Annotated in this window: 43 protein-coding genes, 1 other RNA gene and 9 pseudogenes (2 of these 53 only partly in view); 27 read left to right on the top strand and 26 right to left on the bottom strand. The window is 42.2% G+C overall.

The window, feature by feature from the left end:
• From KW548_13485 to KW548_13460, 6 genes and pseudogenes are all read left to right on the top strand, one after another.
• Nucleotides 1–16 carry the final stretch of a DUF4268 domain-containing protein gene (locus tag KW548_13485; protein QXX06117.1) on the top strand. It extends 1,148 nt beyond the left edge of the window, so only the last 16 of its 1,164 coding nucleotides appear in the window; its start codon lies off the left edge, out of view; its stop codon occupies nt 14–16.
• A pseudogene (locus tag KW548_13480) lies at nt 13–1,390 on the top strand (DUF262 domain-containing protein). The gene KW548_13485 and the pseudogene KW548_13480 overlap by 4 nt, the downstream one beginning before the upstream one ends.
• Complete coding sequence (locus KW548_13475) at nt 1,387–3,342, top strand: DUF262 domain-containing HNH endonuclease family protein (protein ID QXX06116.1); 1,956 nt, start codon at nt 1,387–1,389, stop codon at nt 3,340–3,342. The pseudogene KW548_13480 and the gene KW548_13475 overlap by 4 nt, the downstream one beginning before the upstream one ends.
• The gene (locus KW548_13470; protein ID QXX06115.1) at nt 3,332–6,367 is read left to right on the top strand and encodes a type I restriction endonuclease subunit R; all 3,036 of its coding nucleotides are present in this window, start codon (nt 3,332–3,334) and stop codon (nt 6,365–6,367) included. The genes KW548_13475 and KW548_13470 overlap by 11 nt, the downstream gene beginning before the upstream one ends.
• A 49-nt stretch (nt 6,368–6,416) precedes the next feature.
• Nucleotides 6,417–6,908, top strand: a complete 492-nt coding sequence (locus KW548_13465) for a hypothetical protein (protein ID QXX06114.1) — start codon at nt 6,417–6,419, stop codon at nt 6,906–6,908.
• Nucleotides 6,880–7,554, top strand: a complete 675-nt coding sequence (locus KW548_13460; protein QXX06113.1) for a hypothetical protein — start codon at nt 6,880–6,882, stop codon at nt 7,552–7,554. The genes KW548_13465 and KW548_13460 overlap by 29 nt, the downstream gene beginning before the upstream one ends.
• Nucleotides 7,555–7,676: 122 nt before the next feature.
• On the opposite strand, the gene KW548_13455 is transcribed toward KW548_13460, so the two are convergent.
• The 9 genes and pseudogenes from KW548_13455 to KW548_13415 form a co-directional block, all read right to left on the bottom strand.
• On the bottom strand, nt 7,677–8,150 hold the full coding sequence (locus KW548_13455; protein QXX06112.1) for a hypothetical protein: 474 nt from the start codon (nt 8,148–8,150) through the stop codon (nt 7,677–7,679).
• Between the two features lie 67 nt (nt 8,151–8,217).
• Nucleotides 8,218–9,507 carry a site-specific integrase gene (locus tag KW548_13450; protein ID QXX06111.1) on the bottom strand — a complete coding sequence of 430 codons (1,290 nt, stop codon included), beginning with the start codon at nt 9,505–9,507 and terminating at the stop codon, nt 8,218–8,220.
• Between the two features lies 1 nt (nt 9,508).
• Nucleotides 9,509–10,609, bottom strand: coding sequence for an AraC family transcriptional regulator (locus tag KW548_13445; protein ID QXX06110.1), 1,101 nt, complete (start codon nt 10,607–10,609; stop codon nt 9,509–9,511).
• Nucleotides 10,606–12,549, bottom strand: coding sequence for a tyrosine-type recombinase/integrase (locus KW548_13440; protein ID QXX06109.1), 1,944 nt, complete (start codon nt 12,547–12,549; stop codon nt 10,606–10,608). Before KW548_13440 ends, KW548_13445 begins: the two co-directional genes overlap by 4 nt.
• Nucleotides 12,549–14,407 (bottom strand): annotated as a pseudogene (locus KW548_13435) (hypothetical protein). The gene KW548_13440 and the pseudogene KW548_13435 overlap by 1 nt, the downstream one beginning before the upstream one ends.
• Nucleotides 14,408–14,424: 17 nt before the next feature.
• Entirely contained in the window at nt 14,425–15,009 is a 585-nt protein-coding gene (locus tag KW548_13430) for a hypothetical protein (GenBank protein QXX06108.1), read from the bottom strand.
• Between the two features lie 317 nt (nt 15,010–15,326).
• Nucleotides 15,327–15,926 carry a 5'-deoxynucleotidase gene (yfbR, locus tag KW548_13425; GenBank protein ID QXX06107.1) on the bottom strand — a complete coding sequence of 200 codons (600 nt, stop codon included), beginning with the start codon at nt 15,924–15,926 and terminating at the stop codon, nt 15,327–15,329.
• An 86-nt stretch (nt 15,927–16,012) separates the two neighbouring features.
• Nucleotides 16,013–16,258, bottom strand: a pseudogene (gene yfbR / locus KW548_13420) (5'-deoxynucleotidase).
• A gap of 71 nt (nt 16,259–16,329) precedes the next feature.
• A complete protein-coding gene (locus KW548_13415; protein ID QXX06106.1) occupies nt 16,330–17,544 on the bottom strand; it encodes a pyridoxal phosphate-dependent aminotransferase in 1,215 nt (404 codons plus the stop codon).
• A 219-nt stretch (nt 17,545–17,763) separates the two neighbouring features.
• Here KW548_13415 and KW548_13410 point away from each other — a divergent pair, with 219 nt between their 5' ends.
• The 7 genes and pseudogenes from KW548_13410 to KW548_13380 all read left to right on the top strand — a co-directional run bounded on the left by KW548_13410 (nt 17,764) and on the right by KW548_13380 (nt 25,385).
• A complete protein-coding gene (locus tag KW548_13410) occupies nt 17,764–19,071 on the top strand; it encodes an isochorismate synthase (protein QXX08070.1) in 1,308 nt (435 codons plus the stop codon).
• Nucleotides 19,072–20,790 carry a 2-succinyl-5-enolpyruvyl-6-hydroxy-3-cyclohexene-1-carboxylic-acid synthase gene (gene menD / locus KW548_13405; protein ID QXX06105.1) on the top strand — a complete coding sequence of 573 codons (1,719 nt, stop codon included), beginning with the start codon at nt 19,072–19,074 and terminating at the stop codon, nt 20,788–20,790. It abuts the gene before it with no gap.
• The gene (gene menH / locus KW548_13400) at nt 20,780–21,565 is read left to right on the top strand and encodes a 2-succinyl-6-hydroxy-2,4-cyclohexadiene-1-carboxylate synthase (protein QXX06104.1); all 786 of its coding nucleotides are present in this window, start codon (nt 20,780–20,782) and stop codon (nt 21,563–21,565) included. Before menD ends, menH begins: the two co-directional genes overlap by 11 nt.
• 29 nt (nt 21,566–21,594) lie before the next feature.
• Nucleotides 21,595–22,462, top strand: a pseudogene (gene menB / locus KW548_13395) (1,4-dihydroxy-2-naphthoyl-CoA synthase).
• A gap of 133 nt (nt 22,463–22,595) precedes the next feature.
• Nucleotides 22,596–23,582, top strand: a complete 987-nt coding sequence (gene menC / locus KW548_13390; GenBank protein ID QXX06103.1) for an o-succinylbenzoate synthase — start codon at nt 22,596–22,598, stop codon at nt 23,580–23,582.
• A complete protein-coding gene (gene menE, locus KW548_13385; GenBank protein ID QXX06102.1) occupies nt 23,582–24,955 on the top strand; it encodes an o-succinylbenzoate--CoA ligase in 1,374 nt (457 codons plus the stop codon). Before menC ends, menE begins: the two co-directional genes overlap by 1 nt.
• A 256-nt stretch (nt 24,956–25,211) precedes the next feature.
• Nucleotides 25,212–25,385: a hypothetical protein gene (locus KW548_13380; protein ID QXX06101.1), complete on the top strand. Its 174-nt coding sequence runs from the start codon at nt 25,212–25,214 to the stop codon at nt 25,383–25,385.
• On the opposite strand, the gene KW548_13375 is transcribed toward KW548_13380, so the two are convergent.
• The 3 genes and pseudogenes from KW548_13375 to KW548_13365 form a co-directional block, all read right to left on the bottom strand.
• Nucleotides 25,382–26,305, bottom strand: a complete 924-nt coding sequence (locus tag KW548_13375) for a putative sulfate exporter family transporter (protein QXX06100.1) — start codon at nt 26,303–26,305, stop codon at nt 25,382–25,384. The genes KW548_13380 and KW548_13375 overlap by 4 nt on opposite strands.
• A gap of 110 nt (nt 26,306–26,415) precedes the next feature.
• A pseudogene (locus KW548_13370) lies at nt 26,416–28,288 on the bottom strand (MFS transporter).
• Between the two features lie 27 nt (nt 28,289–28,315).
• Entirely contained in the window at nt 28,316–28,906 is a 591-nt protein-coding gene (locus KW548_13365; GenBank protein ID QXX06099.1) for a WHG domain-containing protein, read from the bottom strand.
• Between the two features lie 192 nt (nt 28,907–29,098).
• Between KW548_13365 and KW548_13360 the strand changes: the two genes are divergently transcribed.
• Nucleotides 29,099–29,977, top strand: coding sequence for a Tim44 domain-containing protein (locus KW548_13360; GenBank protein ID QXX06098.1), 879 nt, complete (start codon nt 29,099–29,101; stop codon nt 29,975–29,977).
• 105 nt (nt 29,978–30,082) lie between these two features.
• Entirely contained in the window at nt 30,083–30,403 is a 321-nt protein-coding gene (locus KW548_13355) for a DUF1244 domain-containing protein (protein QXX06097.1), read from the top strand.
• 74 nt (nt 30,404–30,477) lie between these two features.
• Here KW548_13355 and KW548_13350 read toward each other — a convergent pair.
• Nucleotides 30,478–31,541 (bottom strand): annotated as a pseudogene (locus KW548_13350) (PLP-dependent cysteine synthase family protein).
• 115 nt (nt 31,542–31,656) lie between these two features.
• Between KW548_13350 and KW548_13345 the strand changes: the two are divergent.
• Nucleotides 31,657–32,131: pseudogene (locus tag KW548_13345) on the top strand (Lrp/AsnC family transcriptional regulator).
• Between the two features lie 174 nt (nt 32,132–32,305).
• Here KW548_13345 and bla read toward each other — a convergent pair.
• Both bla and tesB read right to left on the bottom strand, forming a co-directional pair.
• Complete coding sequence (gene bla / locus KW548_13340; GenBank protein ID QXX06096.1) at nt 32,306–33,157, bottom strand: class A beta-lactamase; 852 nt, start codon at nt 33,155–33,157, stop codon at nt 32,306–32,308.
• 118 nt (nt 33,158–33,275) lie between these two features.
• Nucleotides 33,276–34,136, bottom strand: coding sequence for an acyl-CoA thioesterase II (gene tesB, locus KW548_13335; protein QXX06095.1), 861 nt, complete (start codon nt 34,134–34,136; stop codon nt 33,276–33,278).
• Between the two features lie 191 nt (nt 34,137–34,327).
• Between tesB and KW548_13330 the strand changes: the two genes are divergently transcribed.
• Complete coding sequence (locus tag KW548_13330) at nt 34,328–34,756, top strand: YbaY family lipoprotein (protein ID QXX06094.1); 429 nt, start codon at nt 34,328–34,330, stop codon at nt 34,754–34,756.
• 21 nt (nt 34,757–34,777) lie between these two features.
• Here KW548_13330 and KW548_13325 read toward each other — a convergent pair whose 3' ends face one another.
• Nucleotides 34,778–35,080 (bottom strand): MGMT family protein, encoded by a 303-nt coding sequence (locus tag KW548_13325; GenBank protein QXX06093.1) that lies wholly within the window; start codon nt 35,078–35,080, stop codon nt 34,778–34,780.
• Nucleotides 35,081–35,130: 50 nt separating this feature from the next.
• On the opposite strand from KW548_13325, the gene KW548_13320 reads away from it, so the two are divergent.
• The 4 genes from KW548_13320 to KW548_13305 all read left to right on the top strand — a co-directional run bounded on the left by KW548_13320 (nt 35,131) and on the right by KW548_13305 (nt 38,877).
• Nucleotides 35,131–35,871, top strand: coding sequence for a hypothetical protein (locus tag KW548_13320; protein QXX06092.1), 741 nt, complete (start codon nt 35,131–35,133; stop codon nt 35,869–35,871).
• A 141-nt stretch (nt 35,872–36,012) separates the two neighbouring features.
• Entirely contained in the window at nt 36,013–38,040 is a 2,028-nt protein-coding gene (locus KW548_13315; GenBank protein QXX06091.1) for a transporter substrate-binding domain-containing protein, read from the top strand.
• Nucleotides 38,041–38,160: 120 nt separating this feature from the next.
• Nucleotides 38,161–38,257, top strand: an RNA gene (gene ffs, locus KW548_13310) — signal recognition particle sRNA small type.
• A gap of 434 nt (nt 38,258–38,691) precedes the next feature.
• The gene (locus KW548_13305; protein ID QXX06090.1) at nt 38,692–38,877 is read left to right on the top strand and encodes a hypothetical protein; all 186 of its coding nucleotides are present in this window, start codon (nt 38,692–38,694) and stop codon (nt 38,875–38,877) included.
• A gap of 295 nt (nt 38,878–39,172) precedes the next feature.
• Here KW548_13305 and KW548_13300 read toward each other — a convergent pair whose 3' ends face one another.
• From KW548_13300 to KW548_13285, 4 genes are read right to left on the bottom strand one after another with little or no spacing between them, the layout of a single operon-like run.
• Nucleotides 39,173–40,525, bottom strand: coding sequence for a KAP family NTPase (locus KW548_13300; GenBank protein ID QXX06089.1), 1,353 nt, complete (start codon nt 40,523–40,525; stop codon nt 39,173–39,175).
• 30 nt (nt 40,526–40,555) lie between these two features.
• Nucleotides 40,556–41,155, bottom strand: a complete 600-nt coding sequence (locus KW548_13295) for a hypothetical protein (GenBank protein QXX06088.1) — start codon at nt 41,153–41,155, stop codon at nt 40,556–40,558.
• Nucleotides 41,148–41,321, bottom strand: coding sequence for a hypothetical protein (locus KW548_13290; protein ID QXX06087.1), 174 nt, complete (start codon nt 41,319–41,321; stop codon nt 41,148–41,150). The genes KW548_13295 and KW548_13290 overlap by 8 nt, the downstream gene beginning before the upstream one ends.
• 9 nt (nt 41,322–41,330) lie before the next feature.
• Nucleotides 41,331–41,927 carry a tyrosine-type recombinase/integrase gene (locus KW548_13285; GenBank protein QXX06086.1) on the bottom strand — a complete coding sequence of 199 codons (597 nt, stop codon included), beginning with the start codon at nt 41,925–41,927 and terminating at the stop codon, nt 41,331–41,333.
• 109 nt (nt 41,928–42,036) lie between these two features.
• Here KW548_13285 and KW548_13280 point away from each other — a divergent pair, with 109 nt between their 5' ends.
• The 6 genes and pseudogenes from KW548_13280 (at nt 42,037) to KW548_13255 (ending at nt 52,316) form a co-directional block, all read left to right on the top strand.
• Nucleotides 42,037–43,740: a type I restriction-modification system subunit M gene (locus KW548_13280; GenBank protein QXX06085.1), complete on the top strand. Its 1,704-nt coding sequence runs from the start codon at nt 42,037–42,039 to the stop codon at nt 43,738–43,740.
• Nucleotides 43,730–45,034 carry a restriction endonuclease subunit S gene (locus KW548_13275; protein ID QXX06084.1) on the top strand — a complete coding sequence of 435 codons (1,305 nt, stop codon included), beginning with the start codon at nt 43,730–43,732 and terminating at the stop codon, nt 45,032–45,034. Before KW548_13280 ends, KW548_13275 begins: the two co-directional genes overlap by 11 nt.
• 17 nt (nt 45,035–45,051) lie before the next feature.
• Nucleotides 45,052–46,199, top strand: a pseudogene (locus KW548_13270) (DUF4268 domain-containing protein).
• Entirely contained in the window at nt 46,196–49,456 is a 3,261-nt protein-coding gene (locus KW548_13265; protein QXX06083.1) for a type I restriction endonuclease subunit R, read from the top strand. Before KW548_13270 ends, KW548_13265 begins: the two are co-directional and overlap by 4 nt.
• Before the next feature lie 664 nt (nt 49,457–50,120).
• Nucleotides 50,121–50,333 carry a cytochrome P450 gene (locus KW548_13260; GenBank protein ID QXX06082.1) on the top strand — a complete coding sequence of 71 codons (213 nt, stop codon included), beginning with the start codon at nt 50,121–50,123 and terminating at the stop codon, nt 50,331–50,333.
• Between the two features lie 162 nt (nt 50,334–50,495).
• The gene (locus KW548_13255) at nt 50,496–52,316 is read left to right on the top strand and encodes an FG-GAP repeat protein (GenBank protein QXX06081.1); all 1,821 of its coding nucleotides are present in this window, start codon (nt 50,496–50,498) and stop codon (nt 52,314–52,316) included.
• Nucleotides 52,317–52,934: 618 nt separating this feature from the next.
• Here KW548_13255 and KW548_13250 read toward each other — a convergent pair.
• From KW548_13250 to KW548_13225, 6 genes and pseudogenes are all read right to left on the bottom strand, one after another.
• Nucleotides 52,935–53,090, bottom strand: a complete 156-nt coding sequence (locus tag KW548_13250) for a hypothetical protein (GenBank protein ID QXX06080.1) — start codon at nt 53,088–53,090, stop codon at nt 52,935–52,937.
• A gap of 202 nt (nt 53,091–53,292) precedes the next feature.
• Nucleotides 53,293–53,502, bottom strand: coding sequence for a cold-shock protein (locus KW548_13245; GenBank protein ID QXX06079.1), 210 nt, complete (start codon nt 53,500–53,502; stop codon nt 53,293–53,295).
• Between the two features lie 240 nt (nt 53,503–53,742).
• Nucleotides 53,743–53,943: pseudogene (locus KW548_13240) on the bottom strand (IS3 family transposase).
• 101 nt (nt 53,944–54,044) lie between these two features.
• Complete coding sequence (locus KW548_13235) at nt 54,045–55,295, bottom strand: MFS transporter (GenBank protein ID QXX06078.1); 1,251 nt, start codon at nt 55,293–55,295, stop codon at nt 54,045–54,047.
• 52 nt (nt 55,296–55,347) lie between these two features.
• Nucleotides 55,348–57,537: a thioester reductase domain-containing protein gene (locus KW548_13230; GenBank protein ID QXX06077.1), complete on the bottom strand. Its 2,190-nt coding sequence runs from the start codon at nt 57,535–57,537 to the stop codon at nt 55,348–55,350.
• On the bottom strand, nt 57,444–57,671 hold the 3' end of the coding sequence (locus tag KW548_13225; protein QXX06076.1) for an AMP-binding protein. 2,166 nt of this gene lie beyond the right edge of the window; the window shows 228 of its 2,394 coding nt (coding positions 2,167–2,394); its start codon lies off the right edge, out of view — the gene reads right to left on this strand; the stop codon is at nt 57,444–57,446. The genes KW548_13230 and KW548_13225 overlap by 94 nt, the downstream gene beginning before the upstream one ends.

The raw sequence follows: 57,671 nt of genomic DNA, 5'->3' as shown, positions 1-57,671 counted from the left end.
TAAGGATGTGAAATGACGGTAAGTGTCGCAACTTGTTCAGCACAACAACTTTTTGAAGGCCAAAAAATACAGGCGAGTAATGGCAAGCCACTTACTGGAACGTTAGTCATCCCTGAATACCAGCGCCCTTATTGCTGGGAAAGTCAGCAAATTGATAGCCTGTTAGAAGATTTAAGAGAACATTTTCATAAGAATAGTGAGCTACCGTATTATTTGGGTAGTCTTATTCTTCACCACGATGAACAACAGCTGAAAATTATCGATGGTCAACAGCGTATTACTACGTTAGCGCTATTCAGTTTTCTATCTCAACAGCACCAACTGCTTGATCTACGTTTTGAATCTCCCCTTAGCCAACAACAAATTAAGACAAATCTTGATTGGTTAGCAGATCGTAAATCCAAGTGGGCGAAGCTTATCAATTTTGAGCGTATTCAGTTTTCATTGGTGGTCACTGAATCAGAGGATGATGCGTACCGCTTTTTTGAAACGCAGAACACTGGCGGCGTGAGACTTGGTGGCCCTGATATTATCAAAGCTCATCACTTAAGAGCCGTTCCGAAGGTTCATCAATCAAGATTTGCGCTCCAATGGGAAGGGTTGGGTAAATTAGACAACTCAGTCAAATCCCTTTTAAAAGGGCGTTATTGGCAACAGCTGAATATGAGAGAACTCGCACCACATCAGCAGACAAAAGTGGTGAGGGATCAAATTGTCTCCGAACTTGGTGAACAAACAACCGAAGGTGGTGACATTGCTTATGGTCAAGTACTGCGGTTAACTGGGATTGGTGGCGACGTTGTCCAACAAGCCGCACAACAGGGGTATGAAGTCAGGCAGCCGCTTAATGCGGGTATCAACACTATTCGTTACCTGGCGTATTTCCAAAACCTATATCAGCAATACTGGGTTAACCCGACGTTGCCCCATCAAGAAGGTTACAACCACTTTATTTGCTGGCTTAAAGGGTTAGAAGGCTGTGGCTATTTACAAGGTCTCTATGAAGCGTGCCTGATGATGTACATCAGCCAGTTTGGAGAATACCAGTTAGAGTTGGCAGCGAAAAAAATTATTCAGAGTCGTTTACTCCCGCAGAGTGAGTAATCAGAAAGCGGTAAGAGAAAATTCAATTTCAAGTTTTGTGAAGGACTATCCCGTTTTGGACTGGATTGCTTTGAGCTATACGCCTAAGCAGTGCTTTGCCTTTTTTGATGCGTTTGATTTGGTCGTCGATCCTAGCAATTTAGAATTCGATACCAATAGTGTTAAGAAACGCTTTATTGCAGAAGTGACTAAGCATTTCCAGCTGGGGCTGTCAGCAGAACAGTACGCGTCTTCATTTGCTAACTTATTAACCCGTAATATCACTGAAATGACGGAGGCGGCATGAGTTCAAAGGTTGAAACAGAGCTGCTTTCATTACAAACCATAGCGACAAAGGATTTGGGCTTCGTTATTCCTTGCTACCAGCGCCCTTACGTTTGGCGTGAAGAAGAAGTGATTAAGTTATTTGACGACATTCGCGATGCTTATTTAGCTAAAGAGCCTCATTACTTTATCGGTAGCGTCTTGAGTGCGTTAAATGGTGATAAAAGCGAATATGAACTGATCGATGGGCAGCAAAGAACCACAACATTGATGTTGTTATCACTTGCCTTCAAGGCAGTAGGTATCGAGACTCAGCTGGCTCATGTGAGTATCAAAGGTGAAAATCCAAGGTTAACGTTCGAAATCAGAGAGTCAGTGCGTAACTTGCTTGGCAGCTACGCGGGACTGGACAAAATTACGAAACCCGGTGAAGAAGATATTCGTAAGGATGAGTATTTAGTACATCTGGAAGCTAACCTTACGATTTTGAAGCAGCAAGTCGATAAGTTGGCCGAGCAATCAGACTTCGATATTCATGGTTTTGCTGACTACATTTTTAACCAAGTGCAGTGGGTAAATAATATTGTTCCAGCATCTATGGATCTTAATCGCTTGTTTTCGAGCTTAAATACTGGTGGCATACAGCTAGAACCAGTCGATTTATTGAAGGCCAAGCTGTTCAAGCACATTAAAACTCCAACTGACAAAGCTATATACAGCAGTATTTGGCAAGCCTGCGAACATACCGATAACTATTTTGAGCGCAATCTCAGACAGATATTCAAAAGTGCCGACTGGCAAAAACTGGAGTATGCAGATCTTGCCAATTATCAGGCAGAGAGATTTCCTCTAGCCAGTTCTAGTAATAGTGTTCAACGAGTTGGTAAGTCAATTGCAGAGATAGCATCAGGATCGTTGGACTTTGATATTGAACCTGAACAACCTGAAAATCAAAGCGATGATTTTGATGATGAGACCGTTTATTGCCGTTCAATTATAAGTTTTGAATTGCTGTTGATTCATACGCTCAGAATTTTTTGTACCCAGAAATTGTGGGATGATCTTGTCCCCCGTATTCGTGCTAGCAATCTGATGTTGTGTTTTGAACGGCTACTACAACAAGATGAACGAACCATTAAATCGTTTATAGAGTTGTTATGGCAGGTTCGTTATCAGTTCGATACCTGGGTTGTAAAATGGGTTGAGCATGATGACAGAGAAGATGCCCAGCTACGTTTAACCTCGATCAGTAAGAATAAAGCCTATATCAACCGTAAAGCCAAAGAACTTGGTTTATTGGCACAGTTGCAAGCGGTACGTAACTTTACCGGTGATCGCTCAGCCCAGTATTGGTTGACAGCGTTTCTAAGTCGGTTGGTTGCGGAGCCGAAAGCGAAAGACGAAGACGTGGTTACGCTGCTGGAACGCATCGATAATCAAATGTCGCTTACCCGTGAAACGCAAAAAGAAGCCAGTTTTAAACTTGCATCAGGGATATCGCCACAAACAATTCCTTGGGAAGAACAAGCCATATATCTTAAAAGCTCTTTGGGAACTCGATTCGAACATTATTGGTTTCAGAAGCTGGAATACTTGCTCTGGAAAAACGGTGATAAAGCCAATGATGATAAGTTAAAACGTTATCGGATTACTTCGAAAAACTCGGTTGAGCACGTTCACCCTCAAAATGAAGAGTATCATCATCAGCTTGAAAGGAGTCCATTGAATGCTTTTGGTAATTTAGTGCTTCTAAGCCCGGGAGAAAACTCGTCATACAGCAACCAAACGGTAGCAAAGAAAAAAGCGGATTTCGATTCTAAGCCACGTTATGACGCGTTGAAGCTGAAAGATATTTTTGAAACATACACGCAATCAGATAACCAATGGTCTGCCAACGAAATAGAAAAACATCAACAGAACATGTTGACATTGTTGGAAACACATTATACACGAGGAGTAACCGATGGTCAGTAATACTAACGAGCAGGCGTTAGAGGCTAGTATTGAAAAAGCACTCACTGGCCATTGTCTTGAAGATCAAAAGATAGGTATTTCTGATGATCCTATTACGCCTTATGGTATGCAACATTGCGGTTATCTATCTGGCTTCCCTTCTGATTTCAATATGCAGTATGCATTGGATGCTCGTTTCTTTTGGCAGTTTCTTGAAGACTCTCAGGAACAAGAACTGGCTAAATTGAAGAAGAACAATCCGGGTGATTGGCAACGTAAGATTTTAGAGCGTTACGACCGTCTGATCAAAAAACATGGAGTGTTGCATCTGCTTAAAAAGGGACTGAAAGTTGATGATGCTCATTTAAATCTCATGTATCCGGCACCTTTAGCAAGCAGTAGTGACAAGGTAAAACAAAATTTTGCAGCTAATATTTTCAGTTGTACACGTCAGCTTCGTTACTCATTAGCCAATCCACTGCAAGAAATAGATATGGTGCTGTTTATCAACGGTATCCCAATTGTCACTCTTGAGTTGAAAAATGCGTGGACTGGGCAAACAGCTCGTTACCATGGTCAAAAACAGTACCGTGAAGACAGAGATACTACTCAGCCACTTCTCACGTTTGGTCGTTGTTTGGTCCATATGACAGCCGATACTGATGAAGTGTATATGACCACCAAATTAGCTGGGAAAAATACTTTCTTCCTGCCTTTCAATAAAGGTTATAACCATGGTAAAGGGAACCCGCCAAACCCTAACGGTCATCGAACGGCATATCTATGGGAAGAAGTCTTTACCAAAAGTAGCATCGCTAACATTATTCAACACTTTGTACGTCTTGACGGCGGTAGCAAAACTCCATTGGCGAAACGTACCTTATTCTTCCCGCGTTACCATCAGCTTGATGTTGTACGTAGATTGATTGCTCATGCTTCCACTTATGGTGTTGGTCATACATACTTGATTCAACATTCCGCAGGGTCTGGGAAATCAAACTCTATCACCTGGGCTGCATATCAACTGATAGAAACTTATCCGGAAACTAATGAAGTTTCTGGCGGTAAGGGAATGGAACAACCATTGTTTGACTCTGTTATCGTTGTAACGGACCGTCGTTTACTTGATAAACAGTTGAGAGATAACATCAAAGAGTTCTCCGAGGTCAAAAACATTATTGCGCCAGCTCTTACCTCTTCGGAGCTTAAACGCGCATTAGAGGGTGGTAAAAAAATAATTATCACCACTATTCAAAAATTCCCTTTTATTATCGATGGGATTGAAGATCTCAGTGATAAACGTTTCGCGGTGATCATTGATGAAGCACATAGCTCCCAGTCTGGCTCTGCGCATGACAATATGAACCGGGCAATGGGTAAACAAGACGTTGAAGCGGAAGAAGACGCACAAGATAAAATTCTACAGGCGATGAAATCACGCAAAATGCGTGGTAATGCCTCGTATCTTGCTTTCACTGCAACACCTAAAAATACAACCTTGGAGAAATTTGGTCAGCAGCAACCGGATGGCACGTTTAAGCCATTTCACCTTTATTCGATGAAGCAGGCGATTGAAGAAGGTTTCATTCTAGATGTGCTAGCCAACTATACGACTTACAGAAGCTATTACGAGATTGAAAAGTCGATAGCTGAAAACCCTGAGTTTGATACCAAGAAAGCTCAGAAGAAACTGAGGGCTTTTGTTGAGCGCAGTCAACAGACGATCGATACGAAAGCTGAAATCATGCTGGAGCACTTTATACCTTCAGTCGTTAACGCTAAGAAGTTAAAAGGCAAGGGTAAAGGTATGGTTGTTACTCAGAACATTGAGACTGCTATACGTTATTACCGAGCTATTCGCCGTATTCTTGAAGAGTCAGGTAACCCTTTCAAAGTTCTGATTGCTTTTTCTGGTTCAAAAACTGTTGATGGTATTGAATACACTGAAGCTGATATTAACGGCTTCGCAGAAACGGAAACGAAAGACAAATTTGATACGGATGAACATCGCTTATTAGTCGTGGCAAACAAATACCTTACAGGGTTTGATCAACCAAAGCTTTGCTCTATGTATGTAGACAAAAAACTTGCAGGTGTTCTGTGTGTTCAAACATTATCTCGACTCAACCGCAGTGCGCCTAAATGGGGTAAGAAAACGGAAGATTTGTTTGTCCTGGACTTCTTTAACGCAGTAGAAGATATACAAGCATCATTTGATCCTTTCTATACCGCCACATCTCTCTCTCAAGCGACTGATATTAATGTCCTGCATGAGTTGAAAGATGACCTAGATGATGTTGGTGTATATGAATGGTATGAAGTTGAAGATTTTGTCTCTCGCTATTTTAATAACGAAGATGCACAAACGTTAAGCCCCATCATTGATACCGCAGTAGCTCGATTCGATGATGAGCTTGGTCTAGAGCCAGAAGAACAGGTTGATTTCAAGATTAAAGCCAAACAGTTCGTAAAAATTTACGGTCAGATGGCGTCAATCATGCCATATGAAATTGTCGAATGGGAAAAACTATTTTGGTTCCTTAAGTTTCTGATTCCAAAACTGAAGGTAGATGACTCAGATGCAGATGCTTTCGATAAGCTTTTAGAGTCGGTTGATTTGAGTTCATATGGGTTGCAGAGAGTTAAGCTCAATCATTCTATTCATCTAAATCCTGACGAAACACCAGTTGACCCTCAAAACCCTAACCCTAGAAGTGCTCATGGGGGTGACTCTGAAACTGATGAGCTTGATGAAATCATCCGTACCTTTAACGAGCGCTGGTTCCAAGGGTGGAGCGCCACGCCAGAAGAACAACGTATCAAGTTTATCAAGATTGCCGAGAGTGTTCGTCAACACCCGGATTTTGAATCGAAATACAAAAATAACCCAGACCCGGTCAACCGAGAGCTGGTGTATAAAAAAATACTTAAGGAAGTCATGCTTCGCCGCCGGAAAGAAGACATGGAGTTTTACAAGCTATTTGCTTCTGATACAGCATTCGAGACTGCGTTGACGCATAGTACGCAGCGTATGGTTGGTGGTTGATGAGAGCCTTATTGAAGATTTTTGTTTTAGTGGAAATGAGTTGTTATAGATGGAAAAAATAGAAGATTTTTTAATTGTCTTGAGGCAGCGCTCAGGCACATCTTGGATAGCTGACGAAATTGAAGATACTTTTTCTCAAGGTATATCAATGAAGGCTCAGGAAGCTGATACTGACAGTAGCTTCTTTAAATTAGTACCTTCCGATCAGTTACCTGCGCCGGAAAAGAGGAAACGTCAAAAATATGAAACTAGTAGACCTTTTACTCATGATGAGAAAGTTGGTGTCCTCCTAAAATCTATCGAAGTTGCTTTTTTAGATGTACCTAAAATACGGCATTCTGCACTGGGAAATCTATTGAAGTTTGATTCAACTATTGAATCAATAAAGTTTGTGCCATCAGATAATGATGAAGTATCTCAAGAGGTTCTTCATGAAATAAAGGCGATTAGCATAAATGGGGATTTGACTGAAAGTCAATTAGCGTACGATGGCTTTAAAGGAATGTTAGAGAATGGCGATGACGACACTGAAAGATCTTGAAAACGCGTATAACCAACATTTGAAAAACAGGGTTCCAGTAACATCTTCTGGTGCGGCAAATGATGCTTTTGAAGTGTATGCATTATCATTGGTGTTGGAAGCAGCTCGGCAAGAAGGAGCGTCGATATCATTTCAAACAGTTAATGGTACAAAATCTCCTAAGACATTATTTTTCAGATCATCTCCAGGGCGAATCTATTCGAAGGCTAATGATTATGCACATGCGATGATCGATTTTGGCAACGACCTGATTTTTGAAGGTCATGTAGGTGTGTATGTTGAAGGACTTGCCGGCGTTGTCCATGAATGTGATGTTTTAGTTGTTGATGCTTCTGAAGGCGAATTTTGTCGACGAAATATGGTCCATCCAAAGAAAAACCATACGGTCTTAACTGCTGAATGTAAATTCTATTCCGGTAATTTGGGGATCTCACTAGGTCGAGAATTTTTGGGAACAACATTGGATTTAGGGAAGGAAGATCGGTTTTTCTTAAGTAACCGTGATGGGAAATCTCTTGATAGAGTACTTGCTCATCATAAAAGACAACGTTTTCTTGGTTTGACTCCTTTAAATCCTGATTCAGAAGCACAAACAATATCACAGTTTAGAACGGCTTTTCGAAATCAAAAATCTCGTAGGCGTTAATGTCAATTTGATGTAGTGGTAAGGCGGAACATTCTCCTATAGTTGGTTCCGCTTTTTCGAAAGATATACATCAAAAATTAACGGCTTTTTATTAAATATTTCAAAATCATGAGAATCTGTGGTTAGTAAATTGGAGCTACGTATTTGTCAGAATCAAGGTTACTCCAAGTCACTTCTTCATAATGTTCATGATTAAGAGATCTCAAAAAAGATTCTCGGCTCATGGGAGTACAGATTAAAAAATTTGAAATTTCTAGTCGCTCGTCAATAATCATCTCCTCAGCGGCTGCTTCGATATGCTTTCTATTGATCGAAGGAAGGTTTGCGCAAAAAGTATCAATGATTTTTTCTCTGTATTTCTTATAAACAAAAATGCTAAAAACGGCATTATTGTTACTGATTTTTCTGGAACGCGATAACTTCACGAGGGCTCCATGGTCGTTATAACCCAATGATTGAGCGAGCAAATTATATCGTTCTTTTGATTTGAACTTATCATACCCTGATTTTTCTGTTATCAGTGACGCAAACCGTATTGCTTTCGATCTAAAATTATCAAGATTAAAAGGAGCAATTTTAAAGGTTTCCTTGTGCATCGATTTATTCCTTATTATGCGTTGTGTGCAGCTTGGCTATGGATTAAGCTGAATGACAATGAGAGAACTAGTTATCTATTGTTTTAGCAATATTATTCCAAAAATCATCAGAGTTCCCTAACGAAAAATCTAATTCACCATTACGTGTTGCCAATAGAAGAGAAGCTACACGAATGTAATGCATATATGTTGTTCTGATATCACTGTGCCCGAGTTGTTTGCGTAATGCATCTTCAATAGCAGCATCATAATGTGCTGCATTGATCTGTTCTCGAGTTAAGTGTTTGATAATAAACATTGTGGCATACCAGTCCCTTGTACTGTGAAATGACCAATGAAAGTGCTGGTCATTAAGTTTCTTTTTTGCTCGGTTAGTTGCGTCTGACACCATTTTTGGTGTTACGGGTTTACCAGCTTTATTCAAGAAAAATACAGCATCAACATTTTTATTAGGAAATTTATTTTTAAATAATTTTTTTCTTCGGTAATAAAGTGGTAAATAGATTTTACATATTACTTTCCAAGCAGACATATTTACTTGTAGCGTTCGTTGTTTATTCCCTTTTTCTATAGTAGTGAAAGGAAATGTTTTGGGCGTTTTTTCTTTGGGATCTTTGGGAACTAAATTTTTTATTTCAGGATATGTTCTAATATGATCATTTTCTCCGATTCCAATATAAGGGAAAGAGCATACTCCCTGTTCACGCATTCCAGTGGCTAGTGCTAAAAGAAACATAACTGGATAAACTGGATCACTATATGAGTTCACTAAAGCTTTGATATTTTCAAATTCCATGATTGTGTCAGACTTATTACTACTAGAATTTCTAAATTGTTTGATTCGTGTATTACGAATATCAATATTTGCATAATCTGGAACACTTCCTGATAGGATGCCTTTACTTGATAAAAGTTTGCTTTCATCTCGAAAGTTAAATTTCCAGTCAACACTTGTTGAGTTTATTAAAACTGGGAAATGGTTCCTTTCCGCCCAAGAATAGAAGTCAAAAACGATACATGCATCTAAATATACAGTATCATCCTTTGGCCTTTTCTTATTTTTATTATCTCTATTTTTTATTATATATCCTTGCCATTCACGAATATCGCTATCTGTAACTTCTCGCCAGAAATTTTGGGTTATGTTAGCATTATTGCTTATTATAAAATCAAAGAAACGTTTTAATATATTTGAATATCGTTCACTAGTTTTCAAACTTTTGTATGTTCTTTCTTTTAAAAATACGTTTACAGCAGACATCAATATTATCTTATCATTAATCTTTAAATTTAGAATATAATGAGAGTAATCAATTCGTTCATATAGGTATGTGATTAATTTTCGTTCAATAAGCATGCTATTTTACCGCCGAAATAGAAGGGCTAGGCTTTACAAGCGTTACAGATTTAAAACCATCATTCTGGTCTGGATAAGATATTAGTTTATATAACTTTTCTATAAACTCTTCGCTGAATTTATTGGTGTGATTTTTTCGACAATAGAAATTTGCCAATTGTAATTCTTGACCTTTACATGATATTGAATGGATAGGAATTTCGCTTATATTTAGTAAAAATTTTTTGAATTGCTTGGCAAGAGGAAAGTTACTTTCAATAAGAATAACATCACCTTTTGATAAGGTAATATTAAGACTTTCAAAGTTGCAACTAAGGAAAGGTTGAAAAAATATTACTGAATTAGGTTGTGAAGTGAAGCAGATATCAATGGCATCATTTATGTTTTTTTCTTCCATTTCGAAGAAAATCTCCATTGAAGTTTTTAAATCCATTTTTGATGAAATATTGCTATAATCTGGTTTGATATGAGCAATAATATTACACCCAGGAATGATTGTTTTAGACTTTCTTTTTAATTCTGATAATTGCGATCGTAGATCCGCTAGTTCTGATATTTGTTGTTTATTAATGGCTATTATTTCATCATTTTGATTTTGTAGCTTGATAGCATTTGCTTTGTCCTTTTGGGCTGTAAATGAAGCAAGATCTTGCTTCATCATATCGGAGTAAACCTTTAACTTAATATTCTCTTCATATTCTTCATTTTTCTGTTTAAGAGAAGAAATTTGATCTTCTAGAAATTTAATTTTTTCTTCTGATTCTGTTGTTGAATTAGGAATTATATCAACAGGTTTTTTACCTTTTTTCACAGATAAAAGATGACTGTAATCTCTAGAAATACTTTGCCTACTCACTCCTGATTCTCTTGCTACTTCCGAAATAGTTAAGAGAGAGCGACCTGTCCGTTGTCTAATGCGTAAAATAGCGTTTTCTATTCTTTTTTTGGTGATACCTGCTGGTTTAGGTAGTAGATGTCGGAATTCTTTATATAAATAGGACCGAGAAACCTTAAGATACTCAGCTAGTTTTTTTACACTAAAAGAATCTGATGATATAAGGATATCAATTACATTTTTTACATCCTCTTCCTTTAAATTCATAATTGAGCCTGTTTAAAATTCTGGTTATTTTTCTTATTTTCTAATCTCTTAAGAAGTTCTTCGTGTTCAAGAATTTCTTTTTGATAATAAGTCACTACTCCTTCATTACTTGATTCATCTAGATAGCTTAACTTTTGTTTGTAGTAGTTAATTTGAGAGTGAATATTAGAAATTGATTCATCATTAAAAATTAGGTAATCACACACTTTGTAGTTACAGAAATCAACGCATGGTCTTTTTGAATTGGTTTTCATCATACATGGTGGGATAGAATCTTCATTACCTGCGTTTATGCAGAAACCACCAATGGGGACTCTCGATACGAACAAAGGTATACCAGCTTTTAGTGATTCACGCACATAGGATTCAATATCGGTTACCAATATGCTACCTGGATAATTTTGCTCTTCCATACGTTTTTTTATTTTATCTGAGAGATCTCCCGCTGTATTATTATTATTGATAGCCTCGAATATTTCTTGTAGATCTTCTGTGTAGTTGTGTTCTAACAACTCGATTACACTCTCTACCATTAATTCGTTACGCATTATATATCGAAGCGTCATACCGTAACTTTTATGACCAAAGAGCTGACGAATAAGATCAATGTTTTTTTCACTTCTTGAAATCAGTAACCATGCGATAGTTTTTCGTAGTTGGTGAGGATGAGCATCTGTTACATCAGTTATATCAGCGACTATTTTCCTAATGTCTTTTGTAATCGTATCGATTTTTATTTTTTCAAAATTCTTTTTAGAAGGCATATCTGTTACTAAAAGATATTGACTATTTAATGTCTTTCGACTGATGGCAAATAATTCAATTAATACATCAATAGCATCTGCAACAATTTTTGGTACAGGGATACTATCTTCTTCACCTTCTTGTTCGGAATCTGCGGCTTGTTTAAAACGTATAATATCTAAGTATAAACAATCATTTTTTTGATATGCTTGATTAGCCTTAAGTGATGCAATCTCACGACGTCTTAAGCCAGTAAATAACCCTATAATGAATATACAACTTCGTTTTAGTTTAATAACTGCTGGCCGTATTTCATTGGTTGGTATTGTTGTTCTATCTTGCTTACCACTGGCGTAACCTAAAGAAGTAACCTCTTTGGTTACAGGTTTAAAATTGAAAAGTTTAACCCCATCATATATGTCTGGAATTTTCATGTTCTTGAGTACTTTAAAAATATGTTTTGTACGACCATCTTTTCTTATGGTTCCCCAAGAAGAACCATCGTCTCGTCGTCCTTTTTCTTTTACTAAATTGGAGCATTTAATAATTGTTGGAGATAAAGTTTGTATATACTTTAATGATTCATCGAAAACGGATTTTACAATGTCTGCATCCAATGGTTGCCATGGATCGCATTGTTCATCTTTGAGAGTTCTTAGTTCAGCACGTTTTTCTTTATCTAAAATATCATACTTATCGTATTCAAATCTGAATTCTTTTGGTAACCTTTTTTTATGAGATAATTCACTCCATCTGTCAAAAAAATATATTGCACTATCCAGTTTTGTTATTGAACCTGGTATTCTTTTTTTAAATAGTGAAATACAATCTTCAATATACTCTTTACATTGACTTAAAGTAATATTAGAAAGCATTTTTCTAGATGTAAATCCAGAATCAAGTAGAAAATTTTTAGCGACATTAATAAAATATGAATGGCGATGATTTGTTGTCAACCAACTGGTTATGTTTAAATTGAATAATTTAGGGAATTCATAATAAGTTAGTATTTTTATTAAAATTACCAAATCGTTATAGTTAGATACATTATTATTTTCACTAAACTTTTCAAAGTTTAGTGATATATGTTCTGATTGTGAATATTGAATTCTCCAAACATTATATTTGAAATTTATTTCTTCTGATATTTGAATGTCTTTATCAATGTTGATCTCGCCAAAGTTTATTAGTTTCATTAGTCACTCTCTGAAATAATAGGTGGAAGTAGGTATCCATCAACAGCGTTTCTCAACTCAGCTTCTTGAATATCTTCTTGATAAGGCCATGATTCGATGACTTCTTTTGCTGCTTCATATTCTTCCCTATACATGCAATCAAACTGGTCACTTCGCATTGAGCGTCGTTTCTGATCTAAATAGAGGAATCTATCTACTACAAATGGAATGTTGTCACTGGTAACGGATGATTGTTGACACGTAAGACATTTGTTAAATTGTTTGCATGGTTTATTTGATCTGGGAATTTGTCCACCATCAGACAAGTGCCAGGTGGGGTAGTATGGGTTATTACAGATTGCTAATGGTGACTCGCCATTGTGGTTTGTATAGATATTTATTATCTTTTTTTTTGATACATGTTCTTTGTTTTAATGGAACTAGTTTTCCTTTGAAAGAACCATCACGAATACTGTCGAATATACTATCTAATTCCATTGCTAGTTTGTCATTTCTTAGCTGTTGGAAGTGGGAGTTGTCTTTATAAACCTCGTCAGTAATTGCAGATGTTGAGTGCCCAAATAGCGCGACTTGAAGCAATAGCGGCAGCTTTTTTTTCTTTTTCATTTAGATACAATCGAGTTGGCCTGAGTCGTCTTAGATCCAACTTATACCCAATACTTTTTTCAATGAACTTGCTACTTGAACTTCTATTAACACCTTTACGGCATGGGTAATGCGCTACAAATTTTAGACCAGCATTTACTACTAAACTTATGAATGCAGGGTGAACGTCAAGATCTGTAGTTGCTTTCTCGTATAAATGTCCTTTTCGTAATGTCGAAGTTCTTTTTACTAGTAATTTTATTAAATTATACGCACTGTATTTATCAGTTTTTGAACTAGGATGAATCATCAATCTCTGTTCGCGAAGTCTTGTTTTCTTATTTACAGAAGCTCCCTTTGCTTTTGTTGATTTAATAAATGCCCAGTCATTTTCCATAGGAATTGGGTCATAAATATAATCATCTGGATCTATTCGTTCGGTGATATCGGGTGACCAACCAGTTTCGAAGCAAATCGCTATTTTAATAGCGATCAGTTCACGTAAATCCGGGTAGATATATGATATTAATTTTGTATATGTTAGTTCTGGGGCTTCTAATACAAATGAAGTGTACCCAGGAATGTTTTGCATGACCATTCTCTTTGCGAGGGTTTTAAATGTTGTTGTAAGATTTGTATATGTAAGGTCTTTGGGAATATAAAATTTTCCATTTTCTGCCAAATCTTTATTTGATGCATTATTAGGAAAATTTGGATGAATAGAATATATTGTAGCAATGGCATTTTTTAGGCTTTCATGCCAGTCAGTAAATCTAGGTAACTCAGGATCTGGGTTAGCTCGGTGCCAAAAGTCGATGCCGATTTTGTTGCTAACCACTCCTGATTTTCGGGCACTCTGAAAAATTTCATCTTTCTTATAAGCAACGTCAATTTCTTCTCTTAGAAATTCTTCCAATTTGACTATTTGTTCTGAGCTTAGTGGCTGAAAATGCGTTGGTCTCGGTTTTTCCGGAACAGGCCATTCGTCGGGTGATATAGTGAAAACAACGCCGTTGTGAAATTCTTCAGCAATAAGGCGTCTTACTGCAACAGAAATTTGATATCGGCGTTTTGTAGTTTTAACCTTAGATAGATACTGTATAAATTTTAGAAACTCAATATCATTAAATTCAGTTGTTAATAACCTATTTTTATTTTCTTTTTTTAAATATTTAGTTAGTTCTCCAAGTGCACTTTTATCACTGACACTTATTTTTTCCTTATTCATTATTTTTGTAGATAAATGTCTAATAGATATTTTTTCATTTTCCATTTCAAAAAGCCTGTAGTTTATTTTTTGTTTGTAAAGTTTTCCGACAACATCATTTGAATATAATCTTCACGAAATTCCGAAAAAGAATATAAATATTTTTTGTAGATGGCTCTATGTAATGGTCTTAGGTGTTCTGAAGTTGTTTTTGGTATTTTTAATTTATATGTAACTACTTTATTATGTTTAGGCTTTATGAGTTTATTGATTGAGGATAATCGAATTCCACTGCGTATTAGTGGAAATAGTAACGCTATAGATTCCGGGTTTTCTATTATAGCCATTAATCTAGTCGCATCACTTATATCTTTCTTTGATACATTTGGCAGGTTAGAATAAAAAACAGTAATTATTTTTTCTCGTTGTTTTCTATTATTGAAAATATTTAGGGGGCTACGGTTATCTGTGGTTCTTCTAAGATAATTGGAGTGTAATAGATCACTGTAGTCTTTATAACCTAGAGCATGAGCCAACCAATCATACCGCTTTTTTGACGGTATGTTTCTAAAGCCTGATATCTCGGTTATTAACAATGAAAATTGCTTTGCTCTTAGCTTAAAGATTTCGGATGGAGAATTTGGGGGAAATGAGTGGTTTTCAGACATAGCTTCACCTAGTTCGTAGTGCAGCATTGAAGTTTGCTATGCGACTCTCATGCAAAATGCCACTGAAAAGTGATTACTTTGTCTATCCAAAATTATCGTCTTTGCCTTGAGTCGGGCGAGGTGACGACGACCTTTCCAACGTTAAGCTACCAAACTTGGCATTGTATGTAAATTTTGATGTGTTTATTTTGTGTAAAAAGTTGAGTTTTCACACATTTTCACGCCTTATACGTGTCGATAGTGCGTATGATGCGAAATTGTCCGTGATTAAAGAATCTGCTTTTCGTTAAAATTTTATAGGTATTAAGGGGTATTATTTATCCTGATATTTTGTCAAACGTAGTAGTGCAACTATCACAAAATACATCCATAAAATCTTTTACTTCAGGCATTTCAGTAATAAGTCTTTTAATTTTTGGATCAAGTCCTTTTTTGACATGTAAAAATTCATCATTGTTAAATCGAAGTTCGTTTAGAGTCTTTATATAAGCTGATAGAATATCTGCTGCTTTTACAATCGCTTTATATTCAGCGTCTACATTTTTTTGAACAAGTAAATCTGAGAACTCATTACGTAAATCCTCTGGTAATGTTTCTAAACATTCTTTTTCTGCAATATCTTCAAGTTTTTTAAATGCTGCTGTAAATTCTGGGCTGTGGTACTTGGTTTTTGAATTTATATCCTGAAGTTTTGTTTCTGATATTTCATGATAAATGGCGGTAACTGCAGCTTTTTCTGGATTTAAGTTACCGCCATATCGTTTGTTTTTAATGACAGTTAATAAGTGAGCTATTACCGCAACCTGATGAGAATGTTCTGAAACATTTTCTTCTTGAAAGCAGTGCATTAATGCCCAGCGTTTTATTAATGGCATACGTGTCACCCATGCCATGAATGTACTTTGTGATTTTTTCAACTGAATATCCTTACAATAGTCTAATGGTAACTTCTGTGTATTAACGAACTAAGTCACTGGTTTACTCATATTAGAAAAACGAACTAATCCCCAGTGAGTACTTCACTGGTATCGTGGTACATTCCCAGTAAGGCAATGCGTTCAGGGTTGAGGTTACCGCCATATTTTTTGTTTTTAATTAATGCCAGAGCATGGGCGACAAAAGCGACTTGAAGACTGTGCTCTGAGATATTCTCTGTTGACACAGAACGCATCAAGGGCCAGCGCTGAATCAGTTTCATACGAGCAAGATGAGCGAAGAAATGACTTTCTTTAGACTTACTCTCTGTCATGGATCTTCCTCCTAATAAAAAAGAGCACTCTCTGAGTGCTCTTTAAGCATATGAAAGATCGAATCTAATTACTACTGGCTATACGTCGACAGGAAGCGTTCGAAGCGTCCAATCGCCATTTCGAGATCTTCAACATGTGGCAGGGTCACAATGCGGAAGTGATCGGGTTTTGGCCAGTTGAAGCCTGAGCCTTGAACCAACAGAACTTTCTCCTGAATCAGGAAGTCGAGCACCATCTTCTGATCATCTTTGATGTTGTACATTTTAGTGTCGATTTTCGGGAACAGATACATCGCGCCTTTAGGCTTCACGCAGGAAATCCCTGGAATCTGGTTGATCAGTTCAAAAGCGCGGTCACGCTGTTCCAATAAGCGGCCGCCGGGCAGGATCAGTTCGTTAATACTCTGATAACCACCCAGTGCGGTCTGAATGGCATGTTGCATCGGTACATTGGCACACAAGCGCATAGAAGCCAGCATATCCAAGCCATTGACGTACCCTTGAGCGAGATGCTTCGGACCGGTGAGGAACATCCAACCACCGCGAAACCCACAGACGCGATAGGCTTTTGATAAGCCGTTGAAGGTAACAGTCAAAACATCATCTGAAAGTGTCGCAACAGAGGTGTGTGTGGCACCGTCATAGAGTACTTTATCGTAGATTTCGTCGGCGAAGATGATCAACTTGTGCTGACGTGCAATCTCAATCACTTCTAATAAAAAGTCGCGACTGTACACCGCACCTGTTGGGTTATTAGGGTTGATGAGGACAATGCCACGAGTATTCGGTGTTATCTTGTTACGAATATCATCCAGATCTGGATACCAGTCTGCTTGCTCATCACAAAGGTAATGCACAGCTTTTCCGCCAGATAGGGCTACAGATGCTGTCCAAAGCGGGTAATCTGGTGCGGGAACCAGCATCTCGTCGCCATTGTTGAGCAAAGCCTGCATCGCCATAACGATCAGTTCTGATGCACCATTACCGATATACACGTCTTCGACATCTAAAGAACGGATGCCTTTGCGCTGATAGTGTTGAACGACGGCTTTACGAGCAGAGTAGATGCCTTTCGAGTCACAGTAACCTTGCGAAGTGGGCAGGTTACGGATGACATCAACCAAGATTTCATCTGGGGCGTCAAATCCAAATGGAGCGGGATTACCGATATTCAACTTCAGTATTTTATGCCCCTCTTCCTCCATGCGCTTAGCATGTTTGAGTACAGGCCCCCTAATGTCATAGCAGACATTATCGAGTTTTGATGACATCCCGATATTTTGCATTGTGTAAAACCTAAAAGAGATTGTATTTCTTTATTAAAGTACATCAAAAAGGGCTTTGTTAGAATAAAAAACTGAATTATTACGCTTTTTTGTATGCGCTTTGTTCGTTTGCAATCACAGGATTATGCAAAAGATGGGCTACAACCTTGATCTGGGTAAGGTCTATTAATAGAGTAGCGATCTAAAATGAATAAAAATCCCCAGGCATACGAGGCTGATTTGTCACATTTTCATCAAGCCGTTACTGAACTGATCGAACGCGTAAAGGATGCAGAAGACGGCGTAAACCGTCTGGTTCAAGTTCTTGAGGAAAAACCAGATTTTGCATTCATAGATTGGCTGGAGTCCCAGCCGCTGTTTCCAAAGTTTTATTGGCAGTCTCGTGATACCCGTGAAGAAGTGGTGGCATTGGGGCAGTTACATACTTTTGTCGACCCTGCTCCGGCCTACACGATTCTGGCAGATGAACAACGTATCTGGGGTGGACGTTCTTTTGACGGACAGACCGAAAAGAATCGTCGCTGCATGTCTTCTTTTTTCTTCCTACCACAAATCGAGCTCATTCGTTTTGATAACCGCTGGTCATTAGCCGTCAACCTGACAGCCGATAAACATCGTACTTTGGCAGGGCTCAGTAAACTGAAAATTGAAGTTGGCGCTTTACGGCCAGTCTCCGCGCAGATCAAAAGCATCAGTCACATACCGGAGAAACCGCAATGGTCTGAGCTGGTTGAGAAAGTCCTGACTGGTATTGAGAATAATGACTTTAAGAAAGTGGTACTGGCTCGTCGAACGTCCGTCCAGATGGACAGCACGGTGAGTGCCGCGCAGCTACTCAAATCAAGTTATCTGCAAAACCACCATAGCTTCCACTTTATGCTCTCTCTGGATAAAAAGCATAGCTTTATAGGCTCTACACCGGAACGTTTGTATGCCAGACAAGGGCAGGAGCTCTACACCGAAGCTTTGGCGGGTACGATAGGTCGAGGCGACAACGCCAGCCACGATATGGAGTTGGCAAACTGGTTATCACAAGACAGCAAAAACCTGAATGAGAACCAATATGTCGTCGATGACATTATTGATCGACTAACGCCTCACTCGGAGCATGTTGAGGTTGAGCAAGAAGCCCGTTTGGTTAGGCTGAGAAAAGTTCAGCATCTTAAACGCAGTATCCATGCACACCTCAAACCGGGCATTAATGGCGTTCAATTGCTGGCGGCATTACAACCGACGGCAGCGGTTGCCGGATTACCACGTAAGGCGTCAATGGACTTTATCCAAAACAATGAACCCTTTGCGCGTGGCTGGTATGCCGGCTCGATGGGTTTTATTAGCCATCAGCGTGCGGAGTTTTGTGTGGCGATACGCAGTGCTCTTATTCTCGGTGAAGAGGTACAATTATTCGCAGGCGCGGGTATTGTTCCGGGTTCTGTGGCGGATAATGAGTGGCAGGAGTTGGATAAGAAAATGTCGACCTTGCTATCGCTGATCACCGATATTCCTCCACTGGGAGTCGCGTCGTAAATGGGCAATCAAAACCAAGCTGTTATCAATCGTATTTGGTGTCAGACCTTGCTTGAAGAGTTATCTCGTCTCGGTGTCACTGAGGTGTGTATTGCCCCGGGCTCACGCTCAACGCCATTAACGCTGGAAGCGCAAGACAATACAAACCTGAATCTTCATATGCATTTTGATGAACGTGGTTTAGGTTTTCTCGCTCTTGGTCTGGCAAAAGCGAGCCACAAGCCCGTTGCACTGATTGTGACATCGGGGACAGCGGTAGCAAATCTACTGCCTTCGATTGCCGAAGCTAAACTGACGGGTGAAAAGCTGGTGGTTCTGACCGCAGATAGGCCCGTAGAATTGATTGACTGTGGAGCCAATCAGGCGATCCATCAATCTGGGATTTTCTCAACTCATGTCACCTCTAGCCTTGAGTTACCAAGCCCTTCAGACTCCATATCGCTGAAGTGGCTCCTAACTTCCATTGACCAGAAAATGTTTGAACAAGCTGAGAAAGGCGGGGCTGTCCACATTAATTGCCCGTTTCCTGAGCCTTTGTACGGTTCTGAATCGAAAGGAATATTTCAGACGTATCTCGATGAAGTAAAATCTTGGTCCGACTCTGATAAGCCTTATAGCTGCAAGGCTCGAACTCAATCATTGCCCGCTCTTCACTACGCTGACTTAGCTGATAAGCCGGGAGTGATGGTCGTTGGCAGTGTCACTCTAGAGGAAGCGCAGCGGGCGCAACGGCTGGCGGAAAAACTGGGCTGGCCATGTTTGTGCGATCCGCAATCGGGGGTTTCATCGCCTTTCGCACACTATGATCTTTGGTTGCAGAACCCTTCTGCGAAAGAAGTGATGAATCAGGCTCATGTCATTGTACAGTTTGGCTCGCGAATTGTATCAAAACGGCTCATTCAGTGGATATCTCAGCAAGTTGAATCCAGACAAGCGGGTTATCATTTTGTTTCTTCGTGCGTCGAGCGCAACAACCAAAGCCACTTGCCACAAACTCACCATGTCGTGGAAATAGGGATTTGGATTGAGAGTTGGATGAAAGAGCTTACGGAAGACAAAAATGCCCATTATGGTTGGGCGGTGGAGTTAGAGCGCTATTCTGAGCGTGTAGCAATGTTGTCTTCACAATATGAGCAAAGTCAGCAGTCAGTGAATGAGGTTGCGCTGGCTAAATCTATCAAAGTATTACCTCAGCAAGCTCAGGTCTTTTTGGCAAACAGTCTGTTTGTGCGGCTGGCGGATATGTTTGGTTCGATGCCAAACCTTGACACGTATAGCAACCGAGGTGCATCAGGGATCGATGGTTTGATTGCGACTCTAACGGGTGTTGTGCGGGCCACTCGTAAGCCCAGTGTATTGTTCATTGGCGATACGTCGGCACTGTATGACCTTAACTCTTTGTCTCTATTGACTCAGGAAAAAACACCGGTCGTTATCGTGGTCATTAATAATAATGGAGGGGCTATCTTTGATTTGCTCCCTGTCCCACAAGCGCAGAAACAATCCCTATATCAGATGCCTCATGGTTATACCTTCGAACATGCTGCGATGCAATTTGGTATTCGATACCAAAAACCAGCCACTCTTGCCGCATACACTGAGTTAGTTGGTCAGCATTTACAACAGGGTGAAGGAGCACTTCTTCTAGAGATACAAACACCGCCTGAACAAGCTTCCTCACACCTGAAAGAGATAACTCAGCGCGTTCATGCTTTATAGCCATCTTTATAACAATACGAGCAATGACAGCTCGACGCCCTTAATTGTTTATCTGCATGGTTTACTTGGTTGCAGTGATGACTGGAAGAGCTGTACGCAATGGCTTCCCGAGTACACTTCCTTATGTATTGATCTTCCTGGTCATGGCATGAGCAATCTGATGCATTGTCGCGATTTTAAAACGTGCTGTGATCAAATATCTGATGTTTTACTTACTCAATTTCCTCACCAACCACCTATAGTGTTAGTGGGTTATTCAATGGGGGCTCGAATTGCGATGGTAGGGCTCACTCAACAGCACTTTTCTGCACTTAATATCCAAATGCTTATTTCTGAAGGTGGACATTTTGGACTGTGTAGTGACGCAGAAAAAACAGCTCGCTTACGCCACGACTCGCGTTGGGCTGAGCGACTTCATCATGAACCAATCGAACAAGTGTTAGGCGATTGGTATCAGCAGCCGGTATTTAGTTCACTAAACCATGAGCAAAGACAAACACTCATACACAAACGCAGTGCTAACCTAGGGCCATCCGTTGGCAAAATGTTGATGGCAACCTCATTAGCAAAACAGAATTATTTGCTTGAGTCACTCACAGGCTTGAGTATTCCAGTACATTATATTTGTGGTGAAAAAGACAGTAAGTTCAGCCATTTGGCCGAACTGAGTGGTTTGTCTTATAGCCAGGTAAAGCGAGCTGGGCATAATGTTCACATCGAACAGCCTGAAGCGTTTGCTGACATTGTTAAATCTCAAATTCGCGCCTTTCTCTAACAGCGCAACATCAATCAACAGGAATCACCATGGCAAAAACAGTCGGTATTTCAGAACAAGAACTATACGCACCAGTACACTGGAACGATTGCACAGGTGAATATGAAGATATTCAGTACCATAAATCGGAAGATGGTATCGCAAAAATCACCATCGCCCGCCCTCAGGTACGGAATGCGTTCCGTCCTCAAACCGTAAAAAGAAATGATCAAGGCGCTAGCGGATGCACGTTATGATGAAGGCGTCGGTGTGATCATTTTAACAGGGCTTGGCGAAAAGGCGTTCTGTTCGGGCGGTGACCAAAAGATACGTGGTGATTATGGCGGCTATCAAGACGATTCTGGCACTCATCACCTGAATGTGCTTGATTTCCAGCGTCAGATCCGTACTTGCCCTAAACCCGTTATCGCGGCTGTTGCGGGTTGGGCTGTGGGTGGCGGTCACGTATTACATATGATGTGTGACTTGACGATTGCCGCAGAAAACGCTCAGTTTGGTCAGACGGGGCCAAAAGTTGGTTCGTTTGATGGCGGCTGGGGTGCCTCATATATGGCTCGAATTGTCGGTCAAAAGAAAGCGCGTGAGATCTGGTTCCTATGCCGTTTCTATGATGCTCAAGAAGCTCTGGATATGGGGCTGGTTAATACGGTGGTGCCACTTGACGAATTGGAAAAAGAGACCGTCCGTTGGTGTCGCGAAACCCTGCAACATAGCCCTATGGCATTACGCTGCTTGAAAGCGGCCTTAAATGCTGATTGTGATGGTCAGGCTGGTCTCCAAGAATTAGCCGGTAACGCAACCATGATGTTTTACATGACCGAAGAAGGTCAGGAAGGTCGCAATGCGTTTAATGAAAAACGTCGACCAGACTTTAATAAATTCCCTCGTAATCCTTGATGCGCCGTTCGGTTTATAACGTGAAAGCAAAGCTGCTTAACTGAGTATCTTTGGTTATCCGTCTAAATCAAAAGCTATCAAATAAGCAACAGTATATATCAACGATTACACAACGATGATAAGGGATATTGGTATGAGAACAGCCAAACTGTATCGCTACGAGCTGCCTATGGACAGCGGAGTGATACTGAGAGAGCAGAGGCTCACGGAACGAGAAGGCTTTGTGGTTGTACTAGAAAGTGACGGAGAAATAGGTCGAGGTGAAATTGCGCCTTTACCGGGGTTTAGTATTGAGAGTCTGGATGAGGTTTACCCTCAGCTCATCGAACAACTTACTCTTTGGCAAAGTGGTCAAGTCCTCGACTACAAAGACTTATACCCATCGGTGGCATTTGGTTTATCCATGGCACAACTGGAGTTGGCTAACGGCCTTCCTGATACAGGCTGTTACCAAGCCGCGCCGCTGTGCTCTGGTGACCCAGACGAGTTGCTACCTAAACTTGATCGCATGCAAGGCCAAAAAGTGGCGAAAATCAAAGTGGGGCTGTATGAACCTGTTCGTGATGGGTTGCTTGTCAGTCTGTTCTTGGAATCTATTCCAGACCTCACGTTAAGGCTAGACGCCAATAGAGCTTGGACCGCAGAAAAAGCGCAGCAATTTGCCAAAAAGATTGCACCTTCTCTGCGTCAACGGATCGCGTTTGTCGAAGAACCCTGCCAGGCTCCAGGTGATAGCTTTTCTTTTGCTATTGATACTGGGATTGCCATTGCTTGGGACGAAACTCTTCAACATGCTATCCGTAAAGATGACTTTAAACTGGAAGACTATAATGGAGCCAAAGCCATTATTATAAAGCCAACGTTAATAGGTTCTGTGGAGCGTTGTATAGCGCTGATCGACCGCGCTAAAGCGTTAGGTATAAAGCCTGTGGTCAGTTCAAGTATTGAATCCAGTTTGGGCCTGACGCAATTGGCTCGATTTGCCCAATGGCAGCTACCTGAAGAGATTCCGGGCTTAGACACCATAGGTTTGTTTGCCCAGCAGCTAGAAGTGACTTGGCCTGGCTGTGATCTTCCGGTGACTGCTCTGTCAGGCCAGTCACTCATCTGGCAATCTTAATGCAAAACCAACTCTCTCCTTTGAAACGATGGGCTCAGTTGAGCCCATCTTTGTTAGCCCTGCATCATCAAGAGAGGCAATACACCTGGGCTGAGCTAGTACAACTGGTGGATGAAGTTGCGGCGAGCTTATCTGCACAGGGGCTAGCGCGCGGCGAGGTGTTGACGTGTGTTGGTAAAAACAGCTTGGATCTATTGTTAGCCTATCTTGCGTGCATGGAGATTGGTGCAATTTGTGCTTTGACGATGCCACAGACTCAAGTGGAGCTGGATACCAAGTTGGCATCACTCTACTTGCCGGAAACAGAGCGAAAAGTTTGGGTGGCACCACCTAACTTGATGCTTTCTTCCTTGTCGACTATGACGGTAGAGCGTGCAGATTTGGCGGACTGTCCCGCGGGTTATCAAGCCGATAATTTAGCGTCGATTGTATTTACGTCAGGTTCAACAGGAACACCGAAAGCGGTGGCGCACACCTCTGCCCAACATATGGCTTCTGCATCAGGATTGCTGGAAAAATTCACTTTTAAGCAGGGCGATAGCTGGTTGTTAAGCTTACCTATGTACCATGTTTCGGGATTGGCGATTATCTATCGCTGGTTGCATGCAGGTGCGATGTTAAAAGTGGGGGCCGGATTGCTTCAAGAAGATATTCGTCACGTGACGCATGCGTCGCTGGTGGCAACGCAACTTCAGCGGTTATTGGACAGTAATATGTCACTTGAACTGACCCATGTCTTACTCGGGGGCAGTCACATCGCCGTTTCTCTGAGCCTCAAAGCGCAGCAACAGGGGATTGAAACTTGGCTAGGTTATGGCATGACGGAAGCGGCTTCTACCGTGACGGCTAAGCGGGTAGATAGTGACACTACGGCAGGCAAGGTATTGCCCAAGCGCAGGGTAAAACTTGAAGGGCAGAGGATTTACATCGGGGGAGAAACGCTAGCCTCTGGTTATTACCAGCAGGGTACGCTTGAACCTATGGTGCACGACACGTGGTTCGATAGCAAAGATCTCGGTGAATGGAAAAACGGTGAGCTGCAAATTATCGGCAGAGCAGACAATCTGTTCATCTCAGGTGGCGAAAACATTCATTGTGAAGAGATAGAAGCCGTACTCAACCAGCTCCCAGATGTGATTCAATCCATCATAGTGCCAATTGAAGACCAAGAGTTTGGGCATCGGCCGATCGCCGTTATTCAAAGTCATCAAGGGTTAGATATAAACGGTATCGAGCAGCATCTCGGTGAGTTTTTAACTCGATTTAAATGGCCGATCGCCTACTACGAGTTGCCAGAGTGTCTTTGCCAGTCGGGGATCAAAGTGTCGCGAAAAGCAGTCAAAGATTGGCTTTTGACTCAACTCGATAAATAATGTGCAGCACAGAATCGGTGACTAGTCGAAATCACCACATTTCTCTCTAATTAACTGGCGAGTGCTTTTTCTTTGGCTGAGCTCTCATGCCCAACGCACTCAGTGAAGCAATGGCCTGTTCGTTACTCAATCGGCCAATGTGAAAGTCAACTTAGTTGAAATTGATCTTTCATAGTCCAAATCTGAATTTATCAAACTTATAACTCTATCTCATAATACTGCCTGAAATATGAGTATATGGATATAAGAGGCGATCATGAAAGCCGTCATTGTGTTGGCAATATTGATTCAGATTCTGGTTGCAGTGCAAAGTGAAGGCTTGGTGCGATCACTGGCTGAGTTATCTGCGTTTCTATTTATCGCCGCTTTGGTCTTAATATACCAACGACAAAAGCGCAAAAAGCTTAAAATTGAGCCGGAGGAGCTTTAGCTAAGTGTCAACCATGCCAATGAGCTGGTCGATATAGCAATCCACAGCGTCACACCAAACAGCAGGGGTTTAGGTCCTGCCGATTTGAGCTTTTCCACCGAAATTCCGCAGCCAATCAAAAACAAACACACCACTAAAGCCCGTTTAGCCACATCGAAGATTCCCTGATAAATCATCTCAAACTGTGGCAACAGATCGCTGACTGCAATCGCGACGCAATAAAACAAGATGAAGTAGGGGATAGTGATTTTCTTCGAATCGCTACGGAATAAAAAGGCGCTGAACAACGCAACCGGAATAATCCAAAGAGCTCTTGCCAGTTTTAAGGTTGTCGCGGTGGTGAGTGCTTCCTCACCGTAGGCGGAGGCAGCACCAACGACGGATGAAGTGTCATGTATGGCAATCGCTGCCCAAGTGCCGAAAGTATGTTGATCGAGATTCAGTGCATGGCCAATCACAGGGAAGACAAACAGAGCTATCGAATTTAGGACAAATACGGTGGCTAAAGAAAGGCCGATTTGCTCATCGTTTGCTTTGATAGCAGGAGAAACCGCGGCGATCGCACTGCCACCACAGATGGCGGTTCCAGAAGAAATTAGATAGCCCGTTTCTTTATTGAGGCCAATGGCTTTTGCCACCCACCAGCCTATAAATAAGGTGCCGATAATGGTAGTAATGATAAGACCAATGCCATCTGAGGTAACCGCAAGGGCATTTTTGAATTGAATGCCAAAGCCCAAGCCGACGATTGAATAAGCCAATAGCTTTTTGGTCACTTTTGCCAAATTAAAATCGTGTGGCACCATGCCTAATGAAGCCAGCAGGAAACCAATCACTAATGCGGTTGGTGAAGTCGCCCATGGGGTCAGGCAGATGATCATTGCCAACCAAAATGGCAGTTGCTTTTTAATCGTCGTCATTACAAAAAGTAGCAATCAAAATAGCTGGTGAGTGTAACCAAATCCAGCCGATAAGTAGATTTGAATGAATTGAACATGCGTTCATTTCTACTGAACGCATGTTCGCAACTTTATTTCCAGTCACCGCGCAATTGAGCTACCTTCTCCCGCATTACCTCTGTGCTAGCAGAGGAAGAGGAAACAGGTTGGCCAGCTTCAATCTCCAACTTAGACCAGAATCGGCTAGGAAATCCGCGACAGGCTTTGCCCTTATAGCGACTAAAGAAGCTACCCCATAGCCCTTTAATGGCCATCGGTATGACAGGTACAGGGCTACGTTTTAGAATGATGTCCATGCCGCGCATAAAGTCATTCATTTCACCATCGTCGGTTAAGCGGCCTTCAGGGAAGATACACACCAGATGACCTTCGTTCAACGCTTGTTCAATTTCGTTAAAGGCATTGCGAATGGAGCGTCGGTTGGAAGCGGAGATAGGGATAACTCCCGCGCGCTTAAGAAAACGACGCAAAGGCGGAAGGTTGGCGTACTCTTCTTCCATGACAAAGCGGATCAACCTTGGACAAACGGCGCTCAACAACAAAGCGTCCATATAACTGACGTGGTTACAGACAATGAGTGCCCCCCTTTTCAGGCAGGTGGTGTAAGTTTTTATGGTTCACGCGATACATGGTATGCGTCAATATCCAGACGATGAATCGTACGGCAAAAACAGGTACGCGTAAGAACAAGGTCATGGCAACCACTAGGTTCATAACGGCGAGTAACAAAAACAGCTGCGGAATACTCATTTCTATTATCGCTAGGCAGACGATACCGAGTACAGCACTGCCAACCATAAACAGTGAGTTATAGATGTTGAGTGCTGCAATCACTTGAGCGCGCTCTGTGACTTTGGCACGCTGCTGCATCAATGCATAGAGTGGCACAATAAACACCCCACCAGATGCACCCAGCATCAACAGCGAGATGAACACAGGCCATAATGGCTGGTAAGACACAAAATCTGTAAAGTTTTCAAACTCCGGCAGACTGGCTGGGACAGAGGTTGCCATTAAGAAACCAAATATTGAAATCCCTAAACTACCCAGTGGCACGATACCGACTTCAATTCTGTGGTTGGATAATTTATCACAAGCCAGAGATCCAATGGCGATCCCGACAGAAAAAAAGTGCCAGTAGGAACGAAACCGCACTTTCACTGCCATTGAGATAAAGTTTCGTGAAATTAGGGAACTGAGTCAGGTAGGCTGCCCCCAAGAACCAGAACCAGCTGATCGCCATCAAGGCTTGGAAAATCGTTTTGTCGGATTTAGCGATGGCGATGGTATTACGGGTTTGTTTGATCGGCTGCCAGCGGAATTTTATGTCTGGTGCGCTGGCGGGTGCATCAGGAATTGAACGACTGGCGAGATACCCAAACACGGCAAACAATACGACGCATCCTGCTGCCACGTATTTAGCGCTTTCCGCTGAAGCAATAATGCCTGCACCTAGCGTGCCGAGAAGAATGGCGAGAAACGTGCCTGTTTCTACCAAAGCATTACCCGGCACCAGCTCTTGCGGTTTAAGCTGCTGTGGTAATAGTGCGTATTTTACCGGACCGAAAAATGCCGATTGCGTCCCCATCAAGAACAGTAGAATTAACAGGATGACGTAGCTTTCGGTGATAAAGCCAATTGCCCCCAGAGTCATAATGCCAATTTCAGCCAGTTTGACCTTGCGAATGAACCAAGACTTCTCATACTTATCGGCCAATACGCCAGCAGAGGCAGAAAAAAAAGGAAGAAAGGCAAAATAAACAAGCCAGCCGCAAGGTTGATGAATAAATTGCTGGAGATAGGTAAGGCACCAGCACCAGCGAAAGCGACGAAAAGCAGTAAGACGTTTTTAAAAATATTATCGTTAAAAGCACCAAAAAATTGGGTCACGAAATAGGGCAGAAATCGTCTCTGCCCTAAAAGAGAAGTTTGGCTGTTTGGCATGGTGATCCTTGTTCCTTTAGGATGCGATTACCAGTTCGCGATGTAGTTAGAGAGTAGGTTATTTATCAGTTCTTTGCCGTCGATAGGTTCTGCTGCGAAGAACTTATCATCAACACTCAACAAGGTAATACCGTGGACACCAGACCAAAGTACTCGACTGGCTTGTAACACTTCCTTTTCTGAACGGTGAGGAGCGATAACTTGGAGTAGCTGTTCAAGCATGCCCGTCATGCTATCAATACGTTCAGCTTGCCATTCGGGTAGCGTCTCACCATGCATATTGTGTTCGAAAATTAACTGCCAACGGTAAGGGTGGCGCTGGGCAAAGTCGTGATAACAGTAAGCGAGCTCATACAAGGCCGTTTTTGGCGCCTGACTCTGTTCAACAACCACTTTTGCTTCACTTGCTAGCTCATCTAGAGTCTGAGCGACAGCATGAAGCAGCAGTAGATTGTAATTACCAAACACGTTGACCAGTGTGCTTGGCACATAGCCGATCATATTCGCAACCTTGCGCAAACTTAACTCGTGATAGGAGTTTTCGCTCAAGAATTCTTTTACTGTGTCTAACGTGAGAGCGATAAGCTCATCGCGTGTATGATCGTTTCTACGGGCCATGACAAAATTTCAAAAATGAACAACGTTCAATATTCTAATGAGGCTGGGTGTGAAGCGCAACTGACTATCTTCGAATTTGCAATACTTTGATACATGTATTCGACTTTGGCATATTTCATTCTCTAGAGACAAAGGCTACTATTGCCCCATAAGTATAATTCTTACCTTATACAGGAAACCCTAAGGAAAAATATGAAACGACTTTTTTCCCTCGTTGCTTTGCTGATGGTCTCTGTTGCTATTACTCCTATCGCAGAAGCGAAGAAGTTCGGTGGCGGCAAGTCATTTGGTAAGAGCTTTAAAACAGCTCCTGCACCAAAGCAACAACAGCAAAACACAAACACGATTGGTAAAGACCAAGGCGCAAAAACGCAAGGGTCAACTAAAAAAGGCCTGATGGGCGGATTGCTTGGCGGTCTGTTAGCGGGTGGTCTTTTAGCGGCATTCTTCGGTGGCGCGTTTGAAGGAATCCAGTTCATGGATATCCTTATCATGGGCTTGGTGGCGTTTGTCATCTTCAAATTGATGCGAGGTCTGCTTGGGTCGAAGCAAGGCAGTATGAATCAGCATAAACAGCAGCCTGCTTTCGGCGGCTCTGCAGCTAAATTTGAGCAGCCTAATGTTCATAATTTCGAACAGCAGCCTCAGTCTGGCAGCCAAGGCGGTTTTGGTTTTGGTGCTCAGTCCGATATTCCGCACAACTATCCACCGGGTTTTGACAAAGTGGCTTTTGTGAATGGTTCTCGTGAGCATTACAGAACACTTCAAGGTGCATGGAACCACAACCAGCTTGAAACGATTGAGGAATATGTTTCTCCAAGTCTGTTTGAAGATTTAAAATCAGAGCGTGCGAAACTGGAAGGTGAGCAGCATACAGATGTGATGTACGTTGACGCAGAAATCGTTCGTGCCGACTACGATGCAAGCAAAGCACAGCTTAGTTTACAGTTTAGCGGTCGCTACCGTGATACTGTAGAGAATGTTGAAGAAAACATTGAAGACATCTGGCACCTTGAGCGTGACCTAACGGTACCTAATGCTCCATGGTTGATTGTCGGTATTCAAGGTTAACCGCATAACCTGATAATAAACGCCCGAGCCAAGTGCTTGGGCGTTTTTGTATTGGACAAAGACTTGATAAGATAATTCGATACAGAACAACAATAGGCAAGTAAAGTGGCTGAATTTAAGTATAAAAACCTTTCTCAGGAAGAGCAGGATAAATTGGATGCAGCGGTATTTCGCCGCCTACTTTCTCATCTTGATGAGAATAAAGACGTGCAGAACATCGATCTAATGATCCTTGCGGGGTTCTGCCGTAACTGTTTCAGTAAATGGTATAAAGCTGAAGCGGAAACTCAGGGTTTAGAACTGGATATCGATGATGCACGTGAACGTGTTTATGGTATGACTTACGATGAGTGGAAACAGAATCACCAGCCGAAAGCGACACCTGAACAACTCGCGGCTTTCGAAGCGCGTCAGAAAAAGCGTTAACGCTCTCCCCTGATATGAAAAACGCCACTCAGATGAGTGGCGTTTGAGTTTCCAACTGATGTTGTTATTGTTATTTAGATTTGGCCCGTTGCTTTAAATGCTTCTAATTTTGCGAGATAAGGTTGCAAGTCGCCGATGTTTTGTTTGACCCACTCACTATTGTAGTAGGTGTCTAGATAACGTTCACCACTATCACACAAAAGTGTCACGATAGAGCCTGTTTCACCGCGTGCTTTCATTTCACTTGCTATCTGCAGTACACCGTATAGGTTAGTTCCCGTTGACGCACCTACTTTACGGCCAAGGATCTTTTCAAGCCAATGTGCCGTTGCAACAGAAGCGGCATCTGGGATGGTGCGCATCTCATCAATCACGCCTGGAATGAAACTTGGCTCTACGCGAGGTCGACCGATGCCTTCGATTTTACTTCCGCAGTTGCCCTTGAGTTCAGGGTTCCCTGTTTTGAAGAATTCGTGGAAGACAGAATTTTCAGGGTCAACGACGCAAAGTTTAGTCGAGTGTTGTTGATAGCGAATAAAACGACCAATAGTAGCGGAAGTCCCCCCGTGCCTGGGCTCATGACTACCCATTTAGGGATAGGGTTATCTTCAAGCTTCATCTGGCTGAAAATAGAATTGGCGATATTGTTGTTACCACGCCAGTCTGTCGCACGCTCGGCATAGGTGAACTGGTCCATGTAATGGCCATTGAGTTCTTTCGCTAATCGATGTGATTCTGCGTAGATTTGATCTGAGCGATCAACCAAATGTGCTTGACCCCCATAAAACTCAATCTGCTCAATTTTCTTCTTCGCGGTGCATTTAGGCATAACGGCAATAAATGGCAAACCAAGTAGCCGAGCAAAATAGGCTTCTGATACAGCAGTACTGCCAGATGATGATTCAATAATTGGGGTTTCTGGGCCGACCCATCCATTACAGATTGCATAAAGAAACAGTGAGCGTGCCAGACGATGCTTTAAAGATCCTGTCGGATGTGTACTTTCATCTTTGAGATAAATATCGATCCCTGCCACACTGGGCAAATCCAATTTGATCAAGTGCGTATCCGCGGAACGTTGGAAATCAGCCTCAATTTTTCGAATCGCGTTATTAATCCAGTTGTGGTCTGTACACATGGGTACCTCCTTAGCATCGTTATGCTAATAATCTATCTATATATTAGGAGAAATGCTTTGCCTAATTGCCTTTAATTTGCTTTATTTGTAGAAAATTTTTCTATAGGAGTTCTTTATGGGTGTGGAGTTGGATAAGGTAGACCGAAAAATTTTAGCGTTGTTACAACAAGATGGAACCTTGTCCTTAAATGACTTAGCAGAGGCGGTGAATTTAACGACTACACCGTGCTGGAAGCGGCTGAAAAAGCTTGAAGAATCGGGTGTCATTGAAAAAAAGGGTGGCTTTGCTTAACCCGGAAAAGCTCGACTTATCTTTCACCGCTTTTGTTTTGGTGAAAACCTGCGACCATTCCCATGAGTGGTACAGTCAATTTGTTTCTACCGCGGCAGACTTTCCTGAAGTGATGGAATTCTATCGAATGGCTGGTGAGTACGACTACATGATGAAAGTTCAGGTCAAAGATATGCAATGCTTTGATAACTTCTATAAAAAATTAGTTAACTCCATTGCTGGCATCTCCAATGTCACGTCAACCTTTGCCATGGAGCCGCTCAAGTACACGACAGCGCTACCGATTGGAGAAACGTAAAGAAATGTATAGCCACGTAAAGTCTGGTAAATCAGATTCCCTTGGGTTCTCAACTGTTTTAAAGGCACCGTAGATTCGAGTTTTAGCGGCTACAGTGCCGAGCGTTCACATGGGCATTCACATTGATCATGCATTGGAGACGCAAAGAAGCCAGCGATGGCTTCTTTGTCGTTTCTACTCCACTGAAAAATGTTCAAGTACCAGTTTTGCTACTTGGTTGAGCGTTTGATTGCGCTGCGCTATATCAAGCTCTGTGTGGGTCAAATAAAGACTGATAATGATCGGTTTATGCTGCTCGTTCCATACCAGTGCGTTGATCGCTCTTGAACCTTGTTCACCAGCGCCGGTGCGATCAGCAATGGACCAACCTTGGGGTAAAATAGAGCGGATCAGAGAATCTGAGATTTTATTGTTTTTCATCCAAGTCAGCAGAGTCTGTTGGTTTTTTTCGCTCAACCCGTCTTGAAGCAAAATGGTGTTGAGAGACGTGACCATCGCATGAGGAGAGGTGGTATCGCGTTTATCACCTGGAGTGGCTTGATTCAGTTCCGGTTCATAGCGGTCAAGGCGAGTGACTTTATCATCGAGAGTTCGGACAAATTGTGTCACTTGCTGCGGGCCGCCAATTTGATGCAATACGATATTGGCCGCCGTGTTATCGCTCATCAGCATCGTCGCTTCGCAAGCTTGTTGAATTGTCATGTCTTGACCAATCAATTTTTCAGTAACCGGAGACCAAGTCACCAGATCGCTTTCTTTAATCGTGGTCGTGGCGTTTAAGCTAAGCTTGTTTTGGTCGGCAAGATCGAGTGCGCTGGCACACATCAGTGCTTTAAAGGTACTCATCATAGGAAAGCGCTCATCGCCACGATATTGCCACTGATGATTATTTTGGGTATCCAAAACGGCGACACCGAGACGACCACCAGATTGAGTCTCTAACTGAGCGACTTGTTGTGTGAGTGTGTCTGCAACCGTGTGTGATGACAAAAAGAGACAGGTCAGGGTGATAAGTATATTTTTCATTAAGATAAGCCAAATATTATACGTGGCTTTGCATCCTAATCTGAGGTCATGTCCTGAGTAAACCCGATGGGTTTAGAGTATACATAATTCTGACATTCGGTCTCTTTTTTGGGAAAGGTTATTTGGTAAACCGCATCACACCTTCCTGAACGGCAGAAGCCACCAGATGACCCTGACGGTTATAGATCTCACCACGTACTAAGCCACGCGTGTTACTGGCCGTCGGGCTTTCAATCACGTAGAGCAACCACTCATCCATCTTAAAAGGTCGATGGAACCATATTGAATGGTCGATGGTGGCGACTTGGAAATTAGGCGTCATTAGTGATACGCCATGTGGATGCAATGCGGTGACCAGAAAACCCCAGTCTGAGGCATAGCCGAGAAGATATTGATGAATGAGTTGGTTGTCCGGCATGGCTCCGTTGGCCTTAATCCACAGATATTGCTTTGCTTCTTCTTTGTGGGGTTTTAGTGGGTTTACCACTGTTACAGGGCGAGTTTCAATGGGTTTCTCACCACAAAATGCCACTTTGATTTTCTCTGGCAAAAAGTCCGCTATTTGTTCAGCAAGCTCTGATTCAGAAGCGTAATTCTCAGGGCCTGGAATGTCTGGCATGGCGTTTTGATGCTCAAAACCTGGGGCCTCACCATGGTAAGAAGCGGTGAGATAAAAAATTGGTCGACCATTTTGGATGGCTTTGACACGGCGAGTACTAAAACTTCTTCCATCCCGCAAGTTTTCTACGTCATACACAATCGGCTTTTCCGGATCCCCAGGGTAGAGAAAATAGCTATGAAATGAATGAACAGTTCGATCATCAGCCACTGTGTATCGAGCGGCAGAGAGTGCTTGGCCAATCACTTGACCACCGTATACCTGAGGCAAGCCAAGGTTCTCACTTTGGCCTCTGAAAAGCCCTTCTTCTAGCTTTTCCAGTTGTAATAGTTCTAGAAGTTCGTCGAGAGGCTTACTCATTCTCACACCTTTAACAATTTCATCAATATAGCCTTATTCTAAGCACAAATTGATCAGTTAAACAGATACTTGAACATTAAGTTATAAAAATATCTTTAGACTCAGGGTGGAGAATTCTGCTGGTTCACGTCATGACAAACCAGAGAGTGAAATCTATAATAGTTGGAATTTTAATAAGTTAGTGAGGGGTTATGAAGAAAGGATTAACTCTACTAGTGGTCGCTTTACTTGGGCTGACATTGTTGGGTTGCCAGTCCCCAGCAAAACCGACTAAAGACGTCAAAATAGATGCCATTACAGGTACGATTACATACCGAGAACGTATTGCGTTACCCGCAAACGCGCTGGTGATAGTGACTCTACAAGATATCTCACTCGCTGATGCGCCCGCGACAGTGATAGCAAAACACCGATTTGAAACGGGAGGTACTCAGGTTCCTTTTAAATTTGATTTAGCGTTTGATCCCAGAAAAATAAAGCCCCATCACACTTATAGCGTCAGTGCTCGAATCGAGGTGGAAGGCCAATTGCGTTTCATCAGTGATACCGTATATCCGGTAATCACCGATCGTCACCAGACCAGCCAACTTGACTTAGTTTTAGTGAAAGTCAGTCAATAATCTGGGCTGTAAAATGGCAGCCTAGGGCTGCCAGCGAAACTTTCTCAAGCTCACCTTTCCATCGTTGGTGACTTCAATCTCTTCTGCTATCAGCAACTCCCTTTGTCTGACTAAATGCTGCCCTTTTAGCGAAATCCTTCCTTGGCTATTAATGACCCTAAACCAAGGAAGTTTGGAATCTTTTGGCAGGTTACCTAAGGCTTTCCCGACATGGCGAGCATAGCCCGGATAACCAGCAAGTTTGGCGATTTCTCCGTAAGTCGTGACTTTTCCACATGGAATTTGGTGAATCACCGCAAAGATTTGCACTAAAAACTGGTCCATAATGATGTTGTCCTAGTTCGATTTTTCCATGGAAGGGATAAGGAGAGGGCATGATATTTTCTACATTTCAGTTCATAGTGACAACCTTGTTGGCCGTGGTTTGTGCTCGGGCTATCAGTCTGAGTGATGGCGACATTCCTATTTTGGCGTTGATCATTCCTGCGTTATGGGTCATTCCGAACAAGGGCAGTGTCGGACTTATTTTGATGGCGGCACTCACAACCTACGGTTTGACGCTGCCGTATCAGCCGATTGCACTGTCGATGAGCCAGTGGATCCTATTTCCACTGATGATGGTGGTGTTTTCCAGACGAAGCACTTTAGGTGTCGTATTGACCGCCGCACTGATTGTGGTGACCTTGCAGGTGGGCATTATGACGACTCAGTCGGCGGGCAAACTCGGTGGAGAACCTATGATCACCGTGGTGCAGACGTTAGCGGTGATCGTGACATGGTGGGCTGTACGTTATTGGCAACCCAATAACCAGCATAGTTGGTGGGCTTTGGGGCTTATTTTACCTTTGTGGATGGCTGACTTACCCTACGCGGCATTGGTTGCACTCTGTGTCACGGGGATATTCGCATCTATGGAAAGCTTGGCTAAGTTAGAAAGCTTTCACTGGGGCAAACTGTTGTGCTGGACACTCCCTACGGTCGGGTTTGCGGCATTGGTCGTCACGCCAACGGTTGAGGTGCCAAACCCAGTGTTTGTTGTGTGGATTTGCCTACTGGGTACCGCATGGATGACAGACTATATTCTGCGTAGCTCAGAAGAAGAAGCCGATTTGTAATCAAAAATAATAAATTGATTTTAAACTATGCGCTTGGACAATTTCACTATCTATGCCAGAATTGCGCATATTTTAAACATCACTTATTGTGTGGTTGCACGTGACCACCTCCTTGTCACACTGCCTTTTTGAACCTTCTCTATGCTAATAAAACGACGTTTCGGCTGGATAGCTGTCTTGTTTTTTACTATCTGGTTTCCGCCCGTCAAAGCCCAGACTCCCAATTACAAAGTTGCCATGGAAGCAGACGACGTAGTGACGCGCGTCCTGTTCGATGCCGTTGCGTCTAAGTTTTCTCTTAATATTGAATACGTCTATTATCCCAGCTTTGGCGCAATCCTTGACTCAGTGCGAGCTGGAGAGAGTGATTTCGCGGCGAACGTCACTTTTACACCAGAGAGAGCGTTAAATTTCGATTTCTCTAGTCCAACCAATATTGAATATACGTACGTATTTAGTGCTACGAATGCTACATTGGACGGGATTCGCACTGTCGGTGTGCCAAAAGGTACCATCTATGGTGAGCTAATACGCAACGCATTTCCCTCGATAACCTTGGTAGAGTACACGGGGCAGTCGGAAGCGTTAACATTACTCAAGCAAGGGAGTGTGGATGGTGTGGTTGATGCTATCAATCAGCTCAAGCCTATGTTGATTGCGGGTTATGACGCTCAGCTACTTAACAATCAGCTTTCAATTAAACCTGTCTCCATCGTCGCACGTAAAGGTGCCCATCCGGCTTTGTTAAAAAGGATTGAGCACTATGTACACAGTGCTGAAGTGCAGAAACTTTTGCGCGAATCTATCAATCAATATCAGTTTGAGATCCGTCAGCAGGCACTACGACAAGCGGTACTCAGTAGTGGTATCAACTTTAATCGCCCACTCAGAGTTAAAATAGAAAATATCGGTCAATACGCCACTTACCGCAAGGATGGTTCTATCGCCGGCATTACCGCGGATATTGTTGTTCAAGCCTGCGATATTCTGATGTTGAATTGTCAGATAGAAAGCACAGCGGATGAATCTTGGGAAAGTATGTATGGTGATTTGCTCGCCAAGCGAATAGATGTGCTCTCTCCGATTGCTATCTCTGAAGTTCGCAAAGATCTTGTTTACTACAGTGATCCGTATTATCAGCCCGAAGCAATATTGGTTAAGCGCGAAGGTTACAAAGATAATGTATATAGCAATGTCTCAGAGCTGATTGTTGAGCGCATCGGTGTGGTAAAAGATGACTTTTATGAGGAACTACTCAGGGGACTGCTGCCTAAGAAAACATTGCTCACCTACGACAGCAGCGAGTCGCAACTGAAGGCGTTAATGAATCATGAAGTCGACTACATTGCGATAAGTCGAGCCAACTTTAATACGCTTTTGCGCGAGTCAAAAGATCTCCTACCTTTGAAGGAAGATCCGTTGATAGGGGGGTATTACACTTCAGATATCGCGATTGGTTTTGCCAAAAATCAGATAGGGGCATCGCTAGCTCCTCTATTCAGTCGAGCGCTGAAAATGATAGATACCGAGAGAATTGTCCAACGCTATGACTATCGGCCAGACTGGAAAGCCACCCTTCAGGCGGAACAGCGCTTTTCGAGCCATATTAGGGCGTTATTTATGCTGGTGTTAGCCTTCCTAGCAATTGTCGCTATGTATCTTCACAACCAGTCAACCACAGACAATCTGACCCGGCTCAAGAATCGACGTTCAATGCACAGGCGTTTCCGCTCGGGTATAAGTGCTCATTACACCTTGCTCTATCTGGATGTGAATCGCTTTAAGTTCATCAATGACACCTATGGTCACGAAATCGGTGATCAGGTTCTGCGCGCGGTGGCAGAACAAATCGAACGTTTCTGGAAAGGGTACCGATATAGAATTGGCGGCGATGAGTTTATTCTTATTGGTCAGCCAGATTCGCAATCCTTAAACTCACTTTTGGAGAAGCTTTCCACTATACATTTTGTATCTGAAGCGCATCAGGTGTCTTTGGAACTCTCCGTGGCGATAGGCGTGTCTTTTCCGAGAGAAGGGCTGATGACCCTGCAAGAAGTCCTTAATCAAGCTGACCAAGCCATGTACGATCATAAACGAGAAAGTCATCAAGGTATGAGAAGTGGTCAGTCTCATGAGCAAAATGTGGTCCATTTAAGTCAGGATGGTTAACGACTAATCACTTGGCACTAAATCGAAGGAAATATTAGGAATTTCCCTTGAATTACCTGCGGTGATGGCTGATAATCCCCTCACTCCTTAGCCATGCTAAGGAAACAGAATCTATGGAGGCCCTGGTCCTCCCGCAACAATAGCTCGTGAACTCGGTCAGGTCCGGAAGGAAGCAGCCGCAGCGAGTGACTTGTGTGCCGGGATGTGGCTGGGGCTTCCACCCATTTAAAAGCCCGCAAAGTAATTTGCGGGCTTTTTTCATATTTTCACCATAAGTCTTCATCGTCTGTTTTTTTGCTGTAGGTTTACAACAAAAGTGATTTTGCTAGGTTTGACCAAACTAAGAAGTCATATCACGTAAACAACATCTGGGACTATAGTTAATAGTGCCCTGCCGCATAGGCAGTTAAGAATCAAAACCATCAAGTTTAGGCTTGACGGTTTTTCTTTTTAGTTTGCTGGCGAGATATATGGTTTAAAAATCTCCACTCCTACTTGCAAGTTAATCACGCAGGATGAACTCATTTCTGCCCCATTTCGTGTTGGTGACGCTCAATTTCACAAATCACAGTGAGGCCATTTGACCTACTTTTACTCATCTTTGTACTGTAGTGTTTAACATGATCATTCAATCACATGAGGTAGTTGTCTATGTTCAACATAAACAGAAGTCCTGAAATAAAGGAAGCAAGAGAAAAGTATGATCGCGCTTGTCAGCATCACAAGGAAATGGCAAGGCTTCATCGAGCTGGTGCGGTAAGTTCTGAAGATTTAAAAGAGGCGATAGACGATATGCGACAGGCAGAAAATGAGCTGGATGCAGCTAAAAGAGCATAATCACTCCATTTACTCGTCAGTACATCTTAGATATGAAGCCTCCCAAGCAGGCTAGCCTCTGTAGCTAGCTCAAATCTGCCCCCATTGTGATTTTCGCTCATTAAATTACTTGTCGTTCTGGCTCCAAATTTTCCCTAATAAAATTCATGTGAAAAAAATACATGTGGTTGCGTAATTATTCGTTAAAGGTGAGTAATTGGGAATCGGTGCCTGGAGGTATGCTGAAAATGATTTTGAGTCACTTCGGGACATAAGCGACTTAGGAGTTAGCCTAAATCGCCAAGCTTTATATGATTTACATTAGATTAAGGGTTTGAATTGCTTCCGCTACGATTTTTGTACGTGCCCCTTTTCTAGGAGGAAAGCCTCCTCGACGGAAGTAGGCTTCGATTAAGTGTCGCCATTCTGAGTCATGGTGATCATCACTAGGCTCAAACAGGTCTGAGTTGTACAAGCATTCTTGCGCGATCATTGTAAGGACGACTTGATGGTGTTCTGCATCAAGTGACCCTTCTCGGATGGGAACTATTTGATGCTCACCAAAGAACTCAGCAAGCTGTTTTGCATCAGCTCTTGAACGAGTAAGCGAGCTAGCTATCTGTTTGTTAAAGCAAAAGAGCATAACTCCAAAAAGTCGAAGTAGTCGGTATCCGAATACAATGTCATCAGCTAGAGCTTGCCCATTTGAGAGTTGTTGATATACCTCTATGTACCTGACTAGTGTTTCCACTTCACGTAATGAAAGTTGATGCTCACGTATTACATGCTTTACGAAAGCAAACTCGGCATTTTCTGCTAAGTTAAGGGGTTCCAAAAGGGGGCTTTGGTTAACAAGGTTTTGATAGTGGCAAACAGAAGCCAGAGACTTTTCTAGACCACTATGATTTGAAAAGGAGTTAGGTAATACGAAAGTAAACTTGAGGAATTTATCAAGATATTGTTGAGCGTTAACACTGTCACCATATCGATGATTAATAGAGGCTTTTAGTTGGTTTGTGTTGGTCACTAGGACAAACTGAACACCAGAAACAGGGAATGTGTGCTTAATTACTTCGAGTATATTCACCGCAAAGTCAGGTCGACACCGATCTAGTTCATCGATGAATACTACAATAGGCTTTTCTTCCGTAATATCAGCCATCATTTTTTGTAGAGCTTCTAGGCTTTCATTAGCCTTTATATGATCTTTTAACAGCGACTCTACTGATGAATCTATCGCTTTATCTGCTACTTTCTGGATCTCTTTGTCAAATCCATCAAGGACAGTTTCTGTATCTTGTTTTAATACATGGGCAACACCTGCTTTTGCTAAAGTTTTTAGACCATACCTAACGGTTGGTAAGACTTTTTGAACGAAGCTTTCTCGCTGCTCACCTTCAGGTAGAACTTTCAAAATTTCAGCTAGTATTGTTAGCAAAGGTTCATCGGCATGATCAGCCTGAAATGCATCAACGTAAATCAGATGATGCGAATCTCTGCCTTTCATTAAGTTGATTAGTTTATGGCAGAACTCCGTTTTTCCGGTTCCCCACCCACCGTCAACGACCATTGGGGAGATATCTATTGACGACTCAAGTAATAGAGCTACTTTTTCTGCTACGGTTTCTCGTTTGAACTCGTCACGACAAGCAAAGGTTACATTGTTCATTTTTTTAATTAAGCCTTATAAATTATATTCTTAGTGAGTAGCGTACTTGACATCGCCACGCTCGTGGCAAGTAGTCGTCCATGTGTGTTTATCAATCACTTTTGCTCCAAAAGGCCCATATACACCCCACGCGACTGTAATGTCTTCGTCCCAGCAAAGGTCGCACTGTAATGCTTCTGTAGGGATGGTCATGTTTAAAATGTCGTGTGCTATATTGTGGAGTGATGTAGGTTTGGCGCAGTAACAATTTTTACTACCTAATGGGTCTCGCAGTGTTATTGGGCCTACATATCGACGGTAAAGCTTGGGAAATACTTTTCGTAAACGTTGTTGTACTGCTTTCAGTATTGTTTGTTCGCCTTTAGCTTCAGCATTTTTCATAAGCCTAACTAGACTATCTTGGTTATCGTATTGCCCTTGATTTATCTTTGAAAACAGAGCGTTTATACGCTCTGTTCTAGATGTTGTTCTGCTGGTACTTGGCGTTTCTGGAAAAGATGTTGGTTGAATAGGCGCTATTTTTTCGCCATGTATTTTTCTAAGGTGGCGTTTAAGGTTTTTCTGTTTGATATCCTTTTTACATTGAGGGCACTCAACGAATAGCTCTTTATCAGGTAGTGAATTACTCATCAACTACCTCAACAGTCTTATGCTGAGCACCATAGTAAGTACCCTCATCTATGATGTAACGCAGCGTCACACCACAACTTGGGCAATCAAACTCTTCGTTTGGCTCAATGCACTCGTCTTCAATCCAATCCCAACCAAAGTGGTTTTCACATTCAGGGCACTGCATGATGGTTCCTCACGTCTCACAACTCTCTGAAATCCTTAGTGTATCTTCAATCTCGACGCCAAGGTATTCAATCGTGTTTTCGAGCTTAGCATGACCCAGAAGTAACTGAATAGCCCTAAGATTCTTGGTCTTAGCGTAGATCAAAGAAGCTTTGGTGCGTCGTAATGAGTGCGTCCCGTATTGTGTTTTGTCTAAGCCGATATCGGTCACCCACTTGTTTACTAAAGTCGTGTAGTAGTGATACGAGATGGGCTGCCCCTCTCTGCGTGGGCTAGGAAACAAGAAGTCGGTAGGTGACAATGCATTTTTTATGATCCATTGTGACAACGTCTGCTGCGTCTTGGGAGTGATTTCGAAGTGTACCTCTTGCTGGGTTTTCTGTTGTTTAACGATGGCTCTCGACATCACACACCCACTGCGGCTGACATCTTGTACCTTGAGATTCCGCAGATCACAAGACCTCAGTTTGCTATCAATGGCAAGATTAAACAGTGCTAACTCGAACAAGCGTTCTTCAAGCTCTAAGCGGATTCGAATCCGCCAAATGTCCTCTAATTTGAACGCTTTCTTCTGACCAACTCGTTTACCTTTGTTCCAAGCAACCATGATGTGCTCCTTACTTCATAAAATCCACTTCTAAGTAAGGCATAAATCAAGGACTTTTTAGGCTTGGGTGGTATCATGGCAAGAATTTTTCGTTTTAAAGAACACCGAAATGAACCAACAAGAACAACAATTCCTTAAAGAGCTTGAAAGTAAGCTCTGGACAGCGGCAGACAAGCTACGCTCAACGTTAGATGCGGCACAATACAAACACGCTGTGCTTGGCTTAATCTTCGTTAAATACGTATCTGATGCGTTTAAGCTGCGTCAGGAAGAAATCAAAGCAGACCTTGCTAACCCAGATCACGAATACTACCTAGATCCTGCTGACTTCTCTGAAGAAGAATTGGTAGCCGAGATCGCTATTGAACTTGAGCAACGCGACTTCTACACCGAGAAGAATGTATTCTGGCTACCAACCGAATCTCGTTGGCAGTTCCTTCAAGATAACGGCCCTCGCGTGATTGGTGGTGCCGATCTTGAGATTGATGGTAAAGCTAAGAAGATCACCTCGGTTGGTCACCTGATTGATAACGCACTTGAGGGCATCGAGCGTGATAACCCGAAACTAAAAGGTGTACTAAACAAATCTTACTCAGGTTTGAAGATCGATCAGGCTAAGTTGAATGAGCTAATCAACCTGATAGCGACGATCCCGTTTGTTCATGCAGACCTAAACAGTAAAGATATTCTTGGTCACGTGTACGAATACATGCTTGGTCAGTTTGCGCTTGCTGAGGGTAAAAAAGGTGGTCAGTTCTACACGCCAGCATCAATCGTAACGTTGATCGTTGAAATGATTGAACCCTTTGAAGGTCGAGTGTACGACCCTGCCATGGGTTCTGGTGGTTTCTTTGTGCAGTCAGAGAAGTTCATTGAGCGTCATGCAAATGAGAAGAAGGTTGATGCCCTTACTCAGAAGCAGAAGATCTCTATCTACGGTCAAGAATATAACCATACAACGTGGCAGCTAGCTGCGATGAACATGGCGATCCGTGGTCTTGATTACGATTTTGGTAAAGAGCCAGCAAGTACCTATACCAATGTTCAGCACCCTGATCTTCGTGCTGATTTCATCATGGCTAACCCTCCATTTAACATGAAAGAGTGGAATACGGGTCTTGATGATAATGATCCGCGCTTCAAATATGGCCAACCACCGTCAGGTAATGCGAACTTCGCATGGATGCAGCACATGCTTCATCATCTTGCTCCTGATGGCTCTCAGGCGCTTCTATTGGCAAACGGCTCGATGAGTTCGACAACCAACAATGAAGGTGAGATCCGCAAAGCGCTAATCGAAAACGATCTTGTTGAATGTATGGTAGCGCTACCCGGTCAACTGTTTACTAACACTCAGATTCCTGCATGTATCTGGTTCTTAACTAAGAACAAAACCGCTCGTACAGACAAAGCAGGTCGTAAGCTGCGTGATCGTAAGGGTGAAGTGCTGTTTATTGATGCTCGTAATCTTGGTTATATGAAAGACCGTGTTCTACGTGATTTTAGCTTTGATGATATTCAGAAAGTCGCCGACATCTATCACGCATGGAAAACGGGAGAAGAAGTTAATGGCGTTGGTTATGAAGACCAAGCAGGTTTCTGTAAATCCGCAACGCTTGAAGAGATCACTAAGCATGAGTTTGTGCTTACTCCGGGGCGTTATGTAGGAGCAGCCGAGGAAGAGGATGACGGTATTCCATTTGCTGAGAAGATGGCGACATTGACTGCGAAGTTGGGTGAGCAGTTTGCAGAATCAGCAACACTAGAAGCCGAAATCAAAAAGAACCTAGCGGGGTTAGGTTATGAGCTTTGAACTTCACGTTCCTGAAGGGTGGTCTCAGGTAAAACTCAGCGACTTAGGTGAAGTAAATCGAGGGCGTTCACGTCATCGTCCACGAGATGCAGCTCATTTGTACGGTGGGCCTTACCCATTTGTTCAAACTGGTGATGTAAAGGCTTCTAAAGGTCGAATTACTCAACACTCTCAGACATATAGCGAAGATGGTTTAGCTCAGAGTCGGTTATGGCCGAAAGGTACTATGTGTATCACCATAGCCGCAAACATAGCCGAAACAGGGATACTTACTTATCCAGCTTGCTTTCCAGATAGCGTAATTGGATTTATAGCTGATGAATCGAAGTGTAATGTTTACTTCATAGAGTACGTATTTCGACTGTTAAGGAAGCGCATTCAGGCACAAGCTACTGGTAGTGTACAAGACAACATTAACCTGCAAACTCTTGAACGTCTGTTGTTTCCGATTCCTGCCTTAGAAGAGCAGAATCGTATTGCTGCGGTTTTAGGCGAGCTGGATGATAAGATTCACCTCAACTATGAGATAAACCAAACCCTAGAAGAAATTGCGCAAGCTACCTTCAAGTCATGGTTTGTCGATTTTGAACCTGTCAAAGCCAAGATGAATGGAGAGCAACCAGAAGGAATGGATGCGGCGACTGCCTCGCTATTCCCAGAAAAGCTAGTTGAGTCTGAGTTGGGTTTGATTCCTGAGGGATGGGAAGTTGGCGAGCTAACTGAGCTAGCAAAGCTGGATACAACCTCAGTTAAGCCAAACAAAGAGCCGGAGACAATCTGGGAGCACTATAGTATCCCTGCTTTCGATGATGGTTATTACCCTAGTTTTGATACAGGGGAGTCTATCAAAAGCAATAAATATAAAGTTAAAGCAAATGCCGTGCTTGTTTCGAAATTGAACCCTCGCTTTCAAAGAATTTGGCTTCCTTTACCTATAGATGCTGAACAAGCTATCTGTTCAACAGAGTTTATGCAGTTTGTACCTAACGCTCCGGCCTTGAAACCTTATTTGTACAGCCTAGTTAAATCAACGCCATTTCAAAATGAGTTGATGAACACAGTTACTGGTACTACTGGATCAAGACAAAGGGCGCAGCCGAAGCAAGTAGCTAAGGCTCAGGTAGTTGTTCCGCCAAGTCAGTTAATGGAATTGTACTCAGAAAAAGTAGGCGCGATGTTTTCGATGACACAGCAAAATATTCGACAGAATATTGAGCTGGCTAAGCTGCGAGACACTCTACTTCCTAAATTGCTTTCCGGCGAAATCGAGTTAGAAACGGCAACCGAGAACTAAAATAAGGACAATAAGACGTGTTTAAGATTGATACCGAATCTAATCGAATTTCTAGGATCGAAACTAAACGTTTTAGTGACTTGGGGTTCAGAGAGCGTGACCATTTGCAGGAGTGGTTAGCTAATCAACCCGACGCACTTGGTGAAGAGTTGCTTATCATCCAGAAGGAGTTTGATGGCTTTGACGATACGAGAGAGCGCCTCGATTTGTTGGCTTTAGACAAAGACGGAAATCTTGTCATCATCGAAAATAAGCTCGACGACACAGGACGAGATGTCATGTGGCAAGCACTCAAATACGCGTCTTATTGTTCTAACTTAACGAAGTCACAAATCGTGGAAATTTTCCAAAGCTATTTGGAGCGCTTCTGCGGTGGTGGTGACGCACGAGCTCTGCTTTGTGAGTTCTTAGATGCCCCCGATCTAAGTGAAGTCGTTTTAAATTCAGGTATCAACCAACGTTTAATGCTTGTGGCTGCAAACTTCCGCAAAGAGGTGACGAGTACAGCACTGTGGTTACTTAATCATGATATCCAAGTTCAGTGCTTTAAAGTTACGCCGTATGCGATGGCTCAGGAGCTGTTTCTCAATGTCGAGCAAATTATACCGACCCCAGAGGCTAAAGAACTGATGATTGGTATGAATGCCAAAGAAGCAGAAGAAAAAGCACATCTATCGAGATTAAGCACCGCCATAAAATTCGTCACGAGTTTTGGGAGCGGCTACTCGAAAGTATGACCGATAGTTCGTGTCGCATGTTCGATAATATTAGCCCGAGTAAAGACCAGTGGTTAGGTGCTGGTTCTGGTGTGAGAAATTGTCGGTTCAATTTAATATTTGGTACTAAAGAAGCTCGTGTTGAGCTGTACCTCAGTCGACAGGCCCCAGAGGAAAACAATTTTGTCTTTGATGCGTTATTTAAGCAACGATCTGATATAGAGACGAAGTTCGGCTCTCCGATTGATTGGCAAAGGCTTGATGGCAAAAAGGCGTGTCGAATAAAAGTGAGCAAGGAATTTGACGGCTACAACCGCGAATTTTGGCCTGAGATCATCGAATGGCTAATACAAAACATGACAAAGTTTGAATTAGCTTTTAAGTCAGCGTTGCTTGAAGTCAATCGTCAGTTGAAAAGCACCAGCTTTGAGGAGCAAGACGCTATATGAAAATAACGGAAGACCAATTGGAACAACTCTGCCTTGATTGGTTCATCGGTGAAGGCTACCTCTATAAAAATGGCTACGACATCGCACCAGATGGCGACACTCCAGAGCGTGATGACTATCATCAAGTGGTGCTCAAAAAACGTTTGCTTAATCAGTTAGAGATCCTAAACCCTGAACTGCCGGAAGAGACTCTCAATCAGGTCGTGAACACGGTAAGCACCCCTGAAACTCCGGTATTAATAAAAAACAACCGAGCATTCCATAAGCTATTGATTGAGGGGGTGCCCGTTGAATACACCGTCATTGAAGATGGTCAGCCAACCCCAAAGCACACCCATGCCCGTTTGATGGATTTCACTAATTCAGATAACAATGAGTTTTTGGTGGTTAATCAGTTCACCATCACAGGTACTAAAGGCAATCGTCGCCCAGATGTCGTCGTGTTTATTAACGGTCTTCCTATCTCAGTTGTAGAGCTAAAGAACCCAGCGGATGAACATGCTGACATTTGGAATGCCTACAACCAGTTACAGACCTACAAAGATGAAATTGGTGAGTTGTTTGCGTTCAACGAAGCCTTAGTCATTAGTGATGGTTGGACGGCTCGTGTTGGTTCACTAACAGCAAATAAAGAACGCTTCTTGCCTTGGAAGACTGTCTCTGGTGAAGATGATAAGCCATTGCTTGAGTTCCAGTTGGAGACAATGGTACGCGGCTTCTTCAACCCCGATCTTTTGTTGGATTACATTCGCTATTTTGTCTTATTCGAAACTGACAACGACAAAATCATCAAGAAAATCGCTGGCTACCATCAATTTCACGCCGTTCGGGCAGCAGTAGAAGCGACAGTAAAAGCGAAGCAAGCCGATGCTAACTTGCCTTTGGTGGCTGACAACATTGCAAAATATCAGGTTCAGGCGACAAAAGGCTTAGATAAAATTAAACCCGGAAGTGGCAAAGCGGGCGTCGTTTGGCATACTCAAGGAAGCGGCAAGAGTATTTCAATGGTGTGCTACGCAAGTAAATTGCTTCAGCAGCCAACTATGAACAACCCAACGATTGTTGTCGTCACAGACCGAAATGATTTGGACGGTCAGCTCTATAACACGTTCGGCATGGCGCAAGAGACGCTCAAACAGATCCCACAGCAAGCCGATGATCGTGATTCATTACGCGATTTACTTTTTAACCGTCAGTCCGGTGGCATTATCTTCACAACCGTACAAAAGTTTGCGTTGCTCGATGAAGAAATGGCACATCCGATCCTTTCTGAGCGCTCGAATATCGTAGTTGTTTCCGATGAGGCGCACCGCAGTCAGTATGGCAACAAAGCTCGCCTTGTAGATGTTAAAGACGAAGATGGCAATGTGGTTGATCAGCGTTATGTTTATGGTTACTCCAAATACATGCGTGACGCGCTGCCAAATGCCGCTTTTATTGGTTTTACAGGTACACCGATATCAATGGATGATAAAGACACTCGCGGTGTCTTTGGTGATTATGTTTCTATCTACGATATTCAAGACGCGGTCGATGACGGCGCGACAGTGCCGATTTACTACGAATCCCGCTTAGCCAAGCTCGATATTAATCAAGATGAAATCGAAGCGCTCAACGATCAGGTAGAAGAGGAAATTGGCGAAGACGAAGAAACGGAAAGTCGGGAGAAAATAAAATCACAGTGGTCAGCACTTGAGAAACTCGTTGGTGCGGAGCCAAGAATCCAGCAGGTTGCCCAAGATCTGGTTGAGCACTTTACCATTCGCTGTGAAACTTTTCCGGGCAAGGCGATTATTGTTGCCATGAGTCGCGAGATTTGTGTGGATTTATACGATGCCATCGTGGCTATCAAACCCGAATGGCATAACGAAGATCCAAATAAAGGCGCGATCAAAATTGTTATGACAGGCAGCGCCGCTGATAAAGCCAAAATGCAGCCTCATATTCATGATAAGAAGACGAAGAAGCTGTTTGAAAAGCGCTACAAAGATACCGAAGACGAACTTCAACTGGTCATTGTGCGTGATATGTGGTTGACAGGTTTTGATGCGCCTTGCTGTCATACCATGTATATCGACAAGCCAATGAAAGGCCATAACCTTATGCAAGCGATAGCGCGTGTGAATCGTGTGTTTAAGGATAAGCCCGGAGGTTTGGTTGTTGACTATATTGGTATTGCCAATGAGCTCAAAAACGCACTGAAGACCTATACCAACAGTCAAGGGAAAGGTCAGCCTACCGTCGACACCGCCGAAGCTTTCGCTGTCTTCATGGAAAAAATAGACGTGATTCGCGGAATGTTTGCCACGCCCGTCGATGGTGACGTACTCAACTATCGTCCGGATTTTGAAACCAAACCTCTGCAACTGCTTCCGGGAGCCGTGAACCATATCTCAGGTCTCTCACACCGCAACAGCAAAGGCGAAGAAGTTCGTGATGGCAAACGCCGTTTCCTTGATGTCATGGCTGCGTTGATGAAAGCCTTCTCATTGTGTAATACCTTGGATGAGGTTGATGGTTATAAGAGTGAAATCGCCTTTTACGGAGCGATCAAGACCGCATTCTTAAAACACTCAACAGTTGATAAAAAGCGCAGTGATGAATTGCGTAATTCTGCTTTACGCCAGATCTTAAATAATGCAGTGGTGGCAGATGGTGTAGATGATATCTTTAAAACGGTTGGTTTAGATAAACCGAATATTGGCTTGCTCTCTCCTGAGTTTTTGGAAGATGTTGCCAATATGAAAGAGAAGAATTTAGCCGTTGAGTTATTAGAAAAGCTGTTGCGTGATGAAATCAAAGCTCGTATGAAAAATGATGTGGTGCAAGAGAAGAAATACTCCGACCGAATTTTAGAGTCTTTGCGTAAGTATCATAACCGCAGTATTGAAACCGCTCAGGTGATTGAAGAGCTAATCCAGTGGGCTAAAGAGATGCAAGCAGACGCAGAGATGATGGAAAAGCTGGGGCTTTCCACTGATGAAATTGCGTTTTACCGTGCATTGGTTACCAACGAAGCTTCTGTTCGTACCCTAGGTGACGATAACCTACGCCAACTAGCCATTGAACTCACTCACCAACTGCGTAAATCCGCTACGGTAGACTGGCAGAAACGTGAGAGTGTCCGAGCAAGGATGCGTAATCTTGTACGTCGTTTACTGCGTCGCTGGAAGTACCCACCTGATGCGGCAGAGGAGGCGATTAAGCTTGTTCTTGAGCAAGCAGAAGTGCTCGCTGATGGATGGTATGCAGCATAATTTTAATAGAGGCAAGGGGTAAAAACCTTGCCTTTTGCATATTTATTTATCATTGACTTCCACTTTAGTGGGGGTATTGGTTCGGTCAGAATACATTAAGTAATGAATAGAGGGCTATTTAGATCATCGAACCTAAATGATTTTTGTCCAAAAACGCCCTAAATCGTTCGTCACATCTTGGTAAGTTTTACTTTCTTGGTGGGGTATCTCTTCTCAGCCTTAAACAATAGCAGCCGTTTTCTGTGACGGCCTTGTCTAAACCTCATTCTTTACTCGACACATTGTTAACACATCTCTTTACAAGATACTGATTTTTGACCAGTTAATCGGCCTACGCGCTGAAAGCGTTGACTCTTCTGAACCCCAGCGATATCCTGCAAAAGCACTGGCAAAATCCAGTGCCAGGATTGAACCCCTGCAACTTACACATGGCGCATTGATGCCGGCTGAACCTTAGCCTTCATCATGTGCGGCCTCGGCGCATCCGTCGAAACCTGAATTGCTTAGTTATTGCGCAATTCAATTCGGTATTACGGTGGGCTGGGCGAGGCAGCTTCGGCTGGCCGTTTCCATGTGTGCGGTAGGTTCAACCTTGTTCAGTTCACCACCCTTTGTTATGGGGTCTCTGTGTGGTGATGGAAATGTTTTCCTGTTGGAGGTTACCATGCCAAAGCTCACAGATGATCATGTTCTGAAAGTCCTCAATTCTATTTGTTACCGTATTCACACCGAGCCTGAATCGATTCGCTCCCATATGCGTGATTTATCGACGCTGCTCAATGGGCCCGACCCTAAACAAACGTCCAAATACAGCTGGCTCGAAGCGATTATTAGACCTGACCCCATTATATTCTTACAAGTTCGAATTCGGAGGTAACTTAATATCAGCCAAACATAGGAGATCTGCCACCCGAATTCACACTTTTAACGCAAAAGCAATAATAAACCGCCCAAACGCGCTATATATATTTGTCCAGGTTTGTTAGCTTTGATGCTGATTTTCTTTGTTAAAATTATTAATTAATTCCTAAATAGTATTATGTTCATATCAAATAAAAAAATTACAATAGCGTTGTCAGTTGTGTTGATGTTGGCTGGTTGTTTATCTCGTAGTACAACGCCTAATAAAATATCATTAGAATTTGACCTAATCACAATCTCACCATCAATGAACGACAAGACAACAACTTTTACATGGATAGCTTCTGACAATGCCAATGAATATTTACTGTGTAGAAAAGATGTATCAATGCCAAAGTCTTGTGATGTACTCGCAACATCTACGACTACTAGCGTCATCGTAAATGATATTGGTGTCATCAAAAATTTAACATCTGAATATTTTGTTATTGCAAAGAATTCTTCTGGTGAAATTGTATCAAATAAAAGGTCCTTGACACCTCAAGAATTAACGCCCCTCATTCAGTACATAAAGGCCTCCAACACTGATTCTGGTGACGCATTTGGTAGTTCAATCGCCTTATCATCTGATGGCAACACGCTAGCTGTGGCGGCGCCGTATGAAGCTTCTGGTGGAACGGGGGTCAACTCCGGTCACCAAGATGACAATAATGCTGAGATTGGTGGCGCGGTTTACCTCTTTCGGTATAGTGCATCCACATGGATTCAGGAAGCTTACATAAAACCTGAACTTGGTGATAACTTTGGTAGTGCAGTCGCCTTATCATCTGATGGCAATACGCTGGCTGTAGGTGCGTTTTTGGGAGGAATGGCAAAGGTAAGCGGAGTTAAATCTGGCCACCGAGATAACAATAATGCAACCAAGTCTGGCGCGGTTTATCTCTTCCGCTACAGTGCATCTAAATGGGCTCAGGAAGCCTACATCAAGGCCTCTAATGCTGAGTATGAAGATAGGTTTGGCCATTCAATCGCCTTATCATCTGATGGCAATACTTTGGCTGTGGGTGCTTATGGTGAGGACTCAATTGGAACGGGGGTCAACTCTGGTACTCAAGTTGACTATAATAATTACAATTCTGGCGCGGTTTATCTCTTCCGCTATAGTGTATCTAAATGGGCTCAGGAAGCCTACATCAAGGCTTCTAATACTGATGGTAATGATAGATTTGGTCACTCAGTCGCCTTATCATCAGATGGTAATACGCTGGCAGTGGGGGCGCTTGGTGAGGGTTCAAATGGAACAGGAGTCAACTCGGGTACTGAAGCGAATTATAGTGCATCTGATTCTGGCGCGGTTTATCTCTTCCGCTACAGTGCATCGAAATGGGATCAGGAAGCCTACATCAAGGCCTCTAATACCGATCATTATGATAATTTTGGTAACTCAGTCGCCTTATCATCAGATGGTAATACGCTAGCAGTGGGGGCGTATGGTGAGAGTTCAGATGGAATTGGAGTCAACTCTGGTACTGAAATTAACAATACTGCAACCAAGTCTGGAGCGGTTTATCTCTTCCGTTACAGTGCTTCGACATGGACTCAAGAAGCCTACATAAAGGCTTCTAATACTGAAAGGGGTGATAGGTTTGGTTATTCAGTAGCCTTATCGTCAGATGGTAATACACTGGCTGTGGGGGCTATTTATGAGGCTTCAGATGGAAAAGGGGTCAATTCTGATGCTGGAGCTAACAATAATGCTGCCAAGTCTGGCGCGGTTTATCTCTTCCGTTACATTGCTTCGACATGGGCTCAAGAGGCCTACATAAAGGCTTCTAACTCCGAGTATTTTGATTACTTTGGTTATTCAATCGCCTTATCATCAGATGGTAATATGCTGGCTGTGGGGGCGCCCTACGAGGCTTCAGATGGAACAGGGGTCAACTCTGGTAATGAAGAAAACAATGGGGCTTCCACGTCTGGCGCGGTTTATCTTTATTAACTCGATGTTACTGCATGAATGTAACAATTTATTGTATCGGCACTTAGTGCGCATCTAAGCCCACAGTGTTGCTAGTGTTATGTCATCCATCGCACTAGCTATCACAACTTAATTTGCCATGCCTGTAGTTATCCATGAATTATAAGTTTAGGGCAAAGTCTTATGGTGCCTGTCCCTAAATCACTTTATGTTGCTAGGTTTGATCAAACCAAGAAGTCATATCACGTAACCAACATCTGGGACTAGAGTTAATAGTGCCCTGCCGCATAGGCAGTTAAGAATCAAAACCATCAAGTTTAGGCTTGATGGTTTTTCTTTTTAGTTTGCTGGCAAGATATGTGGTTTAAAAATCTCCACTCCTACTTGCAAGTCAATCACCCAGGATGGACTCATTTCTGCCCCAAAGTGTGTTAAAGGCTGAGGTGTATGGCCCCTATACTCATATTCTGATGACAACAACGCAAATCTCTAATTAAGAAATTTGACTATAGTATAGAACGAGAAAGGGTTATCATCTGACCATCTTTTACAAACTGTACATTCAATATGATAAAGTTTTTTTAGTGTATGATTCGCACTTTTTTAACTTAAACCAGATCTTCTTTCTACCTTGATTTTTCAAAGTAATTCCTCCAAAACAACACCAATCTGACCATTAGCAATCCTTTGGAGAAGGCTATTCATCTTTGTTTTTTTATTTATTGATGTTTCTTTATTTTGAATAGATTTGTTTTTATTATTTCTATTCTCATTATTAAATATTTGATTAGACATATTATGCCCCTTTATAAAAAATATAATTAGGGTGCACTGAACATAAGTATTATTTTAGGATAGGGAAATAAGGAGATTACAGAGAGAAACTTGCTAGGGATGACGCTGGAAAACTATCTTTATATTTTATCTTGAAACAACTCTTTGTCAGAGCAACTACCTCGCCTTACGATGACGAGGTAGTTTAAATTCAATTGTAAGACTAAATAGTCGTTACATTTTCTGCTTGAAGGCCTTTAGGACCTTTACCTACAGTAAAGGAAACCTGATCGCCTTCAACAAGCTTCTTAAAGCCATCACCTAAAATGCTTCTGAAATGAACAAATAAATCATCGCCATTTGCTTGAGAAATAAAACCGAAGCCTTTAGTTTCGTTAAACCACTTTACTGTACCAATTACTTGATTAGACATATTATGCCCCTTATAAAATTAAAGTTAAGGTGCACTGAACATAGGTATTATTTTTAGGATAGAGCATTAAGGAGATTACAGAGAGAAACTTGCTAGGTATGACGCTGGAAAACTTTCTTTATATTTTATCTTGAAACAACTCTTTGTCAGAGCAAGGGCCACTATACAGACTAATTTAAATAAAGATACCTTTATTTTAAATTAATTTTCATATCATCTATTCACACGCATGTGTAGTGGTCAACAAATTCCGGACACAGATTTAAGCCGATTTTCGGCATCCACTGGCGACAGCCCACCATTATATTGATGGGGCCAGAGTTGGCTGTAATAACCTGTGATATAACGAATTATATGCTCTCTTGCTTCGCTAAAACTACGATAACCCGGTACTGGTATCCATTCTGTTTTTAGACTTCTGAAGAACCGCTCCATCGGGCTATACTTATCGTAGTAAGTAAAGCAATCAAGGTCTTGCTTTAGATGATATAAAAAGAAAGACCTTAATGTGTTATTTGGCGAATTAGCCCAAAAAACTATTATCAGATAGCTTCGATTTTATTGAGATGAGATGCGCGTTTTTGCTGCAGATACAATAACCAGAACGATAATGCAGCCAATGTTGAGGCTCCAGCAATAAAAAGCCACGCGCTTTGGTAGCCAAAATCGTCAATAAATGAACCCATAAACATATATGTTGGCATAAGTCCTATATTTCTTATGGTAAGCAAAATACCGCTGATTCTTCCCCGGTGACTAGCAGGTGATTGATTGGCAATGTAAATACCTTCTTTGGTTAAGAGCAGAACCTCGGCGGCGGCAAGAAAAAACCACGCAACAAACTGCATTGGGATGTTTGTATAAGAGACGACTAAGCCATACCCGACTACAAAGAGAACTCCTGACATTGCTAAGCTATTAAGTTCGCTGTGTTTAGAAGTAAGCCTCATTAGAATGGGAGTAATAAGCACGACGGCAATACTAGCAAAAGTCATTAGCTGACCAAACAGAATTGCACCCTCTTTGTCAAAGGTGTGGCTGTAATACAGGGGGCTTGTTAAGGTCATTTGGTTAAGAGTAAACCAAAGCAAGGTACATAAAACACCAAAAACAATAAGGCGAGGGCGTTCTTTGAAGACAGACCAAACTCCTCCATCGATATTCTTTTCTAGTTCAGATACCTCTTGTTCATCTTCAATATTAACGGGTTTAGCTTTGACGTAGAAAGCCACAACCAGTATCCCAATGAAAATAGCTAAACCATTTCCCCAATAAACCCACTCTGTGTGATTCCAGAAAAGATATCCAGCTATCACCGGACCAACCCCTGAACCGAGATTATAGGCAAGATAGCTTAACGACATAACTGCATCACGGTTTCCAGGATTCGAGTGATCGGCAACTAATGCATTACTAGCTGGTACTGCGATACCTATGAAAAAGTATCCTAGGAACAATAACCCTGGTGCAACCAAATGGTGCTCTGCAAAAAAACCACAAGCGATAAGGACTAAAGCCCCAAGCAGCTCACCAATTACCATTATATTTTTATGGCCATATGCATCAGAAAGTTTGCCACCAAGGAGGCTACCAACCATGTAGGTACCAGTAACAACCATGACTAACGTACCAGCTACCGAGGTCGAGTAACCCTGTTTTTGAGTTAGCAGGAGAACCATGAAAGGTATAATAAAATTGCCTAATCCTAGAATAAATCTAGCAATGGCAAGATAATAGATATCTTTCGGTAATCCTTTATATAAGGAAAATAAATTACTAATCCGTTGTAGCATGCTTAAGCCTTAGTTTTCTATTGTTGTCATGAGTTTTCATTAGTTATCAACCCTAATAAAAATAATTTTTAAGGAATCTGTCATCGATAGTTGGGACATGTATACCTATGCTTTCTAGACTCTCTTGAGTTAATTTCGAGCATATTTTTGGTGCTCCTCCCTCAAAGGTAATTTGATTTAATTCATCATTCGACATTGTAAAGTAATGCCTTATGAAATAAGGAACAGGGACAGACTTTCCTTGTTCAAGCTGTACTTTTAACTGTTTTATAAAACCTTGGAAGCTGATCAGCTCAATACTATTGTTTGTGTGATTGTTGTACTTACAAATAATGTCTTTTAAGTTCAATTCATATGGACTTGCTAGGTGAAACACTCGCTGTTCCATATCACCTTGCTTCATCAATGACACGGAAGACCTTGCTATATAGTCAACAGGCAGAGTACTAACGTCGATGTACTGATCATCGAAGGCCACCCCCGATAGTCGACATGTTCTGAGCAATTGGGAGAACCACTGTGTAGGTTCATTTTTTCCATGTTTCTGATCACCACCAATTAAACCAAGCCTAAAGATTTTACAGTCTAGGCCTCGAGCGATGGCTTTCAGAATTAATCCCTCTGATATCCATTTTGTCGAGCAGTAACCTTCGTCATTTTGGTGATACTGTATATCTAGTGGTGTGTTTTCATTAGCAACGCTTTGTGTTGTGCGGGTAAATATACCGACAGTAGAAAAAGCCGCCAGTTTTTTGTTTCTGCTCGTACAGCAAAAGCGGAGTATCTCGGCAGTACCAGTGACATTTGTTGCTTTCATGGTGTCAAATGTAGCAAGGTGGTGCATGAATACGGCCGCATGATAGACCGAACCAATTGTAGCCGCCAAGGAATTGTACTGTTTGGGCGGAATACCTAGGAGTGTTTGCGATAAATCACCAAGAACAATATGAATCCGAGGCTTGAAGCTTGCGTCCCAAAGGTTGTACTCCTCAAGCCCAACAATCAGTCTTTTAAGTGCACTTACTTTATCATTACCTCGGAGTAAACAGAAAACGTCTGCGTCTGTATTTTTCAGCAGTTCTATTAATAAGTACTTGCCAACGAACCCAGTAGCACCAGTTAATAGGATATGTTTCTGGGAGGTGAGAGTCTTGTCTTTAGGCAAAAGAGCGACTTTTGGATCAAGCTTCGTCTCCTGCTCCCAAGATAGTTTTTGTGTTTTAAAGGCATTTTCACATAGTGCACGTATGGTTTTCTTTGTATAGAAATCCCTTACTGTGTATGTAAGTCCCAGTCTGCTTTGTATCGTTTTGATGGTTTGAAACACCAATAATGAGTTGCCTCCAACAGCAAAAAAATCATCATCTATTCCGATATTTCCCTGATTTAAGACCTCTTGCCAGATAGTACAAATCGATTGCTCTTGTTCGTTTCTTGGTGCAGCATACGTAGAGCGTTGTTCGAATACAGCTTTAGGCAGCGCTGAAACATCCAATTTTCCATTGATGGTGAGAGGAAGAGTATCTAGCTGAGTGTAGCTATTTGGGTGCATAAACTCAGGTAGTCTATCTGCTAATGTAGTTTTTATCGAAGTAAGATCAATTTCTTTACCAGTCTGACTCACTATATAAGCTGCCAGGTGCTTTGGTTCACTCTTTTGATAAATCACGACGGCATCGCGAATAAGTGGGACATCGAGTAAGACTTGTTTTATTTCGGAAAGCTCTACTCTCTGTCCTCGGATTTTTAACTGAGAATCTGCCCTACCTGCATACTCTAAATTTCCATTGGAGAGGCGCTTGACCAGGTCCCCAGTTTTATATACACGCTCGTGTAGTGAATTGGGATTGGTGATCAGTGAAAGGAATGGATTGGGAGCAAATTTTTCGTGTGTTAAGTCAGGTAGGTTGATGTATCCCAATGCAACACCAGGGCCACTGATCCAAAGTTCTCCTACCGAATTGACCGGCGCCAACATTCCATTTTTCGCAACCACATAAGTAATATGATCAGGAAACGGTTTTCCAATTATATTGCCATCAGTTCCATTACGCGGTTGGTATAGAGTTACTTCACCAGTTTCGGTCGGTCCATAGTAGTTAATCGTATTAATGGCTTGAAGATCGAGCTTAGATAAGTGCTCATTGCTTAAGTTCTCCCCACTAAAGTACAGCTTTTTAGGCCCGTTAGCGTTATGTTTGCCGCATATAGAGCGGAGAACTGTGATGGTACTAGATGACAAGCAGTAATCCCATATGCCTGAATGATGTTGGGCAGATCGAAAATATTAAAATCAGTCGGGGAAACGACTAGTGTTGCCCCGACGAGAAGGTGAGCAAAAATATCAGATACCGAGACATCAAAAATATAATTGGT

Source organism: Vibrio neptunius, assembly GCA_019339365.1.
In the GTDB taxonomy this organism is placed as follows: Bacteria; Pseudomonadota; Gammaproteobacteria; order Enterobacterales; family Vibrionaceae; genus Vibrio; species Vibrio neptunius.
This window is presented reverse-complemented; position numbering and strand designations above follow the sequence as displayed.

Excerpts from the sequence above, each read along its gene's own strand:
- KW548_13290 (QXX06087.1), bottom strand. The coding sequence starts at position 41,321 with ATGCAGTGCCCTGAATGTGAAAACCACTTTGGTTGGGATTGGATTGAA.
- menC (QXX06103.1), top strand. The coding sequence starts at position 22,596 with ATGAGAACAGCCAAACTGTATCGCTACGAGCTGCCTATGGACAGCGGA.
- KW548_13365 (QXX06099.1), bottom strand. The coding sequence starts at position 28,906 with ATGGCCCGTAGAAACGATCATACACGCGATGAGCTTATCGCTCTCACG.
- menE (QXX06102.1), top strand. The coding sequence starts at position 23,582 with ATGCAAAACCAACTCTCTCCTTTGAAACGATGGGCTCAGTTGAGCCCA.
- KW548_13375 (QXX06100.1), bottom strand. The coding sequence starts at position 26,305 with ATGACGACGATTAAAAAGCAACTGCCATTTTGGTTGGCAATGATCATC.
- tesB (QXX06095.1), bottom strand. The coding sequence starts at position 34,136 with ATGAGTAAGCCTCTCGACGAACTTCTAGAACTATTACAACTGGAAAAG.
- KW548_13285 (QXX06086.1), bottom strand. The coding sequence starts at position 41,927 with ATGGTTGCTTGGAACAAAGGTAAACGAGTTGGTCAGAAGAAAGCGTTC.
- menH (QXX06104.1), top strand. The coding sequence starts at position 20,780 with ATGCTTTATAGCCATCTTTATAACAATACGAGCAATGACAGCTCGACG.
- KW548_13295 (QXX06088.1), bottom strand. The coding sequence starts at position 41,155 with ATGAGTAATTCACTACCTGATAAAGAGCTATTCGTTGAGTGCCCTCAA.
- KW548_13315 (QXX06091.1), top strand. The coding sequence starts at position 36,013 with ATGCTAATAAAACGACGTTTCGGCTGGATAGCTGTCTTGTTTTTTACT.
- KW548_13320 (QXX06092.1), top strand. The coding sequence starts at position 35,131 with ATGATATTTTCTACATTTCAGTTCATAGTGACAACCTTGTTGGCCGTG.
- KW548_13415 (QXX06106.1), bottom strand. The coding sequence starts at position 17,544 with ATGCAAAATATCGGGATGTCATCAAAACTCGATAATGTCTGCTATGAC.
- KW548_13235 (QXX06078.1), bottom strand. The coding sequence starts at position 55,295 with ATGCTACAACGGATTAGTAATTTATTTTCCTTATATAAAGGATTACCG.
- KW548_13475 (QXX06116.1), top strand. The coding sequence starts at position 1,387 with ATGAGTTCAAAGGTTGAAACAGAGCTGCTTTCATTACAAACCATAGCG.
- KW548_13250 (QXX06080.1), bottom strand. The coding sequence starts at position 53,090 with ATGTCTAATCAAATATTTAATAATGAGAATAGAAATAATAAAAACAAA.
- KW548_13470 (QXX06115.1), top strand. The coding sequence starts at position 3,332 with ATGGTCAGTAATACTAACGAGCAGGCGTTAGAGGCTAGTATTGAAAAA.
- menD (QXX06105.1), top strand. The coding sequence starts at position 19,072 with ATGGGCAATCAAAACCAAGCTGTTATCAATCGTATTTGGTGTCAGACC.
- KW548_13255 (QXX06081.1), top strand. The coding sequence starts at position 50,496 with ATGTTCATATCAAATAAAAAAATTACAATAGCGTTGTCAGTTGTGTTG.
- KW548_13265 (QXX06083.1), top strand. The coding sequence starts at position 46,196 with ATGAAAATAACGGAAGACCAATTGGAACAACTCTGCCTTGATTGGTTC.
- bla (QXX06096.1), bottom strand. The coding sequence starts at position 33,157 with ATGAAAAATATACTTATCACCCTGACCTGTCTCTTTTTGTCATCACAC.
- KW548_13440 (QXX06109.1), bottom strand. The coding sequence starts at position 12,549 with ATGAAACTAATAAACTTTGGCGAGATCAACATTGATAAAGACATTCAA.
- KW548_13450 (QXX06111.1), bottom strand. The coding sequence starts at position 9,507 with ATGCTTATTGAACGAAAATTAATCACATACCTATATGAACGAATTGAT.
- KW548_13430 (QXX06108.1), bottom strand. The coding sequence starts at position 15,009 with ATGTCTGAAAACCACTCATTTCCCCCAAATTCTCCATCCGAAATCTTT.
- KW548_13325 (QXX06093.1), bottom strand. The coding sequence starts at position 35,080 with ATGGACCAGTTTTTAGTGCAAATCTTTGCGGTGATTCACCAAATTCCA.
- KW548_13300 (QXX06089.1), bottom strand. The coding sequence starts at position 40,525 with ATGAACAATGTAACCTTTGCTTGTCGTGACGAGTTCAAACGAGAAACC.
- KW548_13245 (QXX06079.1), bottom strand. The coding sequence starts at position 53,502 with ATGTCTAATCAAGTAATTGGTACAGTAAAGTGGTTTAACGAAACTAAA.
- KW548_13380 (QXX06101.1), top strand. The coding sequence starts at position 25,212 with ATGAAAGCCGTCATTGTGTTGGCAATATTGATTCAGATTCTGGTTGCA.
- KW548_13260 (QXX06082.1), top strand. The coding sequence starts at position 50,121 with ATGCCAAAGCTCACAGATGATCATGTTCTGAAAGTCCTCAATTCTATT.
- KW548_13360 (QXX06098.1), top strand. The coding sequence starts at position 29,099 with ATGAAACGACTTTTTTCCCTCGTTGCTTTGCTGATGGTCTCTGTTGCT.
- KW548_13280 (QXX06085.1), top strand. The coding sequence starts at position 42,037 with ATGAACCAACAAGAACAACAATTCCTTAAAGAGCTTGAAAGTAAGCTC.
- KW548_13445 (QXX06110.1), bottom strand. The coding sequence starts at position 10,609 with ATGAATTTAAAGGAAGAGGATGTAAAAAATGTAATTGATATCCTTATA.
- KW548_13455 (QXX06112.1), bottom strand. The coding sequence starts at position 8,150 with ATGCACAAGGAAACCTTTAAAATTGCTCCTTTTAATCTTGATAATTTT.
- KW548_13275 (QXX06084.1), top strand. The coding sequence starts at position 43,730 with ATGAGCTTTGAACTTCACGTTCCTGAAGGGTGGTCTCAGGTAAAACTC.
- KW548_13330 (QXX06094.1), top strand. The coding sequence starts at position 34,328 with ATGAAGAAAGGATTAACTCTACTAGTGGTCGCTTTACTTGGGCTGACA.
- KW548_13305 (QXX06090.1), top strand. The coding sequence starts at position 38,692 with ATGTTCAACATAAACAGAAGTCCTGAAATAAAGGAAGCAAGAGAAAAG.
- KW548_13460 (QXX06113.1), top strand. The coding sequence starts at position 6,880 with ATGGCGATGACGACACTGAAAGATCTTGAAAACGCGTATAACCAACAT.
- KW548_13465 (QXX06114.1), top strand. The coding sequence starts at position 6,417 with ATGGAAAAAATAGAAGATTTTTTAATTGTCTTGAGGCAGCGCTCAGGC.